This window comes from Arthrobacter sp. NQ4 (assembly GCF_029077345.1).
Classification (GTDB): Bacteria; Actinomycetota; Actinomycetes; order Actinomycetales; family Micrococcaceae; genus Arthrobacter.
This window is the reverse complement of sequence record NZ_JARETC010000014.1, coordinates 57672-99697: the sequence shown is the minus strand read 5'-3', so window position 1 is coordinate 99697 and position 42026 is coordinate 57672. Positions and strand designations below refer to the sequence as shown.

Below are 42026 nucleotides of genomic sequence, written 5' to 3'. Positions count from 1 at the left end.
GCGCCGGCCGCCTCTGGGCCACCGCCATGCGCAAAAAAGGCCGCGACATCCCCGCCGAACTCGCCCACATCGCCGAAGGCATCCAGGACTCCGGCACCACCCGCCAGGAAGCCGCCACCCTCCTCGCTGCACACTCGTGACCTCTCCTTTGTGAAGTGGCAGAGGGCCGGACGCCGGAAGACTCCAGCGTCCGGCCCTTTGGTTTAAGTCACGTAGAATTGAGGCACTATGGCGAAATCCCCTGACTCCAGCAACTCCACCCCGGCGGGCTCAAGCGCGGTGAAGCGCGGCCTGTTCACGCGCAAGCCCAAGGAAGCTAAGGCCAAGAAGCCCAGCAGGCTCAAGCAGATCGGCGAGGTCTTCACCATGACCCGCCGCCACGACCCCATGGTTCCGTGGCTCATGCTGCTGGTGTTCCTCGGTGTTGTGGCCGTGAGCTTCCTGGTGGGTTTCTGGCTGGATAACTGGATTACCGGCCTGATCATCGGCATTCCGCTCGGCCTGCTGGCGGCCACCTTCATTCTGTCCCGGCGCGCTGAGCGTGCTGCGTTCGCGCAGATCGAAAACCAGCCCGGAGCTTCGGGCGCTGCCCTGGGCACGCTCCGCCGCGGCTGGATCACCGAAGAGCAGCCCGTGGCCGTCAACCCGCGCACGCAGGATGCCGTGTTCCGCGCCGTAGGACGTCCCGGCGTCGTCCTTGTCAGCGAGGGCCCCGCCCACCGGGTGAAGCCGCTGCTCGATGCCGAGCGCAAGCGCCTGGCGCGCATCCTGCCCAACGTTCCTGTCCACACCATCCAGACCGGCCGCGGCGAAGGCCAGGTGCCGCTGAGCCAGGTGGCCAAGCAGATGGGCAAGATGAAGAACGAACTGACCAAACTTGAAGTCAGCACGGTATCCAAGCGCATCGCGTCCATGGGCAGCAGGCTTCCCATTCCCAAGGGCATCGACCCCTACAAGGCCCGTCCCAACCGCGGACGCTAGCTGATTGAACGCCCCGGTACCGGCACTGCCGGCAGCCGGGGCGTTTTTCTTTCTGCCCGAACCGCCGCGCCCAGCCCTCCCATCACATGTGCGGCCAGCGCACCGCCCGACGACAGGACATGACCATGCCCCTCAGGACAACAGTGATCCGCGCCTTCCGCATCCTCGCCGTGGCCGAGGCCTGCAGTTGGGCCGCGCTCCTCGCCGGCATGTATTTCAAATGGATTGCCGGCACCACGGAGCTCGGCGTCCAGGTGGCAGGCCCTGTCCACGGTGCCCTGTTCATCGGTTACGGGGTCGCCGCGCTCATGCTGTGGCGGGTGCAGCGCTGGCCGTTCCTGGTGGCCGTACTGGCAGGTGTCTCGGCGGTCTTCCCGTTCGCCACCCTCCTGTTCGAACGCTGGGCCGGGCGCCGCGGGTACCTCAGCGCTGCCCGCGCAGCGGACGCCCCGGCCCTCGAGTCCAGCCGCGCCTAGCGGGACAGGCACGCCGCAGTGGACTCCGTTGAGCAGGGACTGACGTCACCGCCGCCGCAGGAGGCCGGGACGCCGGGCACGCGCGCGCAGGGACGCAGGCGGGTAATCGCTCTCTTCTCCCTGCTGGGGGCAACCCTGTTCTGGGCCGGCAACTACGTGGTGGGCGCCGGCGCTGTCCACAGCATCGACCCCCTGAGCCTGGTCTTCCTCCGGTGGGCGATCGCACTGGTGCCGCTGCTGCTGATAGCCCAGCTTGTGGAGAAGCCCTGCTGGCGGTCCGTTGCAGCTGCGTGGCCGTGGCTGCTGGCGCTCAGCGTGTGCGGGCTCCTCGGCTACAACCTTCTCCTGTACTTCGCCTTGGAACACACCGATGCGTTCAATGCCTCGCTGATCAACGCCTTCAATCCGGCGCTGATCACGCTGGCGGCCTCAGTATTCCTGCGCGAGCGGCTCACGCCGATGGCGGTGGCCGGCGTCGTGATGGCGCTGGCCGGCGTCCTTATCGTCATCAGCGGAGGGAATGTGGGCCGGCTGGCCACTGCCGGCTTCGGCACCGGCGAGGTGCTGATGGTGGGGGCGGTGGTTGTCTGGACGGCCTACACGGTCATTGGCCGCCTGGCACCCAAGATCCCGCCGATCACAGCTACGGCAGTGCAGGCAGCCGTGGCGGTGGCCCTCCTGGCCCCGGTGCGGTTCGCAACGGGCGGCCTGGCTTTTCCTGGGACGGGCAGTGCGTTGGCGTCATTGCTCTTCATCGCGATTTTTCCGTCGGTACTGTCCTACGTGCTGTGGAACCGCGCCCTGACGGTCCTGCCGGCGGCCGGTGCCGGCGTGTTCCTCAACCTGATCACTGTCTTCACCGCAGTCCTGACCATTCTGGCCGGACAGGTCCACACGGCCGCGCAGTTTGTGGGCGGCGCCATCGTCGTCGGCGGCGTGATCGTCACTAATGCGCGGGCCTTCCGGCGGAAGCACCCGGCCAGCGCTTAGAGCGGCCCCGGCCATGGGGCGCCGTTGCCCGTCGTGCGCCGTTGTCCCTTGGTGTGCCGTTGCCCTTGGTGCGCCGTTGTCCCTTGGTGTGCCGTTGCCCGCGGGAGGCCCGAGCCTCAGCGCCGGATGAGGAGCGTATTCATGGCCTTGTCGTGCAGGCCGCGCTGGTCCGGGTCGAAAATGACTGCGGGGATAACCAGGCAGAGGAGCACTGCCCTGACCAGGCCGGCCAGCGGTCCCGGAGTACCGCCTCCCGGCTTGATCACCGCGATGCCCATGATGCGGTGGCCGATGCTGTAGCCGAGGGTGCCGACCAACAGTGTCTGTTCAATGGCGAAGACCGCCAGCGTGGCCCAGGAATCGCCGTTAAAGGCAAAGTTGCTGATAAGCAGCGCGATGCCCCAGTCGATCATGATCGCAACGATCCTGCGCCCCGCCCGGGCAATGGAGCCGGGACCGGACTCCGGCAGCCCCAGGCGCTCCCCCGGATACTTTGATATGCCGGAGGTGTCAGGTCCGGTGAGCCAGGAGCCAATGTCTTTGCGATCTACCACCGTCCAAGTTTACCGACCCCGGGGGCAGCAGGGCGCCCACAGTGTGGATGGGACTCGACCACAGTGTGGACGGACGATACCGTGGTCATAGCAGGGCATTCTGTAACCTGCCCGAAACAATGCGGACATGGACGGGAAATGCCGGATCCATAGTCTGTTAGAAGTTTCAAGCAATCCCCCGGCAGGTACACGCGACAGGGACAACATGCGTTCTCCCTGATTTTGGATTGCGCTGGATCACATGGCGTGCATGCCAGATATTTACATATGCGTTAGGAGCATAGATGTTCAAGACTGCGGACGAAGTCCTCAAGTTCATCAAGGACGAAGATGTAAAGTTCGTCGATATCCGCTTCACCGACCTTCCGGGTGTCCAGCAGCACTTCAACGTCCCCGCGAAGAGTGTTGACGCTGATTTCTTCGTCAACGGACAGCTCTTCGACGGTTCCTCCATCCGCGGATTCCAGGGCATCGCCGAATCTGACATGCAGCTGATCCCGGACGTCACCACCGCGTTCCTGGACACCTTCCGCATGGAGAAGACCCTCGCGCTGAACTTCTCGATCGTCAACCCGCGCACCGGTGACCCGTACCACCGCGACCCCCGCGGCGTAGCCGAGAAGGCCGAGGCCTACCTGGCCTCCACCGGCATCGCCGACACCGCGTTCTTCGCTCCTGAAGCCGAGTTCTTCGTGTTCGACAACGTCCAGTACCAGTCCTCCCCCGAGGGCAGCTTCTACAAGATCGACTCCGAGGAAGCCCACTGGAACAGCGGCCGCGAGGAAGAAGGCGGCAACCTGGGCTACAAGACCCCCGTCAAGGGCGGTTACTTCCCGGTCTCCCCCACCGACAAGCAGGCTGACCTGCGCGACGCCATGTGCGTTGCCCTGGACGAAGCCGGCCTCGAGGTCGAGCGCAGCCACCACGAAGTTGGATCCGCCGGCCAGGCCGAGATCAACTACAAGTTCACCACCCTGACCCACGCTGCCGATGACCTGCAGAAGTTCAAGTACGTCATCAAGAACACCGCTGATGCCTGGGGCAAGTCCGTTACCTTCATGCCGAAGCCGGTCTTCGGTGACAACGGCTCCGGCATGCACTGCCACCAGTCGCTGTGGAACGGTGGCGAGCCGCTGTTCTACGACGAGAAGGGCTACGCCGGCCTGTCCGACACCGCCCGCTGGTACATCGGCGGCCTGCTGCAGCACTCCTCCGCCGTCCTGGCCTTCACCAACCCGACGGTGAACTCCTACCGCCGCCTGGTCAAGGGCTTCGAAGCCCCGGTCAACATGGTTTACTCGCAGGGCAACCGCTCCGCCGGTATCCGCATCCCCATCACGGGCTCCAACCCCAAGGCCAAGCGCATCGAGTTCCGCGCACCGGACCCCTCCTCCAACCCGTACCTGGCCTTCGCTGCCCAGCTGATGGCCGGCATTGACGGCATCCGCAACCGCATCGAGCCCCCGGCTCCGATCGACAAGGACCTCTACGAGCTCCCGGCCGAGGAAGCCAAGGACATCCCCAAGGCTCCGGGCACGCTCGAGGAAGCCCTGGAGGCCCTGCGCGAGGACAACGAGTTCCTGCAGGCCGGCGGCGTCTTCACCCAGGACCTGATCGACACCTGGATCGAGTACAAGTACGAGAACGAGATCCGCCCGCTGTCCCTGCGCCCGAACCCCTACGAGTTCGAGCTCTACTACGGCGTCTAGTCTGATGCGTCCCCCGCAGGAGCGCTGAAGCAGCAAAGGCGGCCACCGGTTCATCCGGTGGTCGCCTTTTGCGTTGTCCGGGCCGTCAAGGCCGCGGACGGAGACCGTAAGGTGGGGGCCCGCCTCCAGACGTGCTGAGACCGGGAGCCGGACCCCCTGACGAATGCCCCCCGAGACGAAGACTGTCCAGCCTTCCCCCCAACAAGGTTGGAGAACACCGCCATCCACATAATCGGGCAAACGCTTGCTAAGCGCAATGCCGGTCCGGCGCGTTACGCCGGTGCGGGGGCAGCGAAGCTGTGGAACATGGTCCGCTGCGGCCCCGCGGAACCGCCGAGGTACGGCCCTGCGTCGACGAAGCCGGCGCGGCGGTACGCGGAGTGGCCCGCATGGTTCTCCTCATTGACGGAAAGTACGACGCCGGACTCGCAGCTTTGGTGCCGGACGGTGAGCCTGCGTGCGGCCTCCACGGCGGCGGTGGCCGCCAGCGTGCCCAGCCCCTTGCCCTGGTGCCGGCTGTCGATGAGGAAGCCCCGCAGCAGCCAGGCCGAGCCGTCGTCGGGCCACCCGGCAAGGCCGGCAGCCCCCGCCTGGAGGGTCAGGACACCGGATGCGTTCCCGCCGGCCTCCACGACGTAGGGGTACCGTGATTCCTCGGCCAGGCCTGCCAGCGCCATGCGCAGGGGGTCGCCCACGAAACGTTCCTGGCCTGCCAGGAGCGACATGTCCGCGATGGCGCCCAACTGGATGGCGCGGGCATCCGCGTCCAGGTCCCGGAGCGGGATGAGCCAGACCCAGTCAGTGCCCATAGAAGACACGTTCAAAAACAGCCCGGGCGCGGCGGCTCACCCGCAAATAGTCTTCCTCCAGCGCGGCGGCGTGTCCCGGCTCATAGCCGCACCAGCGCGCCACCGCCTCAAGGTCGCGGCGGGAGGATGGCAGGAGATCGGAAGCCTTGCCGTTCCAGATGACATTGGCGGACCGGATGCGGCTGGCCAGCCGCCAGGCCTCGGCCAGCAAACCGGCGTCGGCAGCATCCAGCAGTCCAAGTTCCGCTGCTGCCGTGAGGGCTTCCAGCGTGGACGTGGTCCGGAGTTCCGGGTGTTTCCCGGCATGCTGGAGCTGCAGCAGCTGCACCAGCCACTCAACGTCGCTGAGGCCGCCGCGGCCGAGTTTGAGGTGCCGTGCTGGGTCGGCGCCGCGCGGCAACCGCTCCGATTCCACCCTGGCCTTGATGCGCCGGATCTCCCGTACGTCCTGCTCCGCCACGGTTTCCGGGTACCGGATGGGGTCGATCAGCGAGAGGAAATCAGCGGCCAGGGCATCATCGCCGGCCATGGGCCGTGCCCGCAGGAGCGCCTGGGCTTCCCAGATCAGGGACCAGCGGCGGTAGTACTCGGCGAAGGAATCCAGGGAGCGCACCATGGCCCCGTTTTTCCCCTCGGGACGGAGGTCGGCGTCCATCTGGAGGACCCGTTCCGCCATGATGGCCGGCTTCAGGGGCTGCGTGAGGAGGCTGGACACCTTCGCCACGATGCGGGCCGCCTGTTCCTGCGCCTCCGCTTCGGTAAAGCCGGGGAGCGCCCTGTGGACGTACATGACGTCGGCGTCGGAGCCGTAGCCGATCTCCCGGCCGCCCTGCCGGCCCATGGCCACCACCAGCACCGTGGTTTTGAGCGGGCCGGCGGCAGAGACTATTCCTTCCGCCACCCGCAGCGCGCCCAGGACGGCGGCGCGGTCCGTGTCCGCCAGGGCCCTGCCCACCTGTTCCTGGTCGAGGAGGCCGGCCGAATCGGCGATGGCGATGCGCAGGATTTCCCGCCGCCGGATCAGCCGGATCAGGCGCATGGCACTCTCCGGGTCCTCGTGCCGCGACATCTTTGCCGTGATCTCCTGCCATTGGGCTTCAAAGCCCACGGGAACCAGGTCCTTGTCCTGTCCCAGCCATGCCACCGATTCCGGCGAGACCTCGAGCAGGTCCGCAATGAGCCGGGAGTTGGACAGCATGTGGCACAGGCGTTCAGCGGCGGCGTTGGAGTCGCGGAGCAGGCCCAGGTACCAGTGGGTGGTGCCCAGGGCTTCGCTGACGCGGCGGAAGGCCAGAAGGCCTGCGTCCGGGTCCACGCCCTCGGCGAGCCAGTCGAGCAGGATGGGCAGGAGCTGGCGCTGCAGGGCGGCCCGGCGGCTCACACCGGCGGTCAGCGCCTCAATGTGGCGCATCGCCCCCTGCGGGTCCCGGTATCCAAGGGCCGCAAGCCGTCCCTGCGCCGCCTCGGGGGTCAGCCTGGCGTCCTCGCTGCTGAGTTTGGCTGCCGTATTCAGCAGCGGCCGGTAGAAGATGCGCTCGTGCAGTTCACGGACCGAGCGCTTGGTCCGCTGCCACGCGGACAGCAGGGAGTCCGGGCTGGGCCGTTCGTTGGAGAACGGCCCCAGGACGGCTTTGGCCAACGAGCGCAGTGCCGGCTCCGCCACCGGCATGAGGTGGGTGCGGCGCAGCTGGAACAGCTGGATCCGGTGTTCCAGGAGCCGCAGGTAACGGTAGGCGTTGTCGAAGGCCGCCGCGTCGGAACGGCCAATGTAACCGCCCGCTGACAGGGCAGCGATCGCAGAGGTGGTGTCCCGCCGTCGTAAAGTCTCATCCGCCTTGCCATGCACCAGCTGGAGCAGCTGGACGGTGAATTCAACGTCGCGCAGTCCGCCGCGGCCCAGCTTGATCTGGCGCTGCTCCTCGGCTGCCGGGATGTTCTCGGTGACCCGGCGCCGCATCGCCTGGACGGACTCGACGAAGCCCTCCCGCCCGGCCGAGCTCCAGATCAGCGGCGCCACGGCTTCCTCGTAGGCCCGGCCCAGCGCGGCATCGCCCGCGATGGCACGGGCCTTGAGCAGCGCCTGGAATTCCCAGCTTTCGGCCCACCTGGCGTAGTACGTCTCGTGGGAAGCGAGGGTGCGGACCAGCGGCCCCGATTTGCCCTCGGGCCTGAGGTTCGCGTCCACCTCCCACAGTCCGGGTTCCCTCGCGACCGAGGAGATCGCCCGGGAGATGCCGCTCGCCAGCGCCGTGCCGATGGTGTTGGCCTGGGCGTCCTCCAGGCTGCCGGCGTCCACGACGTAGATGACGTCGACGTCGGAAATGTAGTTCAGTTCCCGGGCACCGCATTTGCCCATGCCGATGACTGCCAGGCCGACGTCGGCGACGTCGGCGGCGCTGTGCTGCTCCGCCGCTTCAGCGCGGGAGACGGCGAGGGCAGCCTCGATGGCGGCCGCGGCCAGGTCCGCCAGTTCACCGCCCACCGATGGCAGGAAGTCCAGCGGGTCCGCGGCGCAGAGGTCCTTGACGGCGAGGTCCACCAGTCCGCGCCGGTAGGCCGTGCGCAGGGCAGCGTAGGCGTCCGCGCCGGTGGCGGCGGCCACGGGACGTGCGGCGCGGGGGTCGGCGCCCACAGCCTGCAGGAGGGTGGTGCGCAGCCGGCCCGGGTCGGCAGGCTGCGGCTCGGGACTGGCCCGGACCCGGAAGGCCTCCAGGTGCTCCGGGTGCCTGATGAGGAACTCCCCCAGGGCCTCGGAAGCGCCCAGGACCCGGTACATGGGCTCGCTGTCCTCCGCGTCAGCGGCCGCCAGGTCGCGCAGCTGCGGGTGCTTTTCAATCAGCCGGACCAGGGACTGCAGGGCGGTGTCCGGGCTCGCGGCCAGCTGCAGCCCGGCAAAGAGCCTGTCCTGGTCCAGCCCCTCAAGTTCGCGCGCGGCAAGGAACCGTTCGCCCTTCTCCAGGTCGCTGAATCCGGCCGCGATCAGGCGGCGTGCCAGGCTCACGCCGGGCACCTAGAGGATGCCGAGGTTGCGCTGCAGCTCGTAGGGCGTCACCTGAAGCCGGTAGTCCTGCCATTCGGCGCGCTTGTTGCGCAGGAAGTGCTCGTAGACCTGTTCGCCCAGGATCTGCGGCATCAGCTCCGAGTCCTCCATGGAACGGATGGCATCGTGCAGGCTGGCCGGGAGCGGGTCATGGCCCATGGCGCGGCGTTCCGCGGAGCTCAGCGACCAGACATCGTCTTCTGCCGCGGCCGGAAGGTCGTAGCCCTCCTCGATGCCCTTCAGGCCCGCGCCAAGCAGCACGGCGTAGGCAAGGTACGGGTTCGCGGCGGAGTCGATGCCGCGGTACTCGATCCTTGCGGACTGGCCCTTGCCTGGCTTGTACAGCGGCACGCGGACCAGCGCGGAGCGGTTGTTGTGGCCCCAGCTGAGGTAGCTGGGTGCTTCGCCGCCGCCCCACAGGCGCTTGTAGGAGTTGACGAACTGGTTGGTGACGGCCGTGAATTCCGGGGCGTGCTTGAGGATGCCGGCGATGAACTGCCGGGCCGTCTTGGACAGCTGGAACTCAGCCCCTGCTTCGAAGAACGCGTTGCTGTCGCCTTCGAACAGGGAGAAGTGCGTGTGCATGCCCGACCCGGGGTGGTCGGTGAACGGCTTGGGCATGAACGTGGCGTAGGTGCCCTGCTGGAGCGCCACTTCCTTGATGACGGTGCGGAACGTCATGATGTTGTCCGCCGTCTGCAGGGCGTCGGCGTAGCGGAGATCGATCTCGTTCTGGCCCGGGCCTGCCTCGTGGTGGCTGAATTCCACGGAAATGCCGACCGATTCCAGCATGGTCACCGCGGTGCGCCGGAAGTCCTGGGCCACGCCACCGGGGACATGGTCAAAGTAGCCGCCCTCGTCCACCGGAACAGGAGCACCGTTCGGACCCGGCTCGTGCGACTTGAGCAGGTAGAACTCGATCTCGGGGTGGGTGTAGCAGGTGAAGCCCATGTCCGCGGCCTTGGCGAGGGTCCGCTTGAGCACGTTGCGCGGATCGGCGGCGGAGGGCTCGCCGTCGGGGGTCAGGATGTCGCAGAACATCCTGGACGTCTGCTCGGTCTCGCCGCGCCACGGCAGGATCTGGAAGGTGGCGGGATCCGGCTGGGCCAGCATGTCGGATTCGAAAACACGGGCCAGGCCTTCGATGGAGGAACCGTCGAACCCCAGGCCTTCCTCGAATGCGCCCTCGACCTCCGCCGGGGCCAGCGCCACTGACTTCAGCGAACCCACGACGTCGGTGAACCACAGGCGCACGAAACGTACGTCGCGCTCTTCGATTGTGCGCAGGACAAACTCTTGCTGGCGGTCCATGATGGCCTCTTCTCCGGTCAACGTCCATGCTCCGGGGTCCGCGCAAAGGGGAAAGCCGGCAGCAGTTCATCATCACTGTACTAATCATTCGGCGCCGATGCTTGAGCCTGCGCCGCGCGTAACACAGCATTAACCTGGCGGTCCCCAAAACATGCCCCCAGGCGCGGTTTCCAGCGATACCCGGCACCCCGTCCCGGCGCGGAGCTATGGCGCTTATCACCTTTTTGCGGGGATGCCCGCGGTAGCTAGGACGGCCGGTACCGCACTACGCTCATCCCATGGCCTCCAACAGCTCCGACTCCAGCGCGTCCGCAGAAGTACCCGCCCCGTACGGCAACGGCCCCGGCGTGCCGGTTCCTGCCGAACGGAAGCCCGCCAAGGTCCGCATCCACCACCTGCAGCAGGCCAAGCGTGACGGCACCAGGTTTGCCATGCTCACGGCGTACGAGCAGTACACGGCCGAGATCTTCGATGCTGCCGGCATCGAGGTGCTCCTGGTCGGAGACTCGGCGTCCAACAACGTCTTTGGCAATGAGACCAGCCTCCCGGTGACCGTTGACGAACTGCTCCCCCTCTGCCGGGCGGTGGCCAGGTCCGCCAAGCGTGCCCTGGTGGTGGCCGACCTGCCGTTCGGCAGCTACGAGGTCAGCGCGGAACAGGCCGTCGGCGCGGGCGTCAGGTTCCTGAAGGAAGGGCTGGCCCACGCGGTGAAGATCGAGGGCGGGAAGTACTACGCCCCCACGGTCCGCGCGATGGTGCAGGCGGGCATCCCCGTGATGGCCCACATCGGCTTCACGCCCCAGAGCGAACACGCCTTGGGCGGCTACCGCGTGCAGGGCCGCGGCGACGACGCCCAACGGCTGATCGAGGACGCCCGCGCCCTTGAGGAGGCCGGTGCGTTTTGCGTGCTGATGGAGATGGTGCCGGCGGAGACTGCCGCCGCGGTTGACGCCGCCGTGGGCGTGCCCACCGTGGGCATCGGGGCCGGGAACGCCACCACGGGCCAGGTCCTTGTCTGGCAGGACATGGCAGGGCTTCGCGGCGGCCGGATGGCCAAATTCGTCAAGCAGTACGCGGACCTGCGCAGCACACTGCACGACGCCGCCACCGCCTACGGGGACGACGTCCGGTCCGGCACGTTCCCCGGCCCGGAACACTCGTTCTAGGCAGGAAACAGCCCGTCAGTCGTCGTCGCCCTTTTCCCAGGCCTCGTTGCGCGCCCGGACCTTCTCGATGGCGTGCTCAGCATCTTCGCGGGTCTTGTAGGGCCCAATGAGCTGGCTCCAGTCCGACAGCCGGTCCTCTTCCACTTCGTGGGTATTGACGTTGAACCAGTACTCAGTCATCGTTGCTCCTCGTTCCGGCGACAGGAATACCGGGGTGATCCACGTAACACAAACACTTACGCGCCCCCTCCCCAGCTTGTCGGTTGTTAGGCGTTCTGTGGTGCCTTATATGATCAATCTATGCCTTCCCTTGCCTCGACTGCACCCATTGGCACCCTCACCCCGGGTACCCTGAGTCCGCAGCGTCCCGTCCCGGCGTCCATCCCCCGTCCGGAATACGTCGGCAAGCCGGCACCCGCCAAATTCACCGGCTCCGAAGTCAAGTCTGCGGAGACCATCGAGAAGATCCGGATTGCCGGGAAGATCGCGGCGCAGGCCATCGTGGAAGTGGGCAAACACATCCAGCCGGGAGTCACCACCGACGAGCTGGACAAAGTGGGCCACGAATTCCTGCTGGACCATAACGCCTACCCGTCCACGCTCGGTTACCGCGGATTCCCCAAGTCGCTGTGTTCCTCCCTGAACGAGGTCATCTGCCACGGCATCCCGGACAGCACCGTGGTCCGGGACGGCGACATCCTGAACATCGACATCACGGCCTACCTCAACGGCGTCCACGGAGACACCAACTACACGTTCCTGGTGGGGGACGTGGACGAGGAATCCCGGCTCCTGGTGGAGCGTACGCAGGAGTCGCTGAACCGGGCCATCAAGGCTGTGGCGCCGGGGCGTGAAATCAACGTCATTGGCAGGGCCATCCAGTCCTATGCCAAGCGCTTTGGCTACGGCGTGGTCCGCGACTTCACCGGCCATGGCGTCGGAGAGGCCTTCCACACCGGGCTGATCATTCCGCACTACGACGCCGCCCCCGCCTACAACACAGTGATCCAGGCGGGGATGGTGTTCACCATCGAGCCGATGCTCACGCTGGGTACGGTGGAGTGGGACATGTGGAGCGACGACTGGACCGTGGTCACCCGGGACCGCAAACGCACCGCCCAGTTCGAGCACACCCTGCTGGTCACCGAGACCGGCGCCGAAATCCTTACCCTGCCGTAGCCTGGCCCGTGCCCCCTGGGCATGCTGCCGGTGCAGACCGGACACCTGTTACGGGCCGCCCCCAAAGCCGCCCCTTTTCCTGCCCACCCCTGTCAAGAACGGAATCCCATTGGCCAAGAAGGACGAGAAGTCGCACAAGAACGCACCGCTGATCGGCATCGACATCGGTGGTACGGGCATCAAGGGCGGCATTGTCGACCTGAAGAAGGGCAAGCTCCTCGGAGAACGCTTCCGGGTGCCCACCCCGCAGCCCGCCACCCCTGAGGCCGTAGCCGAGGCCGTGGCCCTGGTGGTGGCCGAACTCTCGGCACGCCCCGAGGCCCCGGAGGCCGGCTCCCCCGTGGGCGTGACCTTTCCCGGCATCATCCAGCACGGCGTGGTCCACTCCGCAGCCAATGTGGACAAGAGCTGGCTGGACACGGACATCGACGCCCTCCTCACGGCCCGGCTCGGCCGGCCGGTGGAAGTCATCAATGATGCGGACGCCGCAGGCCTGGCAGAAGCACGCTTCGGTGCCGGCGCGGGTGTCTCCGGCACGGTCCTGGTGATCACGCTCGGTACCGGCATCGGTTCAGCCTTCATCTTTGACGGAAAGCTGGTCCCCAACGCAGAGCTGGGGCACCTTGAAATTGACGGCCACGATGCCGAATCCAAGGCGTCCGCCGTTGCCCGCGAACGTGACGGGCTGTCCTGGGACGAGTACAGCGTGCTGCTGCAGCGCTACTTCTCGCACGTGGAGTTCCTGTTCTCGCCGGAACTGTTCATCGTGGGCGGCGGGATTTCAAAGCGCGCCGACGAGTACCTTCCCAACCTCAAGCTCCGTACCCCGATTGTCCCGGCGGTCCTCCGCAACGAGGCAGGCATCGTGGGTGCGGCGCTGGAAATCGCGCTCCAGCACAACCTGGCCAAGTAGGAGTGGTGCCGGTGGCGGCTGCGGCTTCCCCTCCGCTGCCGCCACCGGAGTTTTAGAGGGGGCTCTTCTCGGAGCTCTTAGCTGCGCCCTTGGCGCCTTCCCCGGCCTCGTGGCGGAGCAGGGCAATGGCAGTCTCGAAGTCCTCGAGGGACTCAAAGGCCTGGTACACGCTGGCGAAGCGAAGGTAGGCTACCTCGTCGAGTTTCTGCAGCGGCCCGAGGATCACCAGGCCCACCTCGTGCGCATCGATTTCGGCGGCGCCCGAGGCACGGATCTGCTCTTCGACTTCCTGGGCCAGCATGGCGAGGTCATCCTCGCTCACGGGGCGCCCCTGGCACGCCTTGCGCACGCCGTTGATGACCTTGCTTCGGCTGAAGGGCTCGCCCACGCCGGAACGTTTGATCACGGACAGGCTGGTGGTTTCCACCGTGGTGAACCGGCGGCCGCATTCCGGGCATTGCCGGCGCCTGCGGATTGCCGAGCCGTCATCAGCCATCCGGCTGTCCACCACGCGGGAATCAGGGTTGCGGCAGAACGGGCAGTACATGGCGTTCCCCCTTTTCGGTTGTGGTGTGCAACGGCGTTGGAAGCCACCAGCACCGCCGGGGGGCGATGCCGTGGCGTTCCCAGTTTACGGGCAGATGTGGGGTAATAACAATCCTGTAATTACTACATGTAGTGGTATCACCGGTCGCCCGGGAACCGGGCCGTCACCGCGTCCCCGTGGGCCGGAAGATCCTCGGCCCGGGACAGGCTCACGATGTGTCCGCTGACCTCGGCCAGGGCTTCCCGGCTGTAGTTGACCACCTGGATGGCGCGCAGGAAGGTGGTCACGTTCAACCCGGAGGAAAAGGCTGCCGTACCGCTGGTGGGCAGCACGTGGTTGGAGCCGGCGCAGTAGTCGCCAAGGCTGACGGGGCTGTAGTCCCCCACGAAGATCGCGCCCGCGTTCCGGATGCGGGCGGCCACGGCTGCAGCGTCGCGGGTCATGATTTCCAGGTGCTCCGCTGCGTACGCGTCACAGGCGGCGATTCCCTGCTCGAGGCCGTCCACCAGCACGACGCCGGACTGGGGGCCGGACAGCGCCTCCTGCACCCTGGCCGAGTGCTTGGTGGCGGCGGCCTGCAGTGCCAGTTCAGCACGCACGGCGGCGGCCAGCTCCTCGGAATCGGTGATGAGGACCGACGCTGCCTTCGGATCGTGCTCCGCCTGGCTGAGCAGGTCGGCGGCAACCAGGGCGGGCTGGGCGGAGTCGTCCGCCAGGATGGCGATCTCCGTGGTTCCTGCCTCGGAATCAATGCCGACGACGCCCTTAACCAGGCGTTTGGCCGTGGCCACGAAGATGTTGCCGGGGCCGGTGACCACGTCCACGGGCTCCAGGGCCGGACCTGCCTCCGTCGCTTCGACGCCGTAAGCGAAGGCGGCAATGGCCTGGGCCCCGCCGATGGCGTAAACCTCAGTGATGCCCAGCAGCGCCGCCGCCGCCAGGATGGTGGGGTGGGGCAGCCCGCCGAACTCCTTCTGGGGCGGCGACGCGAGGGCGATGGACTCCACGCCCGCCGCCAGCGCGGGCACGACGTTCATGATCACCGATGACGGGTACACGGCAAGGCCGCCGGGAACGTACAGCCCCACGCGGGCCACCGGAACCCAGTTCTGGCTGACCACGGCGCCGTCGCCCAGTTCGACGTCGACATTGCGCGGGCGCTGCCCGTCCGCGAACTTCCGGGCCCGGCTGATGGATTCCTCCAAGGCAGCCCGCACGGCCGGATCCAGCTGGTCCAGCGCTGCGGCGAGTGCCTCCCCGGGGACCAGCGGGTGCTCCTGCGCCACGCCGTCGAACCGTTCGGCCAGCTCGGCCAGCGCCGCGAAGCCGCGCTCCCGGACGGCGGAAATGATCTGCAGGACCTTTTCCTCGGCGTCCGCCACGGTCTGTCCCTTGGCGCGTGGCACCGCGGCGCGCAGTGCCGGAAGGCTCAGGTGGCGGCCCCGAAGGTCAATGGTGCGGAACTCGACGGCGGCGGTCACGGGGGCGGGAAACTCCGGGGATGTGGTCACCGCTCTATTTTACGGGGCTGTGCACGCCTGCTGTTTCCGCGCCGGCTGAATCAGGCTTCCTGCCCGTGGTGCCCACCAGTTCCAGGATGAAGACCGACACGGCCGTGGCGGCGGGCCACAGCAACAGGACCGGCCACGCCCGCAGGGAGAAGGCGATGCTGGCGTTTGCCGACGTGTCGACGGCCGGACCCCACAGCCGTCCCGCCAGGACACCTGTCCCCCATGCCACGGCGCTGCCCGCGAACGCCCCGGCCAGGCCGGTGAGCAGTGCCGCCTGCGGGTCCGGGCGCTTGCCGTCCGCCAGGAATACGGCCAGCAGGCAGCCGGCCAGCACCAGGATGCCTGCGAGCGTGAGATCGCGCGGCAGCCAGACCAGGGGCACGGTGCCGGCCGCCAGGGCTGGGTCGCGGGTGATCAGGTTCAATCCGCCCGGGGCAAGGACCCACCAGAGGATGCCCGCCGGGATGCCCGCGGCCGCCGGGACCAGCAGCAGGGACCATGGCAGCAGCCGCCTGTCGGGGCGGGCGAAGTTCGTCATGCAACACACCTTAACAAAGGTTCCTGCAAGGCCATCCGCCGTGGTGCGGCCGCCGCCTGTTTTCCCGCCGTGACCGTGGGCCAATACGCTTGGGGAAAGAGTTACGCCACTTAGTTCAGGAGTTCCGGTGACCGACAACAGCGAGCCGTTCGAGCAGACGTTCAGGGAGATGTTCCGCCGGCATGCCGCGGGCGTCGCCATCATCACCGTGAATTACCAGGATGAGCCCTACGGCTTCACGGCAACCTCCGTGGCGTCCCTGTCGGCGAAGCCGCCGCGCTTCACGTTCAACATGGCGCGCAGCTCCAGGTCCTGGCCCGCCGTGGCCAACACCCAGTACTTGGGGGTGCACATGCTGGGGCTGGAGAACCAGGAGCTGGCGGCCCGCTTTGCCCGCCCCGGCAACCGCTTCGAAGGCAACCACTGGGAGATCGGCCCGCACGGGGTGCCCATCCTCAAGGATGTTGCCGGCTGGCTGATCGGCGAGATCCAGATGCGGCTCTCGTTCGAGAACAACGCCGTGGTGGTGGTCCAGGTAGTGGACGGCCAGGTGGGCGGCGAAGGATCGCCGCTGCTGTACCACGGCGGCGCCTATGGGCAGCCCGTGCCGCTGGACTACGAGATCTGACGCCCACGGACCGGCGCAGCAAAAAGGCGGCCGACGGCGGGAGGTGATTCCCGCCGTCGGCCGCCTGTTTGTCAGGCGTCCAGGCAGGCCGGGCCCAGCAGGACTTTCAGGTCGCCGAACAGCGACGGGCTGGGGTTCACCCGAAGGTGGACGGGCAGGCCCATGATTTCGGTCCGGGTGTCCCCCTGCAGGTGCAGCCGCACCTCCGAGTTGCCCCGGTGGGTGCGCAGGACGTCGCCGAGCTCCGTGACCACGGCCTCCGTGGCCTTGTGGGTGGGCATGGTGATGACCAGGGGCCCGTGCAGCCCTTCGCTCAGGTCCGGAACGGACAGCTCCATGCAGTTGAGCGTGATGGCGCCGTCGTCGCGCTTCTGCAGCCGGCCCTTGACCACCACGATCAGGTCCTCCGCCAGTACGGAGGCGATCGGCCCATAGACCTGCCCGAAGAACATGACCTCGATCGAGCCGCCCAGGTCTTCCACCTCGGCCCGGGCGTAGGCATTGCCGCTGGCTTTTGCGATCCGGCGGCTCAGAGACGTGATCATGCCGGCGATCGTGATGATCGCTCCGTCCTGCGGCCCGTCCTCGCCGATGATGGAGGTAATGCTCATCTCTGCATGCTGGGCCAGGAGTCCCTCCAGGCCCTGCAGCGGATGGTCCGACACGTACAGGCCCAGCATGTCCCGTTCGAAGGAGAGCTTGTCCTTCTTTTCCCACTCGGGCAGGTCCGGGATCTCGATGCTCAGGGAGGACGATTCCGCCCCGGCGTCTTCGAAACCGGCAAAGAGGTCGAACTGGCCGATGGCCTCGTTGCGCTTGAGGGTGATGACGGAGTCGATGGCCTCTTCGTGGATCATGGCCAGGGCGCGGCGGTGGTGGCCCAGCGAATCGAACGCGCCGGATTTGATCAGGGACTCGATGGTCCGCTTGTTGCAGACCACGGCCGGGACCTTCATCAGGTAGTCCTTGAAGGAGGTGAACGCTCCCTCGCTTTCGCGGGCTGCCACCATGGCTTCCACGGCGTTGACGCCCACGTTACGGATGGCGCCCATGCCGAAGCGGATGTCGTTGCCCACCGGAGTGAAGTTCAGGGCGGACTCGTTGACGTCCGGCGGAAGCACGGTGATGCCCATGCGCCGGCACTCGTTGAGGTAGATGGCCGACTTGTCCTTGTCATCGCCCACCGAGGTCAGCAGCGCCGCCATGTATTCAGGGGCGTAGTGGGCCTTGAGGTAGGCGGTCCAGTACGAGATCACGCCATAGGCGGCCGAGTGGGCTTTATTGAAGGCGTAGTCGGAGAAGGGCAGCAGGATGTCCCAGAGGGTCTTGACGGCCTCCATGGAGTAGCCGTTGTCCTGCATGCCCTGGGAGAAGCCGGCGAACTGCTTGTCCAGCTCGGATTTCTTCTTCTTGCCCATGGCGCGGCGGAGGATGTCTGCCTGGCCCAGCGAGTAGCCGGCCAGCTTCTGCGCCACGGCCATGACCTGCTCCTGGTACACGATCAGGCCATAGGTCCCACCGAGGATTTCCTTGAGGGGCTCCTCCAGCTCCGGGTGGATGGGGATGACTTCCTGGATCCCGTTCTTGCGCAGCGCATAGTCGGTGTGGGCGTTGGCGCCCATGGGACCCGGACGGTAGAGCGCCAGGACGGCGGAGATGTCTTCGAAGTTGTCAGGCTTCATGAGCTTGAGCAGCGACCGCATGGGACCGCCGTCGAGCTGGAACACGCCCAGGGTGTCGCCGCGGGCCAGGAGCTCGTAGGACGGGGCATCGTCCAGCTCAAGGTTTTCAAGGTCCAGGTCGATGCCGCGGTTCATCTTGATGTTCTCGAGGGCATCGGAAATGATCGTCAGGTTCCGCAGGCCCAGGAAGTCCATCTTGATCAGGCCCAGGCCCTCGGACGTCGGGTAGTCGAACTGGGTGATCACCTGGCCGTCCTGGAAGCGGCGCATGATGGGGATGACGTCGATGATGGGGTCCGAGGACATGATGACGCCGGCGGCGTGCACGCCCCACTGGCGCTTCAGGCCTTCGATGCCCAGGGCCGTTTCGAAGACCTTGGCGGCTTCGGGGTCGGTGGCGATCAGCTGCCGGAAGTCCCCTGCTTCGCTGTAGCGCTTGGACTCCGGATTCTGGATGTCCGCCAGGGGAATGTCCTTGGCCATCACGGCCGGCGGCAGGGCCTTGGTCAGCGTCTCGCCCATGCTGAACGGGTAGCCCAGGACGCGGGAGGAGTCCTTGAGGGCCTGTTTGGTCTTGATGGTGCCGTAGGTGACGATCATCGCGACGCGCTCGTCACCGTACTTGCGGGTGACGTAGTCGATGACTTCCGAGCGGCGCCGGTCATCGAAGTCGACGTCGAAGTCGGGCATGGAGACGCGGTCCGGGTTGAGGAACCGTTCAAAGATCAGCCCGTGGCGCAGGGGGTCGAGGTCGGTGATGCGCATGGCGTAGGCCACCATGGAGCCTGCACCCGAACCACGCCCGGGGCCCACCCGGATGCCGTTGTTCTTCGCCCAGTTGATGAAGTCGGCAACCACCAGGAAGTAGCCGGGGAAACCCATGGAGGTGATGACGCCGAGCTCGTAGTCGGCCTGCTTGCGGACTTCATCCGGGATGCCGCCCGGGTAGCGGTACTGCAGGCCCTTGTCCACTTCCTTGACCAGCCAGGAGGTCTCGTCCTCGCCGGGCGGGCAGGGGAACCGCGGCATGAAGTTGGCGTCGGTGTTGAAGGACACTTCGCAGCGTTCGGCGATCAGCAGGGTGTTGTCGCACGCCTCCGGGTGGTCGCGGAAGAGCTCCCGCATCTCCTGCGGGGACTTCAGGTAGTAGCCGCTGCCGGAGAACGCGAACCGGGAGCCGCCGTTGTCATAGGTGGGTTCCAGCAGCGTGGAGCCGGACTGGATGGCCAGCAGGGCCTCGTGCGCCTTGGCGTCGTGCTCGTGCGTGTAGTGGAGGTCGTTCGTGGCCACCAGGGGCAGGTTCAGGTCCTTGGCGAGCCGCAGCAGGTCGCCGGTGACCCGGCGTTCGATGTCCAGCCCGTGGTCCATCAGTTCGCAGAAGTAGTTCTCCGCGCCAAAGATGTCGCGGAACTCGGCCGCCGCCTCGAGTGCTTCGCGGTACTGGCCGAGCCGGAGCCGGGTCTGGACCTCGCCGGAAGGGCAGCCCGTGGTGGCGATGAGTCCCTCTGAGTACGTGTTAAGCAGTTCCCGGTCCAGCCGCGGCCACTTGCCGAAGACCGAGTCAAGGGAAGCGATGGAGGAGGCCCGGAAGAGGTTCCGCATGCCCACGTTGTTGTAGCTCAGGAGGGTCATGTGGGTGTAGGACCCACCGCCGGAGACGTCGTCCTTGCGCTGGGATTCATCGCCCCAGCGCACGCGTTCCTTGTCCGTCCGGGCAGTACCGGGCGTCACATAGGCTTCGACGCCAATGATCGGCTTGATGCCCTTGTCCGTGGCTTTGCGCCAGAAATCGAACGCGCCGAACAGGTAGCCGTGGTCTGTGGTGGCGAGGGCCGGCATGCCAAGGCGTTCGGTCTCATCGAACAGCTCCCCCAGGCGGGCCGCTCCATCCAGCATGGAATATTCGGTGTGGGTGTGCAGGTGGACAAACGAATCATTGCTGGAACTCACCGCACTATTCTAAGCGCTGCCCCCGGACACTCCTGCCAGGCCGGCCGTGTCAGGCCTGGCCCGACTCCAGCACTTCCAGGGCGTAGGAAAGGTCCTGCGGGTACTCGCTGGTGACCGTAACGCGCTCCCCCGTCACGGGGTGGTCAAAGGCCAGTTGACGGGCGTGCAGCCACTGCCGCGTGAGCCCCAGGTTGGCGGCCAGGCGGGGATCGGCGCCGTACGTGAGGTCGCCGGCGCAGGGGTGGCGGAGCGCGGAGAAATGGACCCGGATCTGGTGCGTGCGGCCGGTTTCAAGGTGGACTTCGACCAGGCTGGCCTTGCCGAAGGCCTCCAGGACTTCGTAGTGGGTCACGGAGGGCCGCCCGTCCTCGATGACGGCGAAACGCCAGTCGTGCCCGGGGTGGCGGCCGATGGGGGCATCGATGGTGCCCGTCAAGGGGTCGGGAAGGCCCTGCACCACCGCGTGGTAGACCTTGTCCACCGTGCGCTCCTTGAAGGCGCGCTTGAGGGCGGTGTAGGCGCGCTCGGATTTGGCCACCACCATCACGCCGGAGGTCCCGACGTCGAGCCGGTGGACGATGCCTGCCCGCTCGGGGGCGCCCGAAGTGGAGATCCGGTAGCCGGCAGCGGCAAGCCCGCCCACCACGGTGGGCCCCACCCAGCCCGGTGAGGGATGGGCTGCTACGCCGACGGGTTTGTCGACGACGACGAAATCATCGTCGTCGAGCAGGATATTCAGGCCTTCCACAACTTCCTCCACGACTTCAAGCGGGTTCCGCCGTTCCGGGACGGTGACCTCGAGGGTGTCCCCGGCCACGAGTTTTGCCGACTTGCCCAGGGCCTTGCCCCGGTTGAGGACGTGGCCGTCCGCGAGAAGGGATGCGGCGACGGAACGGGACACGCCCAGGAGGCTGGCCAGGCCGGCGTCCGCCCGCGCCCCGGCGTATTCTTCGGCGACGACGATGCGGTCAGTCATGGCCAGGCTTGTCCTTGTGTGCGCTCCCCAGCCGTGTTCCGTCCAGGGCGATCCCGCGGATGGTCAGGATGCAGATAATGGCGACGGCGGACACCACCGCGGAGTCGGCAATGTTGAAGATGGCGAAATTGGGAAGCTGGATGAAGTCCACCACGTGTCCCATGCCGAAGGAGGGCTCACGGAAGAGCCGGTCCGTGAGGTTCCCCAGCGCCCCGCCGAGCAGCAGGCCCAGGGCCAGGGACCACCAGGCGGAGCCCAGCCGGCGGACCTGGAAAAGGATGGCGACAGCCACGCCGGCCATGATGATGGAAAACACCCAGGTGACGTTCTCACCGATGGAGAACGCGGCGCCGGAGTTCCGGATGAAGTACCAGTGGAGCAGGGGCGGCAGCACCGGGATCCGTTCCCCTTCCACCATGGTGGAGGTGACCCACAGCTTGGTCAGCTGGTCCAGGACGTAGGCGAAGACCGCGAACCCCGCGAACAGGGACAGCAGCACCGCCCGGCGGGGGCGCGGCGAGGGTGGGACAGGGCGTGCCGCGTCGGCGGCAAGTTCGTCAGTCATGGTGCTTTCAATTCGTGGAACTGGGTGTCAATGCCAAAAGCCGGTGGCCGAGGAATCCTCAGCCACCGGCTTTCAGAATACGTGCTGCCAGACTTAGTTGGCTTCGCTGACTTCCGGCGTAGCGACGGAGCCGCGGGCATCCAGGTCGCGGAGCTGGCCTTCGATGTAGGCCTTAAGGCGTGAGCGGTAGTCGCGTTCGAAGCCGCGGAGCTGCTCCACCTTGCGTTCCAGGACGGAGCGCTGCTGCTCCAGGGCGCCGAGGATCTTGCGGGACTTTTCCTGGGCATCGTTGACGAGGCTGCTGGCTTCGATCTGCGCCTCGGCGATGATCTTGTCCTTCTGGGCCTGGCCGTCGGCGACGTGGCGGTCGTGCATCTGCTGTGCCATGGCCAGCAGGCCGGCAGCGGACTCGGCGGATGCAGTAGCGGCGGGAGCCTGTGCAACGGGGGCGGCGGCGGCCGGAGCGGCCGGCTGGACGTCCTTCTTCTTGCTGGCTTCGGCAGCCTTCGCTTCGGCTTCAGCCTTCTCGCGGGCTTCGTCCTTGTCGGCCTTGACCGGCGCGGGGACCTTCTCCACCACGGGGGCGGCAGCTGAGCTTGCCGGAACGCTGGAACCTGCTTCGGCGAGCTTCTTGCGGAGCTCGTCGTTTTCCTGGTTCAGGCGGCGGAGTTCAACGACGATTTCGTCCAGGAAGTCGTCAACCTCGTCCTGGTCATAGCCCTCGCGGAACTTGGTGGGCTGAAAGCGCTTGTTGACAACGTCTTCTGGCGTCAAAGCCATCTGGTCACCTCACTGGTCTGGTTAGTCAGTAGGCCTTCCGGCCGTCAAAACTAAGGTACCTAAATTTGGTCTGCTTACTCTAATTCAACACTGCGGTGTCAAACGGGAGGTTTCTTCGCTTTACAGTAGCCGTTCCGGGAAGGAACACACTGCATTGCGGGGTCCGGCGGGGAAAAATCAGGCCAGTCCCCTGGTGACGCTCATCGCGATACTGACGCCGATGAACAGGATCAGGAAGCCCAGGTCCAGGGAGACGCCGCCGAGGCGGAGTGGCGGAATCAGCCGCCGCAGCCCCTTCAGTGGCGGGTCCGTGATGGAGTAGACGGCGTGGGCCACCACCAGGGCCGCGCCCCGCGGCCGCCACTCCCGCGCAAACATCTGTACCCAGTCGAAGACCAGGCGGATGATGAGGGCCACAAAGAACAGCAGCAGGGCGAGATAGAGAAGTCCGAAAACAATTCCCATGACTTATTTCATATCTCCATATTCGTGCGGCCGGTTCATTGCGTCCGGCCGCTGTCGTACTGCTGTTGTCTTGTCTATTTCAGCACAGATGCCAGGCAGGTGTCCCTGCCTGGCATCTGTGCGCAGCGGATGGCGCTTAGCTCTGGTTGAAGAAGCTGGCCTGCGTATCGCTGGCCTTCTTGTCGTCACCGATCACTTCGACGTAGGACGGTGAGAGCAGGAACACCTTGTTGGTGACCCGTTCAATGCTTCCCCGCAGGCCAAAGACGAGCCCTGCCGAGAAGTCGACCAGGCGCTTGGCATCGGCCTCGCCCATGTCCGTGACGTTCATGATCACCGGGATGCCGTCCCGGAAGCTCTCGCCGATGAGCTTGGCATCGTTGTAGGAGCGGGGGTGGATGGTGGTGATCTGGCGCAGACCGGTGTTCTCTTCGCGGCTCGAGGCCGCACGCTTAATGGGGGTCACAGGGGCGCGGTATTCCTCTTCAGGGGCGTAGGACGCCTCGCGGCTGACTTCGCGGACCGGTGCCGGAGCACGGCGTTCCTCGCGGTCAACTTCCATCGGTTCGTCCTCATCCTTACGTGTGGTCTGTTGCTCGGACTCGTAATGCTCATCGCCGTCGGCGAGCCCAAGATAGATCATTGTCTTGCGCAGAGCGCCGGCCATGGTCGACTCCTAATCGTGTCCCGTAAGCGGGCCGCCCAATGATTTGACAGCACTGGAGTCCCCCGCCCATCACTTCCAATAGGTCCGACGCTACCCCACGGCAGGACGGGAACCGAGAATATCGGAACCGATTCGCAGGTGTGTCGCCCCGAACCTGATGGCCGCCTCCAGGTCCTGGCTCATGCCTGCCGAGATGCCGGTGGCTGCGGGGTGCGCTGCGACCAGCCCGGCGGAAATCCCGGCGAGCTTTTCGAACGCCGGTTCAGGCGGCGCTCCCAGCGGCGCAACTGCCATGACGCCGGCCAGGTTCAGGCTGTCAGCCGCGGCGATCCGCTCTGCCAGGAGAGGCACGTCGGCGGGGACTGCCCCGCCACGGTGCGTGCCGCCGTCGCCGTCGTGTTCTCTTTCCTCAAGGCTGACCTGAATGAAGCAGTCCAGCGGGGACCGGCCGTTGGAGTCCATCTCGTTCCGCGCAGCCTTTGCCAGCGCATCCACGAGCTGCGGCCGGTCCACCGAGTGGACTGCGGCTGCGTAGCGCGCCACGGATTTGGCCTTCTTTGTCTGCAGCTGGCCAACGAAGTGCCAGGTCAGGTCCAGATCAGCGAGCTCCAGCGCCTTGGCAGCGGCCTCCTGGTCCCGGTTCTCGCCGACGTCGGTGATTCCGAGGGCGGCCAGGCGCCGGATGTCCTCTGCCGGGTGGAACTTGGTGACCACGATCAGTGAGGGCGGACGGTCACTGCGGCCGGCGGTGCCGGCGGCATCGGCGATCCGCTTCCGCACCACGGCGAGCCGTTCGGCGAGTTCCGCGCTGCGGGGATCATTTCCCTGCCCGCTGCCCGGCCGCTCAGTCATGGCACCAGACCAGGCCGGCGAAGCGGCCCGTGTTCCGGTCCCGCCGGTACGAATAGAGCGTTTCCGTCTCCAGCGTGCAGGAACCGGCGTACTCTACCTCGACGCCGGAAGCCTCCAGCTGGGCGCGTGCGCCGGCGGGAAGGTCCAGCGCCGGCGTTCCCCAGGCGGTGGTGCTCCGTGTCTCCGGAACCAGGGCCGACACCTCGTCGCGCAGGGCTGCGGGGACTTCGTAGCAGGACCCGCAGATCGATGGTCCCAGCCAGGCACGGATCCGGGACGCACCCAGCGACTTCATGCCGTCCACGGCGGCCGGAAGGACACCGTTTGCGATGCCGGGGCGCCCGGCATGCACGGCGGCAAGGACGGGCCCGTGTGCGGACTCCCCCGCCAGCAGCACCGGAATGCAGTCCGCCACCATGACCGCCAGGGGCAGGCCACGGGACACCATGGCATCGGCCTCAGGGGCAGGTGACCCGGCGTCCATGATCGCCACGGTGTTGCCGTGGACCTGGTTCATGAAGCGCAGCGAGCCGGGCGCCGCCGCGATGGACTCTTCCAGGCGCGACCGGCGCTCCTGGACCGCGGCGGGATCGTCCCCCACGTGCAGGGCGAGGTTTCCCGCCCCCGCATCAGTGAATGCGGCCGACACCCCCGGGAGGATGTCGGCACGCCAATGGAACAAGCCGCTGCCTACTTCAGGAAGTCGGGAACATCCAGGTCATCCGGGTGGGTTCCGGTCATGTCCGGCTCCACCACGGACGGCAGGTCGACGTCGAAGCCGGAGTCCGCCGGAACGGCCTGCGGGCGCTGCTGGCCCCAGTTGCTGAGGCCCGCAGCGCCGACGCCTGCGTGGATCGGCTGGACGTTCTGCTGGTGGTTCCCGTTGCCCTGGTGGTTTCCGCTCTGCGGGTGCGCCGAAGCCGGAGCAGCAGCAGGGGCGGCCGGCCGCTGGGGCGCGGCCTGCGGCTGGGACTGGTCCATGGAGGGCGAGGTGGCCTTGACGTCGTCAAAACCCGCGGCGATCACGGTGACGCGTGCTTCATCGCCCAGGGCGTCGTCGATGACGGCACCGAAAATGATGTTTGCCTCGGGGTGGGCCACTTCCTGGACCAGGCGGGCAGCCTCGTTGATTTCAAACAGGCCCAGGTCCGAGCCACCCTGGATGGACAGCAGCACGCCGTGGGCGCCGTCGATGGATGCTTCCAGCAGCGGCGAGGCAATGGCCAGTTCGGCCGCCTTCACGGCGCGGTCTTCACCGCGGGCCGAACCGATGCCCATGAGGGCCGAGCCGGCGCCCTGCATGACGGACTTGACGTCCGCGAAGTCAAGGTTGATCAGGCCGGGGGTGGTGATGAGGTCGGTGATGCCCTGGACACCGGACAGCAGGACCTGGTCGGCGGAGCGGAACGCGTCAAGGACGGACACGTTGCGGTCGCTGATGGACAGCAGGCGGTCGTTGGGGATCACGATGAGGGTGTCCACCTCGTCGCGCAGGGCGTCGATGCCTGCCTCTGCCGAACCGGCGCGGCGGCGGCCTTCGAAGGTGAAGGGACGGGTGACCACGCCGATGGTCAGGGCACCGAGCGAACGGGCGATCCGGGCGACGACGGGCGCGCCACCGGTGCCCGTGCCGCCACCCTCACCGGCGGTGACGAAGACCATGTCGGCGCCACGGAGGACTTCCTCGATCTCGTCCGCGTGGTCCTCGGCGGCCTGCTTGCCTACCTCGGGGTTGGCGCCTGCACCGAGGCCACGGGTCAGCTCGCGTCCGACGTCGAGCTTCACGTCGGCGTCGCTCATGAGCAGGGCCTGGGCGTCGGTGTTGATGGCGATGAATTCAACACCCCTGAGGCCGACCTCGATCATGCGGTTGACTGCGTTCACGCCACCGCCGCCGATGCCGACGACTTTGATGACGGCCAAGTAATTCTGCGGAGCTGCCACGTTACGTGTCCCTTGTTCGTGTCTTATTGCGAAAACTGATGGTGAGCTTGAAACCCTCAACCCTAACCCTCCGGTTGAAGGTTAGAGTTATGTCAAGTAACTCTTGTCTGTGACGGTATTTCCTCTGGTTCCGACATTCAATAACCGGGTCCGCGTGTCGGATTAATACCGGGAAAGAAAGCGCTCAGCGCGTCACGGGGTGCCGGGGCACACTGACATCGTAGACCCTGACCGGGTTCTTGGGGTCCGCCGGAGCCTTGAGGAGGGCGGCCAGGACCTTGGCCTTGAGCTCCTTCTCCGAGGCGTTGCCCCACACGATAGTCTGGCCGTCAACGAGCTTGAGTTCCACGGCATCCACGGACTGCGCGGACGCGTTGGACAGCTTCGCCAGGACGTCGGCCGGCAGGGCACCCAGCACTGCGGCCGTGGCGCGGAACAGGTCCTGCCCGATCGCACCGGCACCGCCGTCGATGACCGGCAGCGATGCCGTCGCCGGATCATCGGTGGTGGCCAGCTGGACGCCGTCGACGTCCACCAGCTGGTACTGCTCCCCCTGCTTGACCAGCGCCACGGGCACCCGCTCATGCACGGCAACGGCGAGGGTGGACGGCGGCCGGGCCTCGACGGACACGGATTTGACCTGGACCAAAGAGCCGAGGAGCCCGCGGACGTCGTCGTCGCTGATCTGGGCCAGCGGCTTGCCGCGCAGTGGCTCCAACGCCGTCTGCACCTGGGCCGGGGTGACGAAGTGCGTGCCCGTCACCGAGATGGTCTGCAGGGCCAGCACCGGCGAATAGATGGCGGCTGCCAGCAGTCCCGCCACCAGCGCAACCACTGTTCCGGCAGCTGCCAGGACTTTCTTCCTGCGGCGCCGGCCTTTGGGCTCGGGGAACGCCAGCACCGTTGCCCCGGAGGGTTTCTCCGCCTTCGCCGGCTTGTGCGCCGGCGCCTGGTCCGGGATGCTGCGGGATGCCGTGATCACATCGCCACCTGTGGAGGCGCCCGGCGTCCCGGACGATCGGGGCTCTTTCTCCGCACTGTCCGCAGGCGCTGCGTCGGGGCGGCCATTCCGCCGGGGCGGGGCGTAGGTGGGACGGCGGGAGCTAGGCACGCAGCGCCTCCATAATCCGCGGGCCGTAAGACGTGACATCACCGGCACCGACGGTCAGGACGACGTCCCCGTCCGCGGCGGCCTTGGCCAGGGTTTCGACGGCGTCGGCTCCCTCTGCCAGCCGTCCGCCCGCTGTGAGGTGGTCGGCTATGAGCTGGCTGGTGACGCCCGGAATGGGATCCTCCCTGGCGGGGTAGATGTCCAGGACCAGGGCGGTATCGGCAAGGTTGAGGGCGTCTGCGAACTGCGCGGCGAACTCCCGGGTGCGGGAAAACAGGTGCGGCTGGAACAGGACGTGGACCTTGTGGCCGCCTGCCACCGAACGCGCGGCGGTGAGGGCGGCACGGACTTCCGTGGGGTGGTGGGCGTAGTCGTCGAAGACCCGGACGCCCCGTACCGATCCCTTCAGTTCGAAGCGCCGCGAGGCGCCGGCGAAGTGGGCGAGGCCGGCGGCGGCAGCGGCCGGGTCCACGCCGAGTTCAAGGGCGACGGCGAAGGCGGCGGCCGCGTTCAGCGCGTTGTGGCGGCCGGGTACCTGCAGTGACAGCCCGTACCGGGCGCCGTGTGCCGATACCGCGACGTGGTCCGGGCCGTCGTCGTGCAGCCGGACGTCCGCGGCCTCGCTGGTGCCGTACAGGAGCACCCGGGTGTTGCCCCTGGCCCCGGTGCGCTCGGCCAGGGCCAGCGCCCCGGCGTCGTCCGCGCAGGCCACCAGGAGGCCGTCCGAGGGCAGCAGCGCCGTGAAGCGGTCGAAGGACTCGTATACGGCTTCGGCCGTGCCGTAGTAGTCAAGGTGGTCGGGCTCCACGTTGGTGACGACGGCGATGCGGGGCAGGTAGTTCAGGAAGGATCCGTCGGATTCGTCGGCCTCGGCCACGAAGATGCCGGACGTGCCATGCGCGGCGTTGACGCCAAGCGCGGGGATGTTGGCGCCGACCGCGAACGACGGGTCCAGGCCCGCCGCCTGCAGCAGCACGGTGACCATGGACGTGGTGGTCGACTTGCCGTGCGTTCCGGCCACCGTGACCACGGTGTCATCACCCATGGTGGCGGCCAGCGCCTGGGACCGGTGAAGCACGGGCAGGCCGGCCGTGCGGGCTGCAGCCAGTTCGGGGTTGTCTTCACGGATTGCCGATCCGGCCACCACGGTCTGCGCGTCCGCCAGGTTGCCTGCAGCGTAGCCGACGGCGACGCGTGCACCGGCGGCGGCGAGGTCCGCCATTACGGGCAGGTCCTTGGCGTCGGAGCCGCTGACCGGGACGCCGCGCGCCACCATGATGCGGGCCACGGCAGACATTCCTACTCCCCCAATGCCGATGAAGTGCACCTTGCCAAGGGATTCCAGGCCGGGGGTGTTATGGGCGTTCATGCAGATACCGCTTCCAGGACAAGACCAGCCATGCGCTGGTCGGCGTTTCGGATGCCGAGCCGGTAGGACTTCGCTTCCATGGCGGCAAGCCGTGCTTTATCGGTAATCAGCGGAACCAGTTCGCGCGCAACCCATTCCGGAGTGAAGTCACGGTCGGCAACGAGTACTGCGCCTCCTGCGGAGACCAGGCCCGCTGCGTTCAGTGCCTGCTCCCCGTTGCCGATGGGCAGGGGCACCAGGACTGCCGGTACGCCGACGGCAGCGACTTCACAGACCGTGGCAGCCCCGGACCGGGCCAGCAGGAGGTCGGCCGCGGCGTAGGCACGTTCCATGCCGTCGATGTATTCCACCTGCCGGTAACCCTCAGCGGCAAGGGGCTGCCCGGCCGGGTCCAGGACGGTTTTTCCGCGGCCGGTGACGTGGAGGGTCTGGATACCGGCCTCCGCAAGGAGGGCCACGGAGGCTGCGATGGTCCGGTTGATGCTCTGCGCGCCGGAGGACCCGCCGGTGACGATCAGGGTGGGCTGGTGGGGATCCAGCCCAAGGGCCTCGCGTGCGGCGGTGCGGGCAGTCTTCCGGTCCAGGCCGGAAATCTCCTTGCGCATGGGCATGCCCACGTGCACCGCGTTGCGGAGCGGAGTGCCCTCGAAAGCCACAGCCACCCGGCCCTTGAGGAAGGCCCCCACCCGGTTGGCCAGTCCCGGCCGGGCGTTCGCCTCATGGATCACCAGGGGTATGCCGCGCTTCCGCGCCGCCAGGTACATGGGCGTGCAGACGTATCCGCCGACGCCCACCAGCACGTCGGCGTGCGCCCGGTCCAGGATGGCGCCGGCCTGCCGGACGGCACCGGCGAGCCGGGCCGGCAGGCGGAGCAGGTCAGCGGATGGCCTGCGGGGAAACGGCACCCGGTCGATCGTGGCCAGCTGGACGCCGGCGGCGGGAACCAGCCGGGTTTCCATTCCCGACGGCGTTCCGACCGCCAGGATTGAAGCGCCGGGGGCTTCGCTGCGCAGGGCCGCCGCGATGGCAAGCAACGGGCTGATATGGCCGGCTGTTCCGCCACCGGCCAGGACGATGGAAGGTTGTGTCGGAGTCATCTGGGGTTAGGCACGCTTTCTGGAATTCTTTGGTTGGTTCTTGTCCCGCCCCGGCCGGAGCTTGAACTTCAGCATCCGCTTGGGTCGCATGGCAGGCGCCATCTGCTCCCGGGCCAGGGAGAGGACCACCCCCACCGCACACAGCGACATCAGCAGGGCCGAACCGCCGTAGGAGATGAACGGCAGCGGAACACCGATGACGGGCATGAGGCCGGTGACCACGGACATGTTCACGGTGGCCTGGCCCAGCAGCCAGACCATGATGGTGCCGGCAAGGACCCGGTGGAACATGTCCTCCTGTGCCACCACCACGCGGTAAATGGCAGCGCCGAGGATGGCGAAGAGGATCAGGACGACGACGGTGCCCACCAGCCCGAGTTCCTCGCCGATGATGGCGAAGATGAAGTCGTTGTGGGCTTCGGGAATCCAGCTGTACTTTTGCCGGCTCTGCCCGAGGCCTACGCCCAGCCAGCCTCCGGATGCCAGGCCGTACATGCCGTTGGTGGCCTGGTAGTTGGCGTCAATCCCGTCGGCGCAGGACTGGCCGGTCCACCAGGAGGTGATGCGGCACATGCGGTTTGAACTGGTGACGGCCATGACTGCCGTGCCGGCGGCGGCGATGATGCCTGCGATGCCGAACAGGTAGAGCGGAACGCCGGCGAAGAACAGGGCCGCTGCCATGATCATCATGATGATCATGGCAGTCCCCAGGTCGTTGCCCACCAGAATCAGGACGATGACGATGGCTGCCATGGGTATGGCGGGTACCAGCACGTGCTGCCATTTGCCCAGCAGCTTGCCCTTTCGGGCCAGCACCGTGGCCAGCCAGAGGGCAAGGGCCAGTTTGGCCGCCTCGGAGGGCTGGAAGGTGATGCCGCCAAGGTCGATCCAGTTCCGGTTGCCGTTGATCTCGGTGCCCACCACCTGGACCAGGCCCAGAAGCAGGACGGCTGCCCCCACGGCGGGCCATGCGAGGCGCTTCAGCCAGACAACGTTGATGCGTGAGAGCACGAACATGGTGAAGATGCCGATCGCGGCGAAGACTCCCTGCTTGAGGGCATCGCCATAAGGGGACTTGCCGGCGGCGATTGATTCAACGCTCGAGGCGGAGAGGACCATCATGATGCCAATGGCGGTCAGGGCCAGGGTGGCACCAAGGATGAGGTAGTAGGTGGAGCCGTTCCGGGACTTGCCCGTGCCCTCAAGCGCGGACCAGAACCGGCGGTAAAAGGTGCGCAGTTTTGCGCCGGCCGCGGCGGGCTGCCGGATGGCGGTTGAGCCGGGGCGGGGTTTGCCGCCCTTCGGCTTAACACCCTGCTGCCGGGTGGGCGTGCTGACCATTGTTACTCCTCGCCGGTCTGGGCCTGCCCTTCCACCAGCTCGCGGACAGCGTCGATGAAAGTACCACCACGGTGAGCGTAGGAAGAGAACTGATCCATGGAAGCAGCTGCCGGAGCCATGAGCACGGTATCGCCGGATTCGGCGAGCCGGGCCGCAGACGCAACGGCCCAGGACATCACCTGTTCTCCATTGCCGGGGGTACCGGCAGTGGTGCCGCCGGGCGCCGAAGCAGTCTCCACTCCTTCAGTGTCACCTGCCCCCGGTTCGATCACCGGGACATCCGGCGCGTGTCGCCGGAGGGCTTCGCGGAGGTGCGACGTGTCTGTTCCGATCAGGACCACGGCCTTGAGCCGAGCTGCGTGATCCCGCACCAGGTCGTCATAGCTCACGCCTTTTGAGAGGCCGCCGGCAATCCAGACCACGTTGCTGAAAGCTGACAGGGATGCCGACGCGGCGTGGGGGTTGGTGGCTTTGGAGTCGTTGACCCACAGAACACCGTTCAGGCGGGCCACAGGCTGGATGCGGTGGTCGCCGGGCACGTAGTCCAGGATGCCCTGGCGCACAGCCTTGGGCTCCACGCCGTAGGCGCGCACCAGGCCGGCCGCGGCAAGGGCGTTGGCCACCATGTGGCGCGGGGCCAGCGGTCCAAGGTCGGCCATGGAGGCGAGTTCGGCTGCGCTGTCCTTGCGTTCTTCGATGAACGCCCGGTCCACCAGCAGCCCTTCCACCACTCCGAGCATGCTGATGGCCGGCGTCAGTGTGGTGAAGCCAACGGCGCGGCAGCCCTCCACCACGTCGGCGTTTTCCACCATGCGTTCGGTTTCCACCTGCTCGGCGTTGTAGATGCAGGCTTTTTGGGTCCGCTCGTAGACCTTCGCCTTGTCGGCCAGGTAGGAATCATAGGAGCCGTGCCAGTCAACGTGGTCTTCGGCCACGTTGAGGCAGACGCTGGCAACAGGCGACACCGATTCCGTCCAGTGCAGCTGGAAGCTGGAAAGTTCCACCGCGAAGACGTCGTACTCCACGGGATCCCGAAGGGCATCAAGGATGGGGGTGCCCACGTTGCCCACAGCGATGGCTTTGAGTCCTGCGGCCCGCAGCATCGATTCCGTGAGTCCCACCGTGGTGGTCTTGCCGTTGGTGCCGGTGATGGCCAGCCAGTCGGCCGTCTTCCGGCCTTCCCTGATCCGCACGCGCCAGGCAAGTTCGACGTCGCCCCACACCGGGATGTGCTTCCGTGCCGCGGCCGCCAGGAGGGCCTGGTCTGGGCGCCACCCGGGCGAGGTCACGATCAGTTCCGGCAGTTCGCCGTCGATCCGTGGGAGGTGGGTCACCGCGTCAGGGCCCAGCAGGACATCGGCGGCGCCGACGATTTTCAGGGTGTCGGCGTGTGCACGTGCGGTGTCGCTGGTGGCGGCGTCCACCACCACGACGCGGGCGCCGAGCTCGATCAGGGTGTCCGCGGCCGCGAAGCCGGAGACGCCGATGCCCGTCACGGCGACGCGCAGGCCGGCCCAGTCGGAGTCCCAGGAGACAAGGTTTGCCAGGCGGGGGGAAACGGTCACAGCAGTACAACCCATTCAGCGTAGAAGATGCCCAGGCCAACGGCGACGAAGAGTCCGCCAAGGATCCAGAACCGGACGACGACGGTCACTTCGGCCCAGCCCTTCAACTCAAAGTGGTGCTGCAGCGGCGCCATCTTGAACACACGTTTACCGCCGGTTGCCTTGAAGTAGCCCACCTGGATGATGACGGACAGCGTGATCAGCACAAAGAGGCCACCCACGATGCCCAGCAACAGTTCGGTGCGGGACAGGATGGCGAATCCGGCTACGGCGCCGCCGATGGCCAGCGACCCCGTGTCGCCCATGAAGATCTTCGCCGGGGAGGTGTTCCACCAGAGGAACCCCACCAGGGCGGCGCTGAGGATGGCCGCCAGAAGGGCGAGGTCCAGCGGATCCCTGACGAGGTAGCAGCCGCTGCCGGCCTCCCGGGGGGAACCGCAGGCCTGGTTGCTCTGCCAGATGCCCATAAGGGTGTAGGCGCCGAAGACCATGATGGAGGCACCGGCGGCAAGGCCGTCCAATCCGTCGGTCAGGTTCACCCCGTTCGTGGCTGCGGTGACTATCAGGTTGGACCAGATGACGAACAGAATCGCGCCGAGGACGGTGCCGCCAAAGGCGAGGTCGAGCCAGGGCAGGTCGCGGACCAGGGAAATCTTTGTCGACGCCGGCGTCAGCCCGGCGCTGTTGGGGAAGTTCAATGCCAGGATGGCGAAGACGATGCCGACGGCCGCCTGGAGGATGAGCTTGGCTTTGGCGTTCAGGCCCAAACTCCGCTGCCGGGAGATCTTGATGAAGTCGTCCAGGAATCCCACCAGGCCCATGCCCACCATGAGGAACAGCAGGATGAGTGCTGAGGCCGAGGGGCCGGGTGAGTCGGGGTTCATCATCAGCATGATGAGGTGGGTGAGTCCGTAACTCAGCAGTACTGCGGCCACCACGACGGTGCCGCCCATGGTGGGCGTCCCGCGCTTGGTGTGGTGGGAGGTGGGGCCGTCGTCACGGATGAACTGGCCGTAGCCGCGGTGCACCAGCAGGCGGATGAACAGCGGGGTGCCCACCAGGGCAAAGAGCAGGGCCAGGCCTGCGCCGATCAATAGAGCAATCACAGCAGAGTGCTCCTTTCGTCGGCAGGGGTGGGGGCTGGGGGTAATGCTATCCGATCGCCCAAATGGCGGAGTCCAACGCTGTTGGAGGACTTGAACAGCACCAGGTCGCCCGGCTCGAGTTCTGCGTCCAGGACGTCGTAGGCCTCATCGAGCGTCTCCGCGAAGAGGCATTCGTCGCCCCAGGATCCCTCCTGCACGGCGGAGACGTAGAGGGCCCTCGCTTCCCGGCCCACTACCAGCAGCCGTGAGATGTTAAGGCGGACAACCTGGGTGCCTACGGCGGTATGCTCGCGGATGGAGTCCTCGCCGAGTTCCAGCATGGCCCCCAGCACGGCCCAGGTGCGCCGTCCCCGGCCAAGGTCGGCCAGGGTGCGAAGGGCGGCCCGCATTGATTCGGGGTTGGCGTTGTAGGCATCGTTGATGATGGTGACGCCGTCGTGCCGCTCGGTACGCTCCATGCGCCAGCGGCTGGCTGCTGCCTGGCTGCTCAGTGACTCCGCGATGTGGTCTCCGGGCACGCCTGCGGCCCAGGCCGCTGCGGCGGCTGCCAGCAGGTTCCCCATGTGGTGGGCTCCGATGAGCCTGCTGCTCACGTGGCGGGGAGGGGCGCCGTCGGGAAGTTGGAGATCGAATTCGGGGCTGCCCCCGGCGTTGGTGTCGGCATTCAGGGCCTGCACCTGGGCGTCCTGCCGGCCTTCCGCGGAAAATCCGAGGACCGTGGCCTCGGTGCGGCTGCGCATGGCCGCGACGCGTTCGTCGTCGAGGTTGATGATGGCCGTTCCCTGGGCGGCCAGGCCTTCAACCATTTCGCCCTTGGCCAGCGCTATGTTCCCGACTCCCCCGAACTCGCCGGCGTGTGCGGTGCCCACTGCCAGGACAACTCCGATGTCCGGCTTGACCATCTCCGCAAGGTAGCGGATGTGGCCAATGCCGGTGGCTCCCATTTCAATGACCAGGTAGCGGGTGTCAGTGCCCGCCCGGAAGACCGTGAGCGGGACGCCCACCTCGCCGTTGTAGGAGCCCTGGGGCGCCACGGTGTTGCCCTGCGTTGCCAGGATTCCGGCCAGCAGGTCCTTGGTGGTGGTCTTGCCGGCTGAACCGGTGATGCCCACCACCGTCAGCTGGCTGCCCGCTTCTGCACGGGCGGCACGAATGCGGCGGACGGCTTCGGCGGCGAGGGCTCCCATCGCCAGGACCGCGTCGGGAACCACGATGGAGGGGTAGGGGGTGCCGTCGGGGCCGGCTACGGGGCGCTCGACAAGTGCCAGGACCGCACCGGCAGCGAAAGCTGCGTCAATGAAATCGTGGCCGTCGGCGTGCTCGCCCGGCTTCGCGACGTAAAGCGAACCCTGGATGGCTTCGCGTGAATCCGTCACCACCGAGAGGGGCGTAACTCCGGGATCGGCGTCCAGACGCCCGCTGGTGATTTCGGCGATTTCCGCCGCAGTAAATGCAATCATCTCGGTCTAGGACTCTATCCGGTCGTCTTGGAGAACGTTGAATCCCCTGGCTGTCAAGGCGGTGCGCAGTTCAACCCTGTCGTCCAGGGCGAGGTTAACGCCCTTCACTTCCTGCCATACCTCGTGGCCGCGTCCCGCGACGAGAATGCTGTCCTGGGGGCGCGCCAGGGCCACGGCATGCCGGATGGCCTCCTCCCGCGGGAAGACCTCCAGCACTTCGGCGCCCAGGGACTCCGTCTCCACGGCATCACGCGCCCCGGCCAGCACATCGGCACGGATCGCTGCCGCGTCCTCGTCGTGCGGATCGTCGTCGGTAATGATCACGGTGTCTGCGAGCCGGGCCGCGATGGCACCCATTGCGGGGCGTTTGCCCTGGTCCCGCTGTCCCGTGGCACCGAAAACGACGATCAGGCGCGAGTCCGGTTCCGGGGACCTGACGGCTTCCAGCGCCCTGGCCAGGGCGTCGGTGTTGTGCGCAAAGTCCACCACGGCCGCAGGCCGGTCGGAGATCAGCTGCATGCGTCCGGGCACGGCGACGGTGAAGGGGTCGGCGTGGTCCAGGGCCGCCTGCAGGTCGGAGAGTCCGACGCCGGACGCCAGCACCATGAGCACGGCCAGGGCAGCGTTCGCGACGTTGAAGCTGCCGGGCAGTCCGGTGTGGACGTCCAGGACGGCGCCGTCCGGACCCGCGAGGGTGAAGCTGGTCCCGAGGCCACGCGGTGAGGCCGAGGTAACGGTCCAGTCCGCCGGGTTTGAGCCGCTGGTGCTGAGGGTGGTGACCGGCACCTGGGCGCTGCCGGCCAGCCGCCGGCCCCATTCGTCGTCGACCGTTACCACTGCCTGCCGGGCACGCCCTGGAGTGAAAAGCTCTGCCTTGGTGGCGAAGTACTCCTCCATGGTGTTGTGCAGGTCCAGGTGGTCCTGGGTCAGGTTGGTGAACCCGGCCACGTCGAAGACAAGTCCGTCCACCCGCTGGTAGGAGATGGCATGCGAGGACACTTCCATGGCCGCGGCGTCGAGCCCCCGTTCGTGCATGAGGGCGATGAGGCCGTGGACCTCGGGCGATTCCGGCGTGGTGAGGAGGCTGGGAATCGCCTGGCCGCCGGCCAGGATCTCGATGGTCCCGATCAGCCCGGTCTGCCGGCCAAGGGCACGCAGCAGCGAGGTGATGAAGTAGGTGGTGGTGGTCTTCCCGTTGGTGCCGGTGACGCCGAAAAGCTGCAGCGGGCGGCCGTCCGCGGACTGGCTGCGGTAGATCATGGAAGAAAGGGGCCCCACCTCGTTGCGGGGTTTCGCGACGACGAGCACGGGAACCGGCGTGTCCGCGGACAGGGCAAGCAGGCGCGCACCGGCGTCGTCCGTCAGGACGGCCACCGCCCCGGCGCCGATGGCGTCCCTGGCAAAGTCAGCGCCATGCCTGCTGGCGCCCGGCAACGCCACATACAGGTCGCCGGGCTCCACGGTGCGGGAGTTGAGGGATATGCCTGTGATTTCCACGTCAGCAGCAGGAGCGGGCACGGCTACGCCAAGGGCCTGCCCGACGGCGGCCAGCGGGACGGGTGCGACGGCTTCAGGCCGGAAGCGGCCTGCGCTTTCATCCCGGGCAGCATCGCTGCCGGGCGTGGTGAACTCTGACAAGGGAATCTCCGATGGTGCTAGTGCGTGCCCGGCATGGTTCGGCCCGGGCACTGTGATGCGCTGGATGCTGCTGGTACTTCCGGCCTGGAACAGCCGCTATTTGGCGTACTGGGGCATCCTGGCCGGCTCGCCGGTTGAAGGCTGGACGTTGTAGGTCCGCAGCGTCTGGCTCATAACGGAGCGGAACACCGGTCCGTTGGTGATGCCGTAGATGCTGCCCTTCGGCCGCTGGAGCACAACCTCCACAATAAACCGCGGATCATCCATCGGCGCCATTCCCACGATGGAGGCGGTGTAGCCGCAGTAGCCGGACTTGCCGTCGTCGCAGGGCGATTCGGACGTACCCGTCTTGGCTCCTACGCGGTAGCCGTCGATGCCCGCGTCCTTGATTTCGCCCTCGGTGACGGCGCTTTCCAGGATGTCCTGGACCTGCTGGGCCGTGCTGTCCGAAACGACCTGCCGGGAGGGCTGTGCCGGTACCTTCTCCTCAGTCCCGTCCGGGGAAATGTAGGAGTCGATCAGCCGTGGCTGCAGCATCACGCCGTTGTTCGCGATGCTCTGGTAGGCCCGGACCGTCTGGAGGGTGGACTGCGAAACGCCCTGCCCGAACAGGACGGTGTACTGCTGGCGCCCGTCCCACTGGTCCGGGGGCGAGAGGATGCCGGATGCCGTTGCGGGAAGTCCGATGTCCGGCGCCTCGCCAATGCCGAACTTCTTCAGCCAGTCGTAGCGCTGTTCCTTGCTCAGCCGCTGGCCGGCCATCACGGTTCCGGTGTTCATGGAGTACCCGATGATTCCCGCCAGCGTCCGTTCCTCGGTGCCGTGCGTAAACGCGTCGCTGAACGTCTGGCCGTCCACGGTGTAGGTGGGCGGAATGGTGAACGTGTCCAGTGGCTTGGCGAGGCCTTCATCGATGACAGCCGCGGCGGTCATCATCTTCTCCACCGAGCCGGGCTCATACGCTGCGGTCACGGAGCGGACGCCGCGGTCCTTCGCTGCCACCAGCCCGGGGTTGTTGGGATCCGGGGAGTTGGTGTCCGCCAGGGCAAGCAGGTTGCCGGTCTTGGCGTCCATGACGATGATGACGCCCCATTCGGCGCTCAGTTTGTCCGCCTGGCTTTGGATGGCCTGCTGGGCAAAGTACTGCAGGTCGGAGTTGAGGGTGAGTTTGACGTCCTTGCCGTTCTGGGGCGGGGTCAGCTCGTCAAGGCCCACGGGGATGCGGAGCCCGTCTGCGCCGATCTCGAACAGGCGCTTGCCGTCCTTTCCCTTCAGCTTGTCGTCCTGTGTCTGCTCAATGCCGGCCAGCCCGGTGGTCCCGTCCTGGAGGAATCCCACCACTCCCCCAGCGACCGCACCGTTAGGGTAGACACGCTTGCTCACGCCTTCGGCCACGATGCCCGGGACCTGGAGCTTGGAGATACGGTCCTCAACGTCAGGCTTCACGTCCTTGGCCACAATGTAATACGGCTGCTGCCCGGTGACGGCGTCCCTGACGGCGTTGGTGTCCATGCCCAGGGCCGAGGCGAGTTCGGAGATTGCCTGGTCGCGGCTGACATCCACCAGCTTTTCGTGGCCGTCGGTTTGTTCGAGCCGCTTGTAGGAGTCGGTTTTCGTGTTGACGCGCTGGTCAACCACGATGTTGTAGCGGATCACGCTATTGGCCAGGACGGTGCCGCGCGAGTCCAGGATGCTGCCCCGCTCGGCCGGCAGGATGGCGGACGTCATCCGGCTGTTCAGGGCCGCCTCCGCCATGCCGCCGACGTCCAGCCCCTGGACCAGGAACAGCTTTCCGCCCACCACCAGCAGGAGTGTGAGCATGATGCCCAGCCCCAGCCGCAAGCGCTTCGTGGCGTTGGGTACCTTGCTTTTTCCTGCCGTGCCGGTCGTCTTCGCCACCGTGTATTTCCTTGCTGCTCGACGCTGCTGCCTTACCTGCCTGCCGGCCTACTGTCCGGGGACCTTCTGCTGCGGCGCCGGGACGGAGCCGCCGTGAAGTTCGGGGGCCGGCTTCGCCGCAGCTGCTGCGGCCTGTGCCGCTGCAGCCGCCTGGGCTGCAGCCGCCTGGGCTGCGGCTGCCTGGCCGGCATCGGCGGAGGGAGCCGCGGCAGCAGCGGCGCCGGTGGCCGGCGCGGCGGCCTTGTCACCGGCTGCCCCCTTGGCGTCCGCGCTCTTCGCCGGCGGCACGATCAGCTGCCCTGCCACGGCGGGCGACGGGATGACTGCTCCTGTTGCCGCGCCCTTGACCGCGGGGGTGGCCTTTCCTGTTACTGACAGTGTCGACAGGTCGATCTGGCCCTTCACGGTCGACGCCACCATGCCCAGCTCCGTGGCCTTGGCCGCGAGGTTCTGCGGGGCCTCGTAGCTCTGCACCTGCTGGGTAAGGTCCTGGTTTACCTTGGTCAGCGAGCTCTGCTTGGCACGCAGCTCCACCAGCTGGTATTGCGCGGTGGACACCGAGATGTTCAGGACCAACACCGCAACCAGCGCCACTGCGAGCATGGCAAAGCACAGCACGACGAAGGGTGCACGCCGTTTCCGCGGGGCCGAGCGGACCACGGAGAGCGGTGTGCGCGCTTTTTGTCCCCCGCCGGGTTTGCCTGCCTGCCTCGTATCGGGCGCCGAGCTGCCGGAAACAACGGGAAAGTTCTTGACGGCGGCGGTGCTCATGCAGCTCTCCTGGCTCTGATTCGTTCTGCCGCGCGGAGCCTGGCGGAGGCGGCGCGCGGGTTTTCGGCGATTTCGACGGCGGTGGGCACCTCAGTGCCTTTGGTCAGGGTCTTGAGTTCGGGCTTGTGTTCTTCCAGCTCCACCGGGAAACCAAGGGGAGCCGAAGACTTGGAGCGGGACTGGAAAACACCTTTGACGATCTTGTCCTCCAGTGAGTGGTAAGACATGACCACGATGCGGCCGCCGAGGGCCAGTGAATCGACGGCGGCAGGAACTGCCCGTTCCAGGACGTCGAGCTCTTCGTTGACCTCGATCCGCAAAGCCTGGAAGGTCCTTTTGGCGGGATGTCCACCGGACTTCGCAGCGGACGCCGGAACCACGGAACGGATCTGCTCCACCAGTTCGCCGGTGGTAGTGAAGGGCTTGGCCGCACGCGCTGAGACGATCCTGTTGGCGATCCGCCCGGCAAACTTTTCCTCGCCCCACTTGCGGATGATCCGGGCCAGGTCCTCTTCGCTGTACGTATTGACCACGTCCGCGGCGGTTTGGCCCCGGCTGGTATCCATGCGCATGTCCAGCGGCGCGTCGAAAGAGTAGGCGAAGCCGCGCTCACGCTCGTCCAGCTGCAGGGACGAGACACCCAGGTCCATGAGGATTCCGTGGGCTTCGGCCACGCCGAGGTCTGCCAGGACGTCCTGGATCTCGTCATACACGGCGTGCACCAGGTCAGTCCGGGCGGCGAACGGAGCAAGCCGTTCCCCCGCGAGGGCCAGCGCTTCCTCGTCCCGGTCGATGCCGATGAGGTGGAGGTCGGGAAACCTCTGCAGCATGGCCTCCGAGTGCCCGCCCATGCCCAGGGTGGTGTCGACGGCAACGGGGGTCTCGCCGCGCAGCCGTGCCGCTTCGAATCCCGGTGCCAACAAATTGATGCACCGGTCGCGAAGGACCGGTACATGGCGTTCGGACGTGGGCTTGGGTTGATCGGTCATGCCTGGTCCTTTCCCGCCGTCGTTGTCCCCTGGATGCTTCTGGGATCAGATCCCCATCCGCGCCTACCGTTCCGCCCGCCTGGCTCCGGGGAAGGTGAGCCAGGTTGGCAGCCGATGGGCCGGCTGGAGATCTCATCCAAGAAACCTCTGCCGCCCGTTCCGGAATTCAGAGAATGCCCGGAATGGGATCGTCAGTTTCGGAAAAGGCCGTCTCCTTCTCCGCGAGGTATTCATTCCAAGCCTGGGCGTCCCAGATCTCGGCGCGGGTACCGGCGCCGATGACGGCAAGTTCCCTTCCGAGTCCTGCATACTCCCGGAGCGCCGGTGGAATGGTCACGCGCCCCTGCTTGTCAGGTACCTCGTCAGAGGCTCCAGAGAGAAAGACGCGGATGTAATCACGTGCCTGCTTGGAGGAGATTGGAGCCTCCCGCATCTGCTCGTGGACCCGCGCAAATTCCTTCTCGCTGAAGACGTAGATGCAACGCTCCTGGCCCCTTGTAAGCACCAGGCCGCTGGCAAGCTCCTCGCGGAACTTAGCGGGGAGAATGATCCGTCCCTTTTCATCCAGACGCGGCGAGTGAGTGCCCAGAAACACTGGCCCACCGCCTGTCCGCCGTCAGGAACTGCACATCCCCTATGTTGCAACCACCCTCTTATGTCCTCCACATTACTCCACTTTCCACCACAGTCAACGCAAAACGTGCCGTTGCGGCCCCCAAATATGGGCATAGTCCCTTGAAATGCCGCGGATTGGATGCGGTGGTGGGAAGTGGAGGAAATTTCGGCATCCGCGGCGCCGGCTGAATTCGGCCAGCCGGCAGGAGCCACGGAATTTTCGGGGAATTGCCGATTAAATAGGAAAAGACCCGCCGGAGCGGGTCTTTTCCTGCGGCCCCCTGTTGCGGGGGGAGCGAAATGGAGGAGCCTGGGGCCGGATAGCGGCCGGGCTTCCGTAGTGCCTAGGGTTCACCCCTGCGGCGCTCGTCCCACCGCTCTTCAAGGCTGCTCATAAACGAACTCCTTTGCTTGCCGGGCTTTCCCCCGCCGGCCTTGGACCCGGCTTTGCCACGGGAACTGCGCATGGTGGCGAAGTAAACGCCCCCGCCCATGACCACGAAGCCCAGCACTCCCACAAAGATGTTCTGGAGGGTGACCCCGACCAGAAGCAGGAAGACGCCGGCCAACGCGCCGAGGACCCCAATGACCACATGCCTGGTTGACCATGAACGCCCCGGGTCCGAACCCATGGAGTTCGCAAATTTCGGGTCGTCCTCGTGAAGCTGCTTTTCAAGCTGCTCAAGCAGCTTCTGTTCGTGCTCCGACAGCGGCATCACGACCTCCTTTTGTAGGCCAACGTCCGGGCTGATCCCAGCCATAACTTCTACTCCGATGAACGCCTGCTGTTGCTGGAAAGTTCCCGCTTGGCCAGCCATTGCCAAAACGGGAA

Annotated in this window: 38 protein-coding genes and 1 pseudogene; 9 read left to right on the top strand and 30 right to left on the bottom strand. The window is 66.7% G+C overall.

Annotated elements, in window-relative coordinates; translation table 11 throughout:
• The 4 genes and pseudogenes from PUN51_RS18660 to PUN51_RS18645 form a co-directional block, all read left to right on the top strand.
• Positions 1-140: pseudogene (locus PUN51_RS18660) on the top strand (lipoyl synthase); the annotation flags it as partial.
• An 88-nt stretch (positions 141-228) separates the two neighbouring features.
• Positions 229-981: a DUF4191 domain-containing protein gene (locus PUN51_RS18655; RefSeq protein ID WP_159632207.1), complete on the top strand. Its 753-nt coding sequence runs from the start codon at positions 229-231 to the stop codon at positions 979-981.
• A gap of 125 nt (positions 982-1106) precedes the next feature.
• Positions 1107-1457 (top strand): DUF3817 domain-containing protein, encoded by a 351-nt coding sequence (locus tag PUN51_RS18650; RefSeq protein ID WP_224025688.1) that lies wholly within the window; start codon positions 1107-1109, stop codon positions 1455-1457.
• An 18-nt stretch (positions 1458-1475) separates the two neighbouring features.
• Complete coding sequence (locus PUN51_RS18645) at positions 1476-2447, top strand: DMT family transporter (RefSeq protein ID WP_275182096.1); 972 nt, start codon at positions 1476-1478, stop codon at positions 2445-2447.
• A 116-nt stretch (positions 2448-2563) separates the two neighbouring features.
• On the opposite strand, the gene PUN51_RS18640 is transcribed toward PUN51_RS18645, so the two are convergent.
• Positions 2564-3001, bottom strand: a complete 438-nt coding sequence (locus tag PUN51_RS18640) for an RDD family protein (RefSeq protein ID WP_275182094.1) — start codon at positions 2999-3001, stop codon at positions 2564-2566.
• Between the two features lie 284 nt (positions 3002-3285).
• Here PUN51_RS18640 and glnA (PUN51_RS18635) point away from each other — a divergent pair, with 284 nt between their 5' ends.
• Entirely contained in the window at positions 3286-4710 is a 1425-nt protein-coding gene (gene glnA / locus PUN51_RS18635; protein WP_159632210.1) for a type I glutamate--ammonia ligase, read from the top strand.
• A gap of 272 nt (positions 4711-4982) precedes the next feature.
• Here glnA (PUN51_RS18635) and PUN51_RS18630 read toward each other — a convergent pair whose 3' ends face one another.
• From PUN51_RS18630 to glnA (PUN51_RS18620), 3 genes are read right to left on the bottom strand one after another with little or no spacing between them, the layout of a single operon-like run.
• Positions 4983-5519, bottom strand: a complete 537-nt coding sequence (locus PUN51_RS18630) for a GNAT family N-acetyltransferase (RefSeq protein ID WP_275182091.1) — start codon at positions 5517-5519, stop codon at positions 4983-4985.
• Positions 5509-8520: a bifunctional [glutamine synthetase] adenylyltransferase/[glutamine synthetase]-adenylyl-L-tyrosine phosphorylase gene (locus PUN51_RS18625; RefSeq protein ID WP_275182089.1), complete on the bottom strand. Its 3012-nt coding sequence runs from the start codon at positions 8518-8520 to the stop codon at positions 5509-5511. The genes PUN51_RS18630 and PUN51_RS18625 overlap by 11 nt, the downstream gene beginning before the upstream one ends.
• 9 nt (positions 8521-8529) lie before the next feature.
• Positions 8530-9870, bottom strand: coding sequence for a type I glutamate--ammonia ligase (glnA, locus tag PUN51_RS18620; protein ID WP_141160830.1), 1341 nt, complete (start codon positions 9868-9870; stop codon positions 8530-8532).
• Positions 9871-10148: 278 nt separating this feature from the next.
• Between glnA (PUN51_RS18620) and panB the strand changes: the two genes are divergently transcribed.
• A complete protein-coding gene (panB, locus tag PUN51_RS18615; protein ID WP_224025683.1) occupies positions 10149-11036 on the top strand; it encodes a 3-methyl-2-oxobutanoate hydroxymethyltransferase in 888 nt (295 codons plus the stop codon).
• 15 nt (positions 11037-11051) lie between these two features.
• Here the strand turns inward: panB and PUN51_RS18610 are convergent, their stop codons facing one another.
• A complete protein-coding gene (locus tag PUN51_RS18610) occupies positions 11052-11216 on the bottom strand; it encodes an SPOR domain-containing protein (protein ID WP_275182087.1) in 165 nt (54 codons plus the stop codon).
• Between the two features lie 120 nt (positions 11217-11336).
• Between PUN51_RS18610 and map the strand changes: the two genes are divergently transcribed.
• Together map and ppgK are read left to right on the top strand one after the other, a co-directional pair.
• Positions 11337-12215, top strand: coding sequence for a type I methionyl aminopeptidase (map, locus tag PUN51_RS18605; protein ID WP_275182085.1), 879 nt, complete (start codon positions 11337-11339; stop codon positions 12213-12215).
• Between the two features lie 109 nt (positions 12216-12324).
• On the top strand, positions 12325-13128 hold the full coding sequence (ppgK, locus tag PUN51_RS18600; RefSeq protein WP_275182083.1) for a polyphosphate--glucose phosphotransferase: 804 nt from the start codon (positions 12325-12327) through the stop codon (positions 13126-13128).
• 52 nt (positions 13129-13180) lie between these two features.
• Here ppgK and nrdR read toward each other — a convergent pair whose 3' ends face one another.
• From nrdR to PUN51_RS18585, 3 genes are all read right to left on the bottom strand, one after another.
• Complete coding sequence (nrdR, locus tag PUN51_RS18595; RefSeq protein ID WP_224025681.1) at positions 13181-13675, bottom strand: transcriptional regulator NrdR; 495 nt, start codon at positions 13673-13675, stop codon at positions 13181-13183.
• Between the two features lie 137 nt (positions 13676-13812).
• On the bottom strand, positions 13813-15186 hold the full coding sequence (gene hisD, locus PUN51_RS18590) for a histidinol dehydrogenase (protein ID WP_224025680.1): 1374 nt from the start codon (positions 15184-15186) through the stop codon (positions 13813-13815).
• Positions 15187-15190: 4 nt separating this feature from the next.
• A complete protein-coding gene (locus PUN51_RS18585) occupies positions 15191-15724 on the bottom strand; it encodes a hypothetical protein (protein ID WP_224025679.1) in 534 nt (177 codons plus the stop codon).
• Between the two features lie 127 nt (positions 15725-15851).
• Here PUN51_RS18585 and PUN51_RS18580 point away from each other — a divergent pair, with 127 nt between their 5' ends.
• Positions 15852-16352, top strand: coding sequence for a flavin reductase family protein (locus PUN51_RS18580; RefSeq protein ID WP_056331660.1), 501 nt, complete (start codon positions 15852-15854; stop codon positions 16350-16352).
• A gap of 71 nt (positions 16353-16423) precedes the next feature.
• On the opposite strand, the gene dnaE is transcribed toward PUN51_RS18580, so the two are convergent.
• The 22 genes from dnaE to PUN51_RS18470 form a co-directional block, all read right to left on the bottom strand.
• Positions 16424-19984 (bottom strand): DNA polymerase III subunit alpha, encoded by a 3561-nt coding sequence (gene dnaE, locus PUN51_RS18575; RefSeq protein ID WP_159632231.1) that lies wholly within the window; start codon positions 19982-19984, stop codon positions 16424-16426.
• A 49-nt stretch (positions 19985-20033) separates the two neighbouring features.
• Positions 20034-20960 carry an RluA family pseudouridine synthase gene (locus PUN51_RS18570; RefSeq protein ID WP_275182079.1) on the bottom strand — a complete coding sequence of 309 codons (927 nt, stop codon included), beginning with the start codon at positions 20958-20960 and terminating at the stop codon, positions 20034-20036.
• Complete coding sequence (lspA, locus tag PUN51_RS18565) at positions 20953-21525, bottom strand: signal peptidase II (protein ID WP_159632233.1); 573 nt, start codon at positions 21523-21525, stop codon at positions 20953-20955. Before lspA ends, PUN51_RS18570 begins: the two co-directional genes overlap by 8 nt.
• Positions 21526-21618: 93 nt before the next feature.
• On the bottom strand, positions 21619-22305 hold the full coding sequence (locus tag PUN51_RS18560) for a DivIVA domain-containing protein (RefSeq protein ID WP_159632234.1): 687 nt from the start codon (positions 22303-22305) through the stop codon (positions 21619-21621).
• Positions 22306-22482: 177 nt separating this feature from the next.
• Complete coding sequence (locus tag PUN51_RS18555) at positions 22483-22770, bottom strand: YggT family protein (protein ID WP_043453045.1); 288 nt, start codon at positions 22768-22770, stop codon at positions 22483-22485.
• A 136-nt stretch (positions 22771-22906) separates the two neighbouring features.
• The gene (locus tag PUN51_RS18550; RefSeq protein WP_142121297.1) at positions 22907-23437 is read right to left on the bottom strand and encodes a cell division protein SepF; all 531 of its coding nucleotides are present in this window, start codon (positions 23435-23437) and stop codon (positions 22907-22909) included.
• A gap of 90 nt (positions 23438-23527) precedes the next feature.
• A complete protein-coding gene (locus PUN51_RS18545; RefSeq protein ID WP_275182077.1) occupies positions 23528-24289 on the bottom strand; it encodes a YggS family pyridoxal phosphate-dependent enzyme in 762 nt (253 codons plus the stop codon).
• Positions 24282-24971, bottom strand: a complete 690-nt coding sequence (pgeF, locus tag PUN51_RS18540; protein WP_275182075.1) for a peptidoglycan editing factor PgeF — start codon at positions 24969-24971, stop codon at positions 24282-24284. Before pgeF ends, PUN51_RS18545 begins: the two co-directional genes overlap by 8 nt.
• An 8-nt stretch (positions 24972-24979) precedes the next feature.
• Positions 24980-26233 (bottom strand): cell division protein FtsZ, encoded by a 1254-nt coding sequence (gene ftsZ, locus PUN51_RS18535; RefSeq protein ID WP_159632237.1) that lies wholly within the window; start codon positions 26231-26233, stop codon positions 24980-24982.
• A 184-nt stretch (positions 26234-26417) separates the two neighbouring features.
• Entirely contained in the window at positions 26418-27344 is a 927-nt protein-coding gene (locus tag PUN51_RS18530; protein WP_275182074.1) for a cell division protein FtsQ/DivIB, read from the bottom strand.
• Positions 27337-28713 carry a UDP-N-acetylmuramate--L-alanine ligase gene (gene murC / locus PUN51_RS18525; protein WP_275182072.1) on the bottom strand — a complete coding sequence of 459 codons (1377 nt, stop codon included), beginning with the start codon at positions 28711-28713 and terminating at the stop codon, positions 27337-27339. Before murC ends, PUN51_RS18530 begins: the two co-directional genes overlap by 8 nt.
• The gene (murG, locus tag PUN51_RS18520) at positions 28710-29810 is read right to left on the bottom strand and encodes an undecaprenyldiphospho-muramoylpentapeptide beta-N-acetylglucosaminyltransferase (RefSeq protein WP_224025674.1); all 1101 of its coding nucleotides are present in this window, start codon (positions 29808-29810) and stop codon (positions 28710-28712) included. The genes murC and murG overlap by 4 nt, the downstream gene beginning before the upstream one ends.
• Positions 29811-29816: 6 nt before the next feature.
• On the bottom strand, positions 29817-31151 hold the full coding sequence (gene ftsW / locus PUN51_RS18515) for a putative lipid II flippase FtsW (RefSeq protein WP_275182070.1): 1335 nt from the start codon (positions 31149-31151) through the stop codon (positions 29817-29819).
• A gap of 2 nt (positions 31152-31153) precedes the next feature.
• Positions 31154-32731, bottom strand: a complete 1578-nt coding sequence (murD, locus tag PUN51_RS18510; protein ID WP_275182069.1) for a UDP-N-acetylmuramoyl-L-alanine--D-glutamate ligase — start codon at positions 32729-32731, stop codon at positions 31154-31156.
• Entirely contained in the window at positions 32713-33822 is a 1110-nt protein-coding gene (gene mraY / locus PUN51_RS18505) for a phospho-N-acetylmuramoyl-pentapeptide-transferase (RefSeq protein WP_159632243.1), read from the bottom strand. Before mraY ends, murD begins: the two co-directional genes overlap by 19 nt.
• Positions 33819-35282, bottom strand: a complete 1464-nt coding sequence (locus tag PUN51_RS18500) for a UDP-N-acetylmuramoyl-tripeptide--D-alanyl-D-alanine ligase (protein ID WP_275182068.1) — start codon at positions 35280-35282, stop codon at positions 33819-33821. The genes mraY and PUN51_RS18500 overlap by 4 nt, the downstream gene beginning before the upstream one ends.
• Positions 35283-35288: 6 nt before the next feature.
• Positions 35289-36920 (bottom strand): UDP-N-acetylmuramoyl-L-alanyl-D-glutamate--2,6-diaminopimelate ligase, encoded by a 1632-nt coding sequence (locus tag PUN51_RS18495; protein ID WP_275182067.1) that lies wholly within the window; start codon positions 36918-36920, stop codon positions 35289-35291.
• A 96-nt stretch (positions 36921-37016) separates the two neighbouring features.
• Positions 37017-38819, bottom strand: a complete 1803-nt coding sequence (locus tag PUN51_RS18490) for a peptidoglycan D,D-transpeptidase FtsI family protein (RefSeq protein ID WP_275182066.1) — start codon at positions 38817-38819, stop codon at positions 37017-37019.
• 48 nt (positions 38820-38867) lie between these two features.
• The gene (locus tag PUN51_RS18485) at positions 38868-39590 is read right to left on the bottom strand and encodes a hypothetical protein (protein ID WP_275182065.1); all 723 of its coding nucleotides are present in this window, start codon (positions 39588-39590) and stop codon (positions 38868-38870) included.
• On the bottom strand, positions 39587-40579 hold the full coding sequence (gene rsmH / locus PUN51_RS18480) for a 16S rRNA (cytosine(1402)-N(4))-methyltransferase RsmH (protein WP_275182064.1): 993 nt from the start codon (positions 40577-40579) through the stop codon (positions 39587-39589). The genes PUN51_RS18485 and rsmH overlap by 4 nt, the downstream gene beginning before the upstream one ends.
• 166 nt (positions 40580-40745) lie before the next feature.
• Positions 40746-41174, bottom strand: coding sequence for a division/cell wall cluster transcriptional repressor MraZ (mraZ, locus tag PUN51_RS18475; protein WP_018763545.1), 429 nt, complete (start codon positions 41172-41174; stop codon positions 40746-40748).
• A 364-nt stretch (positions 41175-41538) separates the two neighbouring features.
• Positions 41539-41910, bottom strand: coding sequence for a DUF3040 domain-containing protein (locus PUN51_RS18470; protein WP_159632249.1), 372 nt, complete (start codon positions 41908-41910; stop codon positions 41539-41541).
• Positions 41911-42026 lie beyond the last annotated feature (116 nt).

Bases quoted from the DNA above. Each gene is read 5' to 3' on its own strand.
- PUN51_RS18655 (WP_159632207.1), top strand. From the start codon at position 229: ATGGCGAAATCCCCTGACTCCAGCAACTCCACCCCGGCGGGCTCAAGC.
- PUN51_RS18650 (WP_224025688.1), top strand. From the start codon at position 1,107: ATGCCCCTCAGGACAACAGTGATCCGCGCCTTCCGCATCCTCGCCGTG.
- glnA (WP_159632210.1), top strand. From the start codon at position 3,286: ATGTTCAAGACTGCGGACGAAGTCCTCAAGTTCATCAAGGACGAAGAT.
- PUN51_RS18630 (WP_275182091.1), bottom strand. From the start codon at position 5,519: ATGGGCACTGACTGGGTCTGGCTCATCCCGCTCCGGGACCTGGACGCG.
- glnA (WP_141160830.1), bottom strand. From the start codon at position 9,870: ATGGACCGCCAGCAAGAGTTTGTCCTGCGCACAATCGAAGAGCGCGAC.
- panB (WP_224025683.1), top strand. From the start codon at position 10,149: ATGGCCTCCAACAGCTCCGACTCCAGCGCGTCCGCAGAAGTACCCGCC.
- PUN51_RS18610 (WP_275182087.1), bottom strand. From the start codon at position 11,216: ATGACTGAGTACTGGTTCAACGTCAATACCCACGAAGTGGAAGAGGAC.
- map (WP_275182085.1), top strand. From the start codon at position 11,337: ATGCCTTCCCTTGCCTCGACTGCACCCATTGGCACCCTCACCCCGGGT.
- nrdR (WP_224025681.1), bottom strand. From the start codon at position 13,675: ATGTACTGCCCGTTCTGCCGCAACCCTGATTCCCGCGTGGTGGACAGC.
- PUN51_RS18585 (WP_224025679.1), bottom strand. From the start codon at position 15,724: ATGACGAACTTCGCCCGCCCCGACAGGCGGCTGCTGCCATGGTCCCTG.
- PUN51_RS18570 (WP_275182079.1), bottom strand. From the start codon at position 20,960: ATGACTGACCGCATCGTCGTCGCCGAAGAATACGCCGGGGCGCGGGCG.
- lspA (WP_159632233.1), bottom strand. From the start codon at position 21,525: ATGACTGACGAACTTGCCGCCGACGCGGCACGCCCTGTCCCACCCTCG.
- PUN51_RS18560 (WP_159632234.1), bottom strand. From the start codon at position 22,305: ATGGCTTTGACGCCAGAAGACGTTGTCAACAAGCGCTTTCAGCCCACC.
- PUN51_RS18555 (WP_043453045.1), bottom strand. From the start codon at position 22,770: ATGGGAATTGTTTTCGGACTTCTCTATCTCGCCCTGCTGCTGTTCTTT.
- PUN51_RS18550 (WP_142121297.1), bottom strand. From the start codon at position 23,437: ATGGCCGGCGCTCTGCGCAAGACAATGATCTATCTTGGGCTCGCCGAC.
- PUN51_RS18545 (WP_275182077.1), bottom strand. From the start codon at position 24,289: ATGACTGAGCGGCCGGGCAGCGGGCAGGGAAATGATCCCCGCAGCGCG.
- murC (WP_275182072.1), bottom strand. From the start codon at position 28,713: ATGAACGCCCATAACACCCCCGGCCTGGAATCCCTTGGCAAGGTGCAC.
- murG (WP_224025674.1), bottom strand. From the start codon at position 29,810: ATGACTCCGACACAACCTTCCATCGTCCTGGCCGGTGGCGGAACAGCC.
- ftsW (WP_275182070.1), bottom strand. From the start codon at position 31,151: ATGGTCAGCACGCCCACCCGGCAGCAGGGTGTTAAGCCGAAGGGCGGC.
- murD (WP_275182069.1), bottom strand. From the start codon at position 32,731: ATGGGTTGTACTGCTGTGACCGTTTCCCCCCGCCTGGCAAACCTTGTC.
- PUN51_RS18500 (WP_275182068.1), bottom strand. From the start codon at position 35,282: ATGATTGCATTTACTGCGGCGGAAATCGCCGAAATCACCAGCGGGCGT.
- PUN51_RS18485 (WP_275182065.1), bottom strand. From the start codon at position 39,590: ATGAGCACCGCCGCCGTCAAGAACTTTCCCGTTGTTTCCGGCAGCTCG.
- rsmH (WP_275182064.1), bottom strand. From the start codon at position 40,579: ATGACCGATCAACCCAAGCCCACGTCCGAACGCCATGTACCGGTCCTT.
- PUN51_RS18470 (WP_159632249.1), bottom strand. From the start codon at position 41,910: ATGCCGCTGTCGGAGCACGAACAGAAGCTGCTTGAGCAGCTTGAAAAG.